The organism is Pseudomonas sp., from assembly GCF_017744435.1.
Classification (GTDB): domain Bacteria; phylum Pseudomonadota; class Gammaproteobacteria; order Pseudomonadales; family Pseudomonadaceae; genus Aquipseudomonas.
On record NZ_JAGIBG010000006.1, the window covers coordinates 57,672 to 115,342 of the forward strand.

The following is a 57,671-nucleotide window of genomic DNA, read 5'->3' on the forward strand; positions in this document are numbered from 1 at the left end:
AACCTCGGTGCGCCGGCCACGGTGGTGGATGCCGTCAACGACGTCGACAGCAGTCACATCACCCTGGCCAACCGGGTCGACAGCAGCAGCGCCACCCTGGGCTCGCTGACCCTGCCGCTGATTGGCTCGCGCTCGGCCACCTACACCACCACGGTGGCCACCGACACCACGGCCAACCTGCAGGTGGTGGTCAACTCCGCCAACCTGCTGAGCCTGCTCAACGGCACCACCATCCAGCTACTCAAGCTCAACACCAGCACCGGCCAGTACGTGGTGGTGCAGACGGTTGCGGGCAGCTCACTGGTCAGCCTGCTCGGTGGCGGCTCCGGCTACACCTTCCAGAACCAGGGCGCGGGTACCTACCACATCGTGGTCACCGCTGGCGGCATCGGCCTGGCCAGTTCGATCACCACCAGCCTCAACACCACCACTACGCACCTCACCGAGTACGTGGTCAGCAGCGCCACGGTGGCCAGCGGCAACCTGATCACCGACCCGGCCGGTACCGACAACCTGGGTTCGGCACTGACCGTGCTGAGCGTGCTGACGGCCGCCGGCACCTACACCATCCCCGGCCACAACGGGGTCAGCGTTGCCGGCACCTATGGCACGCTGCTAGTGCATGCGGACGGCAGCTACACCTACACCCTCAACAGCGGCCTGACCTCGGCGGTGATCGGCCAGCACGACACCTTCACCTATGAGCTGACCCACCCTAACGGCACCACCGACACTGCCACGCTGACCGTCAACCTGGACAACGCTGCCGGCCTCACCACCTTCTCCGCGCTGGTGGCCGACACCAGCGACGACAGCGTGACGCTGGCCAGTGTCGCAGCCACCGCCTCCAGCGAAGTACTCGCCGGCACCGACGGCAACGACCACCTGGTCGGCAGCCAGGGCGGGCACATCACCCTGGAAGGCGGCGCTGGCAACGACATCCTCGAGGTGGTCGACCAGCACTTCGCCAGCGTCGATGGCGGCACCGGTACCGACACCCTGCTGTGGGGCGGCGGCGATGCCAGCATCGACCTGGGCACCCTGGCCGACCGTATCCACAACATCGAAGTGATCGACCTCAACGACACCAGCGCGGTGACACTGACCCTCAACCTGGCGGACGTGGTGGCAATCACCGAAACCGGCAACAACACGCTGATCATCAAGGGGGATGACAAAGACTCGGTGCACATGACGGACAACTGGACCCTGGTGGGGAACCAGACCGTCGACGGCATCGACTATAACCAGTACACGGCCCAGGAAGATCCGAGCCACCACCTCTGGGTGCAGAACAGCATCCATGTCGTCTGAGGCCACGGCAATCCGCCGGGCACTTCGCCCGGCGGCAAGGACGAACAGCAGTAAGGGAATTTCGTGAAGCGAAGCAGTCCGCTGTCACCGCTGTGGCTGGGAGCCTTCGGGCTCCTGGTGTCGAACCTGAACCCGGTTGCCCAGGCAGCCGATGACATAGACCCCAGACTGCGCACCATCGGGCCGTCATTGATGCGCGACGCGCCCGATGCCATCCCCGCCCGCCCGCCCTCCGGCCAGGCCGCCAGCAAGGGTGACCGCCTGGGGCTGGCCGAGGCAGTACTGACCGCCGCGCAGTGGCACCCGAGCATCGCCGAAGCCGTCGGTAACCTCTACAAGCAGGGCGAAGGCATCAACGTCGCCCGTGCCGGTTACTACCCACAGATTTCCGGCGGCATCCGCACTGGCTATGACTCCGGCTATGGCGGCGACCGCAACAGCCAGGCACTGAACCTGTCGTTGAAGCAGATGCTCTACGACTTCGGCAAGGTCGACAATGCCGTCAGTGCCGCCGAGGCCGCCGCTACCCGGGCCCAGGCCAATATCCTGCTGGTGGTCGACGACCTCGCCCGCGACACCGCCTACGCCTGGATCGAAACCCGTCGCTATGAACAGCTGATGGTCATCGCCCGCGACCAGATCCGTGGCGTCGGCGACATCGCTGGCATGGCTCGCCAGCGCAGCGACATGGGCGCCAGCACGCGCTCCGATGTGGTCCAGGCCGAATCGCGGGTGGAAGGCGCACGCGCCACCCTCGAGGAGTACCAGGCGCAGTACGAACGCTGGCGTTCGACCCTGGCCGAACTGCTCGGCCGCGTGGCACCGCCGGCCCTGGCCGAGGAGTCGCCAGCAGAGCTGAACCAGGCCTGCAAACGCGCTTCAGGCGGTAGCGACCGGTTGCCGGCCGTGCTGATGGCCCTGGCCTTGCGCGCCCAGTCCCAGGCCGAACTGGCCCAGGCCAAGGCCGAAGCCTATCCTACGCTGTCGCTGCAACCGCAGGTCAACCACTACCTGGACAACGATTACAACCGCGACAACCGCAGCCTGGACCGCACCCAGGCGGGCATTTACCTGAACGTCGAGGTGCCCATCTACCAGGGTGGCGCCATCAGCGCCCGCAGCCGCGCCGCCGGCCATGCCCTGAGTGCCGCCGATTCCGCCGAAGACGCCGCGCGCCTGCAGGCCCGCCGTGGCCTGGCCGAAGCCATGGCGCAGACGTCCGGGCTGGGCCGGCGCCTGAATTCGCTGGAAGCGCGCCAGGCCAGCATCCAGGAAGCCCGCGAACTGTATGGCAGGCAGTACCTGGACTTGGGCACCCGCCCCTTGCTCGACCTGCTCAACGCCGAGCAGGAGATCTACCAGTCACGCTTCGAACTCGCCGGCACCCGCTCCGACCTGCTGCGCCTGGATGTCGACTGCCTGTACAACTCCGGCGCCCTGCGTACCGCCTTCGGGCTGGAAGGGCGCAACCTGCAAGGGGTGGAAATCGAGCCATGAACGATACCGTCAAGCTGACCCAGGCCGGTCAGGCACAGAACCCGGAGCCAGCTGTGATGCACCGGCCCGATCTGGGCCCTTGGCTGGAAGTGATGCTGCAGGTCGCCCACCACTATCGCCTGGATGTCTCGCCCCAGCGCATCCGCCTGGCGGCGGTCGAAGATGCCCGCCCGCTGGATGAAATCCTCCGGCACATGGCGCGCCAGGCCGGTCTGACCTTGCGCTTCGTGCGCTACGACGCCAAGGCCCTGCGCCAGTGGCGCACGCCGCTGGTGTTGGAGCTGGACGATGGCCAGCTGGCCACGGTCGAGGCGGTGACCGAGGAAAACGAGCTGGCCGTGGTGTTTGCCGGCGATCAGCGGCTGACCTCGCGCCTGCCTCGCGAAGCGCTCGAGGGGCGCATCAATCGCGTGGCCTTGATGCGCCCGGCACGGCCGCTGCGCGATGTGCGCACCGACGACTACACCGCGCCCTACGATCGCCACTGGTTCACCCGCATCGTGCTGCGCGACCTGCGCCCGTACGGCCAGGTGATGGTCGCCTCTTTGGTGGCCAACGTGCTGGCCCTGGCCGGGGTGCTGTTTTCCATGCAGGTGTATGACCGGGTGATCCCTGCCGAGTCCCTGCCGACCCTGTACGTGCTGTTCGGCGGCGTGGTGCTGGCGCTGGTGTTCGACTTCAGCATGCGCCTGCTGCGGCTGAAGGTCACCGACCTGCTGGGCAAGCGTGCCGACCTGCGGGTGTCCGACCTGGTCTACGGCCATGCGCTGCGCCTGCGCAATTCGGCACGGCCGAAATCCACCGGCTCGTTCATCTCGCAGTTGCGCGAGCTGGAGTCGATCCGTGACCTGATCACTTCGAGCACTGCCACGGCCTTGGCCGACCTGCCGTTCTTCCTGCTGTTCCTGCTGGTGTTCTGGTTGATCGGCGGGGTGCTGGTGATCATCCCGCTGGTGGCGCTGCTGGCCATGGTCATCCCGGGCCTGCTGGCACAGCGGCGGCTGGCGGCACTGGCCAATGCCTCGATGCGCGAATCGTCGCTGCGCAACGCCATGCTGGTGGAGAGCATCCAGGGCCTGGACGAGATCAAGGCGCTGCAGGCCGAGGCGCGCTTCGAGCGCCAGTGGAACCAGTACAACGCCGCTTGCGCGCACACCAGCCTGCGCCTGCGCACCCTGACCAACGGCCTGGTGACCTGGACCCAGAACGTGCAGGGCGCGGTATTTGCCGTGGTCATCGTGATCGGTGCGCCGATGGTGATTGCCGGCGACCTCACCACCGGTAGCCTGGTGGCGGCCTCGATGCTGTCGTCACGGATGATGGCACCGCTGGCGCAGCTGACCCACGTACTGACCCGCTGGCAGCAGGCCAAGGTGGCCCTGCAAGGCCTGGACAAACTGATGCAGGCGCCGGTCGACCACCCCGAAGGCGAGGCCCGCGTGCACCTGCCGGCGATCCGTGGTGAATATGCGTTGCGCCAGGCCCACTTCCGCTACAGCCCGGAAGCGCCACCGGTGCTGAGCATCGGCCAGCTCGACATCCAGCCTGGCGAGCGCATCGCCGTGCTCGGGCGCAACGGTGCCGGCAAATCGACCCTGCTGCAGGCACTGGGCGGTGCCATGGACCTGAGCCAGGGCGAAGTCAGCCTCGACGGCATCGCCATGGCCCACCTCGACCCGGCCGACCTGCGCCGTGACGTCGGCCTGCTGGCCCAGTACGCCCGGCTGTTCCACGGCACCCTGCGGGAAAACCTCACCCTCGGCGCCGGCCAGGCCAGCGACCAGGAGCTGGTGGCCGCGCTGGCCGCCACCGGTGCGCTGGAGTTCGTCCGCCACCTGCCCAAGGGCCTTGACCACTTGATTCTCGAAGGCGGCGTGGGCCTGTCCGGTGGACAGCGCCAGGCCCTGGTGCTGGCGCGTTTGCTGGTTCGCCAACCGCAAGTGCTGTTGCTCGATGAGCCCACCGCCTCGCTCGACGACGTCACCGAACGCAAGCTGCTGGATAACCTCGATCGCTTCTGCCAGGGCCGCACCCTGGTGATCGCCACCCACCGCCTCAGCGTGCTGCAGCGCGTGGACCGCATCATCGTGCTGGACGGCGGGCGCATCGCCATCGACGACAAACGCGACGCTGCCCTGGCCAAGCTGCAAGGAGCGCAGGCATGAGCAACCACGAACTCCCCGCGTCCTATCTGGATGGCCAGGACGACCAGGCAGTGCTGCGCGCCGGCCGCATCATCACCATTTGCGCACTCATGCTCGCTGCGTTCCTGGCCTGGGCGGCCTGGTTCGAGGTGACCGAGGTCTCCACCGGCACCGGCAAGGTCATCCCCAGTTCACGCGAGCAGGTGATCCAGTCGTTCGAAGGCGGCATTGTCGCCGAGATGAACGTGGCCGAAGGCGACCTGGTCGAGCGCGGCCAGGTGCTTGCCCAGCTCGACCCGACCAAGACCGCTTCCAGCGTTGGCGAAAGCGAAGCCAAGTACCGTGCGGCCAAGGCCAGCGTGGCGCGCCTGCGTGCCGAGGTTACCGGCAAGCCGCTGAGCTTCCCTGAAAGCCTGCGCGATTCGCCCGACCTGATCGACGCCGAAACCGCGCTTTACGAAACCCGCCGTCGCGGCCTGGAGCAGACCCTGGCCGGCATCGAGGATTCGCTGCGCCTGGTGCGCGCGGAGCTGAAGATCACCGAGAACCTGGCCAAGATGGGCGCCTCCAGCCGGGTCGAAGTGATCCGCCTGAACCGCCAGCGCTCGGAGCTGGAGCTCAAGGCCAACGAAGCCCGATCCGAGTACCTGGTGCGAGCCCGCGAAGAGCTGGCCAAGGCCAGTGCCGAAGCCGACAGCCTGTCGGAAGTGATCCGCGGGCGCAGCGATTCGCTGACCCGCCTGACCCTGCGTTCACCGGTACGCGGCATCGTCAAGGACATCGAGGTCAACACCCTGGGCGGCGTGGTGCAGCCTGGCGGGCAGGTGATGAAGATCGTGCCGATGGACGAACGCCTGCTGATCGAAACCCGCATCGCCCCACGGGACATCGCCTTCATCCACCCCGACCAGGCGGCCAAGGTCAAGATCAGTGCCTATGACTACTCGGTGTATGGCGGGCTGGATGGCAAGGTGGTGGGGATTTCGCCGGACACCCTGCAGGACGAGGTGAAACCGGAGATCTACTACTACCGGGTGTTCATCCGCACCGAGCAGGACAGCCTGACCAACAAGGCTGGCAAGCATTTCGCGATCGTGCCGGGGATGATTGCCACGGTGGATATCCGTACGGGCGAGAAGACCATCCTCGATTACCTGATCAAACCGCTGAACCGCGCCCGCGAGGCCCTGCGCGAACGCTGATCTCATGAGCGACACAGACGCTGTGGGAGCCGCGCTTGCCGGCGATGGGCCGCGAAGCGGCCCCGGCAATCTGTGCAATAACCTTGAAACCTTGGGGCCGCTTCGCGGCCCATCGCCGGCAAGCACGGCTCCCACAAGGATCGCGTCCTACTTTGCAATCTGTAGCGGGACGCTAAAGCGCCACGAAATCAGGCCGATAACCCGGTACCCCCTGTCTCCCACGAAGGTCACCATGGCCACGCAAAATGCCCGCGCGGATTCGCTGTCGCTGCTGCTGTTCACCCTGCGCAGCGGCAAGCTGATGGCAATCAACCTGCTCAAGGTCAGCGAGATCATCCCCTGCCCGCCACTGACCAAGCTGCCCGAGTCGCACCCGCACGTGAAAGGCGTGGCGACCCTGCGCGGCAACTCGCTGTCGGTGATCGACCTGTCCCGGGCCATTGGCGAACGCCCGCTGGCCGACCCGGACGGCGGCTGCCTGATCGTCACCGAGATCAGCCGTTCGCGCCAAGGCTTGCATGTGCAGGCCGTGAGCCGCATCGTCCATTGCCTGAGCACCGACATCAAGCCGCCACCGTTCGGCTCGGGCAACCGTTCGTTCATCACCGGCGTGACCCGGGTCGACAACACGCTCGTTCAGGTGCTGGACATCGAAAAGGTCATCCACGGCATCGCCCCGCCCGAACCGGAGCCACTACCAGGTGAACTGAGCGAGGAAGACGCCAGCCTGCTGGCCGCCGCCAACATCCTGGTGGTCGACGACAGCCAGGTGGCGCTGCAGCAGTCGATGCACACCCTGCGCAACCTCGGCATCGACTGCCACACCGCACGCAGCGCCAAGGATGCGATGAACGTGCTGCTGGAGCTGCAAGGCACCGCCCAGGAGATCAACATCATCGTTTCGGACATCGAAATGTCCGAGATGGACGGCTATGCGTTTACCCGCACCCTGCGCGAGACGCCAGACTTCCAGCACCTCTATGTGCTGCTGCACACCTCGCTGGACAGCGCCATGAGCAGCGAGAAAGCCAGGCTGGCCGGGGCCAATGCCATCCTCACCAAGTTCTCTTCGCCCGACCTGACCGACTGCCTGGTGACAGCGGCCCGGACCGTGGTGTTTGCCGAGCGCTGAAGCACGTGTTGTCATATTCGGCGACAAACTCCCTGGCTTGCCGCCAGGGATGACTCGGGCATAATTCGCGCCCCTCGGATCAATTGCCGGAACCTCGTATGAAGTTTTTCAGCTCTCTCCTGATCGCCTGCGCCCTGTTCAGCGGTGTTGCCCAGGCCTCCAGCAGCCAGGCCTGGAACGAGCAGCGCCAGCAGATGCTCAAGGCCTGCCTTAAAGCCAGCCAGTTCAAGGATGCCCACGCCCGCGGCAAGCCGGCGGAGTTCGATGACCAGGTCGGTTTCAGCGCCCTGCTGATCGAAGGGGTTTATCCACAGAAGCACATGCAGCAACAGACGGGCACCGAGCTGTGCCTGTACGACCGCAAGCAGCAGCAGGCCTTTGTCAGCGAATGGAACCCGGACGCCAAGTGAACGACAGCCTGCGGTTTGCCTGTACCGGTTGTGGCAAGTGCTGCACCGGCCACCATGTGCCATTGACCCTGGACGAGGCGCGCCAGTGGGCGGCAGCGGGTGGCCAGGTGATCGTCCTGATCGAGGGCTTCGTCACCGATGGGCCGGGCATGCCGGCGGACCAGCGCGAGCATGTGCTGCGTCGCTCGTATCCAGTGCCTTGCGGCGGCAGCGAAGTGCGCGTTGCGGTGACCTTTGCCGCGTTCAACCCGGGGCGCTGTCGCAACCTCGACGACAATGACCTGTGCACCATCTATGAAAGCCGACCGCTGGTCTGCCGCATCTACCCGGTGGAGATCAATCCGCATATTCCACTGCGGCCGGAGAACAAGGACTGCCCACCCGAGGCTTGGGAGCAAGGGCCCGAGCTGATCCACGGCACACTGCCGGTGGACCCGGCGCTGCTGGCGCTGGTGCAGGCTTCGCGGCAGGCGGATCGCGACGATATCGCGGCCAAGGTGGCTATCTGCGAGGCACTGGGGATGACCACCAGCGCGCTCAAAGGCAATGGGTTTACCGCTTATCTGCCGGACATGACGGCCTTTGCCGCGTCTCTAGCGCAGGCGTCATCATGGGCCGGGGCTGAGTGGATCCTGCATGTGGAGCAGCCTGAACTGGTGAATGATTTGCAGGCTCGGGGATTGCGGACCACTGCCCAAGCGCCAGTCTACTATGCCTTCATCGGGTTTTAGGTAAGCAGGTCCGGCCTCTTCGCGGGCACGCCCGCTCCCACAGGGTCACCACAAACTCACGGCCTTGCGCGATACCTGTGGGAGCGGGCGTGCCCGCGAAGGGCCGCAAAGCGGCCCCAATAACTGTCAGGCGCTGCGGTTCAAGCCCATTTCCATATCATTGATCAGTGCCTTGGCCATGGCACTGAGAATCCTTGCGGCACTGCCTGCGATCAGGTTGCCCTCCATCTCCGCCTCTTCGCTCAAATGGCGGATACAACCAAGCAAGACCGACAACTCATCGAAGGCATGATCGAGGGGGATGCCCGGCTGGATGGCGTACAGGTCGAGGAAGGTTTCTTTGCCGGCTGTGCTGCGTGACTTCAGCTCATTGCTCATGTGCCATCTCCCGCGTTGCCATGTGGGAGAACAGGGTACGGAGCAGCTCGGTGAGGATATTCATGTTTTCCAGCAGGACCTGGCGGTGCTCTTGGGATTCGGTTTCGAGCAAGACCTGAATGGTGCTGGAGAGGCTGTCCATGAGAGCGGCAGCGTGGGGTTTGGCGTCTTCGACGGTTAGGTCGGCGATTATTGTGAGGTAAGGGAGTGGGAACGAGGGTGGTGGATCTGGAACTATTTTTTTCATGAGGATTACCGGATGGAAATATCGAGAAGCAACCACCTTGCTCTTTCTCACGGATTGGGTGGCAGCCGTACGCGAGGTGAGAAAACCGCGTCCACCCACCGCGGCCCAGACCGAAGTCTGCACGCGCACGGCTGCCATAACTCATGGGCATTCGGGGGGACAACCGCAGCTTTCTCACGGCCGCTCGCCGTTTTTGGCGAACCGTGAAGTTATCGCTGAAGCAGTTCCCCGCCTATCAGACGCCATCCGACAGAGCGCGTAGGATAATTCGTCCCCCCTGCGCTCTTGAAGCATTTGGTTTCAGATTCAGACTCTTCCTACAGCTGATAGCCTTTTGCTTTCTATTCAGCTCGAACCTGTCACCGCTGTCAGCCAGCTGTCACGCTGCCGACCCGGTCACAGCGCTATAAACTCCAATACACACCTCCGTTCCCCACCCCTTGGCCAAGGTGCCCGCGCCGATGCGACGTCCTTCCCGTTCTGTACTTCTCGCCGCGTTGGCGCTGCTCGTTCTGGTGGCCCTGGGCGTCTGGTATGGCCAGCGCCAGGAAGCCTCCACGCCCCGCGCGCAAGCGGCGATCCCGGTGCGCGTGGTCAGCGTCGCCCAGCAGGACGTGCCGCGCTACGCCAGTGCCATCGGCTCGGTGCTGTCGCTGCACAGCGTTGAAGTGCGGCCACAGGTCGAAGGCGTGCTGACCCAGGTGCTGGTCAAGGAAGGCCAGTGGGTGAAGGAAGGCGACCTGCTCGCCACCCTGGATGACCGCGCAATCCGCGCCACGCTCGACCAGGCCCGCGCCCAGCTCGGCCAGAGCCAGGCACAGATCCAGGTGGCCGGTGTCGACCTCAAGCGCTACCGCCTGCTCAGCACCGACGATGGCGTGTCCAAACAAACCCTTGATCAACAGCAGGCGCTGGTCAACCAGCTGCAGGCCACGGTCAAGGGCAACCAGGCGGCCATCGCCAATGCCGAGGTGCAGCTGTCGTACACGCAGATCCGCTCGCCGGTGACCGGGCGTGTCGGCATCCGCAATGTCGACCCCGGCAACCTGGTGCGCACCACGGATACCCAAGGACTGTTCAGCGTCACCCAGATCGACCCGATCGCCGTCGAGTTCGCCCTGCCGCAACAGATGCTGCCGACCTTGCAAGCCTTGCTCAAGGCGCCAACCCCGGCGCTGGTCGAGGCCTACATGGACGCCGACGGCGAACGCAATCTGCTCGGCGAAGGCCACCTGGCGCTGATCGACAACCAGATTTCGGCCAACACCGGCACGGTGCGGGTCAAGGCCGAATTCGACAACAAGGACGGCCACCTGTGGCCGGGGCAACTGGTCACCATCCGCCTGCGCACGGCGGTCGAGGAAAACGCCCTGGTGGTGCCGCCGCCAGTGGTGCAGCGGGGCGTCGACGGGCACTTCGTCTACCGCCTGGACGGTGACAAGGTCACCAGCGTGCCGGTCAAGGTGCTGTACCAGGACAGCGGCCTGAACATCATCGCCGGGGTCAAGCCGGGCGAACGCCTGGTGCTCGACGGCCAGTCACGGCTCAAGCCCGGCTCGCGGGTCGAGGTCACCCCGGACGCTCCGCCGCCGGCGGAAATGGCTGACCGCAGGAGCCAGCCATGAATACCCGCAACGGTGTCTCGGCCTGGTGCATCGACCACCCGATCGCCACCTTGCTGCTGACCTTCGCCCTGGTGCTGCTCGGCGCCATCGCCTTCCCGCGGCTGCCGGTGGCACCGCTGCCCGAAGCGGACTTCCCGACCATCCAGGTCACCACCCAGCTGCCCGGTGCCAGCCCGGAAACCATGGCGTCTTCTGTGGCCACGCCGCTGGAGGTGCAGTTCAGTGCCATCCCCGGCATGACCCAAATGACCAGCAGCAGTGCGCTGGGCTCGACCACGCTGATCCTGCAATTCACCCTCGACAAGAACATCGACACCGCCGCCCAGGAAGTCCAGGCGGCGATCAACACCGCCACCGCCCGCCTGCCCCAGGACCTGCCCAACCCACCGACCTGGCGCAAGGTCAACCCGGCCGACAGCCCGGTGCTGGTGCTCACCGTCAGCTCCGCGCAGATGCCTGGCAATGACCTCAGCGACTACGCCGAGACCTTGCTGGCGCGCCAGCTCAGCCAGATCGAAGGGGTCGGCCTGATCAACATCACCGGCCAGCTGCGCCCGGCCATCCGCGTGCAGGCCCAACCGGAAAAACTCGCCGCCATCGGCCTGACACTGGCCGATGTGCGCCAAGCCATCCAGCAGACCAGCCTGAACCTGGCCAAGGGCGCGCTGTACGGCGAACACAGCGTCTCGACCATCGCCGCCAACGACCAGCTGTTCCACCCTGAGGACTACGCCCAGCTGATCGTCTCGTACCGCAACGGCGCGCCGGTGCACCTCAAGGACGTGGCCAAGGTCATCAACGGTGCCGAGAATGCCTACGTCAAAGCCTGGTCCGGCGACCAACCGGGGCTCAACCTGGTGGTGTTCCGCCAGCCCGGGGCGAATATCGTCGACACCGTCGACCGGGTGCTGGCCGCCCTGCCCAAGTTGCAGGAAATGCTCCCGGCGTCGATCGAAGTGTCAGTGCTGCAGGACCGCACCCAGACCATCCGCGCCTCCTTGCACGAGGTGGAACTGACCCTGATGATCGCCGTGGCCCTGGTGATCGGGGTGATGGCGCTGTTCCTGCGCCAATGGTCGGCAACCATGGTGGTGTCCAGCGTGCTCGGCGTGTCGCTGATCGCCAGTTGCGCACTGATGTATGTGCTGGGCTTCAGCCTCAACAACCTCACGCTGGTGGCCATCGTCATCTCGGTGGGCTTCGTGGTGGACGACGCCATCGTCGTGGTGGAGAACATCCACCGCCACCTGGAGGCCGGCGACGACAGCCGCACGGCGGCGCTCAAGGGCGCGGGCGAGATCGGCTTCACCGTGGTGTCGATCAGCTTCTCGCTGATCGCCGCGTTCATCCCGCTGCTGTTCATGGGCGGTGTGGTCGGCCGGCTGTTCAAGGAGTTCGCCCTGACCGCCACTTCGACCATCCTGATTTCGGTGATGGTGTCGCTGACCCTGGCACCCACCTTGTGCGCATTGTTCATGCGTCGCCCGCCCGGCGAGCAGCACGGTGGCTTCGGCGAGCGCCTGGTGAAGTGGTACGAAAAAGGCCTGAACCGTGCCCTCGCCCACCAGCGCCTGACCCTGGGCGTGTTCGGCGTGACCCTGGCCCTGGCCGTGGTCGGGTATGTCGGCATCCCCAAGGGTTTCTTCCCGCTGCAAGACACCGGTTTCATCCTCGGCACCACCGAGGCGGCGGCAGACGTGTCGTACCCGTCGATGGTCGAAAAGCACCTGGCGCTGGCGAAGATCATCGGTGAAGACCCGGCGGTGCAGGCCTACTCCCATTCTGTGGGGGTCACCGGCAGCAACCAGACCATCGCCAACGGCCGCTTCTGGATCGCCCTCAAGCCGCGAGGTGAGCGCGACGTGTCGGCCAGCGAGCTGATCGACCGACTGCGGCCGAAGCTGGCCCAAGTGCCGGGTATCGTCCTGTACATGCGTGCCGGCCAGGACATCAACCTCAGCTCCGGCCCGTCGCGCACCCAGTACCAGTACGTGCTCAAGAGCAACGACGGCGTGGCGCTGAACCTGTGGACCCAGCGCCTGACCGACCGTCTGCGGGAAAACCCGGTGTTCCGCGACCTGTCCAACGACTTGCAGCTGGGCGCCAGCGTCACCCGCATCGACATCGACCGCCAGGCCGCGGCGCGCTTCGGCCTGACCACCACCGACGTCGACCAGGCGCTGTACGATGCCTTCGGCCAGCGGCAGATCAGCGAGTTCCAGACCGAGACCAACCAGTACAAGGTGATCCTCGAACTGGACGCGAAGCAGCGCGGCAAAGCCGAGAGCCTGAACTTCTTCTACCTGCGCTCGCCGCTGACCAACGAGATGGTGCCGCTGTCGGCCCTGGCGCATGTCGCTCCGCCGAGCACCGGCCCGCTGTCGATCAGCCACGACGGCCTGTTCCCGGCGGCCAACCTGTCGTTCAACCTGGCCCCCGGCGTGGCCCTGGGCGATGCGGTGAAGATCCTTGAGCGTACCCAGCGCGAACTGGGCATGCCCGACTCGATCAGCGGCAACTTCCAGGGCGCGGCCCAGGCCTTCCAGAGTTCGCTGTCGAGCCAGCCGTGGCTGATCCTCGCCGCACTGGTGGCGGTGTACATCATCCTCGGCGTGCTCTACGAGAGCTTCGTCCACCCACTGACCATCATTTCCACCCTGCCCTCGGCCGGCCTGGGCGCGTTGATCTTGCTCTGGGCCATGGGCCAGGACTTCAGCATCATGGGCCTGATCGGCGTGGTGCTGCTGATCGGCATCGTCAAGAAGAACGGCATCCTGCTCATCGACTTCGCCCTGGAGGCCCAGCGCCACCACGGCATGACGCCCGAGCAGGCGATTCACCAGGCGTGCCTGACGCGCTTTCGGCCAATCATCATGACCACCCTCGCCGCCCTGCTTGGCGCGGTGCCGCTGATGTTCGGCTTTGGTGCCGGCGCCGAGCTGCGCCAGCCGCTGGGCATTGCGGTGGTCGGCGGGTTGCTGGTGAGCCAGGCGCTGACGCTGTTCACCACCCCGGTCATATACTTGGCCCTGGAGCGCCTGTTCCACCGCCGCCAGGCCGCCCGTGCGGCGGCGCCAAGTGCCAGCTAGGACAAGACCATGCGTGTGCTGATCATCGAAGACGAAGAAAAAACTGCCGACTACCTGCATCGCGGCCTGACCGAGCAGGGCTTCACCGTCGACCTTGCACGGGACGGCATCGATGGCCTGCACCTGGCCCTGGAGGCCGACTACGCGGTGATCGTGCTCGATGTGATGCTGCCGGGCCTGGACGGCTACGGCGTGCTGCGCGCACTGCGCGCGCGCAAGCAGACGCCGGTGATCATGCTCACCGCCCGCGAGCGCGTCGAAGACCGCATCCATGGCCTGCGCGAAGGCGCCGACGATTACCTGGGCAAGCCGTTCTCGTTCCTTGAACTGGTCGCCCGGCTGCAGGCCCTGACCCGCCGCAGCAGCACCCACGAGCCGTTGCAGATCCAGGTCGGCGACCTGTGGATCGACCTGATGGCGCGCAAGGCCAGCCGCGCCGGCCAGCGCCTGGAGCTGACCGCCAAGGAATTCTCGCTGCTCAGCGTGCTGGCCCGGCGCCAGGGCGAAATCCTCTCCAAGACCGCCATCGCCGAGCTGGTCTGGGACATCAACTTCGACAGCGACGCCAATGTCGTCGAAGTGGCCATCAAGCGCCTGCGTGCCAAGCTCGACGGGCCGTTCGACAACAAGCTGCTGCACACCATCCGAGGCATGGGCTATGTCCTGGAAAACCGCGCCGCTTAACTCCATCGCCCTGCGCCTGTCGGCACTGTTCATCCTGGTGGCGCTGGGGGTGTTCGTGCTGATCGGTTCGGCGCTGTACCGCCAGGTCGACCGCAGCCTCGACCTGCTGCCGGCGGCCGAGCTGGATGCGCGTTTCAGCGTGCTGGAGTCCACCCTCAACCGCTTCGGCACGCCCGAGCACTGGGCCAAGATCAACAACAAGCTCAACCTGCTCAGCGAAGAAGACAAGCGCATCCGCTTCTGGGTGGTCAGCAGCAACCCGGCCTACGAGTATGGCCAGCCCAGCGAGCTGGTCCGCGCCTTCGCCGAGGGCCCGCAGGGCATGCGCGACCTGCGCCTGCCCGACCGGACGTACCCTTACAAGGTACTGGTCAGCGAAATGCCCGCCTTGGGCGAACGCCCGCCGCTGCGTTTTCTGATCGGCATCGACACGGAAACCTTCTGGCAAGCCCAGCACAGCCTGCTGGTAGCCATTGTCGGCCTGGCCGTGCTCGGCGTGCTGCTGGCTTCGGTGCTGGGTTACTGGGTGGCACGCATCGGCCTGCGGCCGCTGCTGGCACTGTCCGTCGAGGCCCAAGCCCTGGCACCGCCGCGCCTGGATGGCCGCTTGCAGACGCAGAACCTGGCACCCGAACTGGCGCAGTTCGCCGGTGCCTTCAATGCCGCGCTGGACCGGGTCAGCCAGGCCTATTCGCGGCTCGAAGCCTTCAACGCCGATGTCGCCCACGAACTGCGCTCGCCGCTGACCAACCTGATCGGCCAGACCCAGGTCGCCCTCACCCGCGGGCGCAGCGCCGAGCATTACTTCGAGGTGCTGCAATCGAACCTGGAAGAGCTGGAGCGCCTGCGCAGCATCATCAACGACATGCTGTTCCTCGCCAGCGCCGACCAGGGCAGCAAGGCCACCGCCCTGACCCAGGCGTCGCTGGCCGAGGAAGTGGCCACCACCCTCGATTACCTCGACTACATCCTCGAAGACGCCCAGGTCAGTGTCAGCGTCAGCGGCGACGCCCAGGCGCCCATCGAAAAGGCCCAGCTGCGCCGGGCGTTGATCAACCTGCTGAACAACGCCGTGCAGCATACGGCGCCGCACCAGGTGATTCGCGTGCATATCGAGGCAGGGCCGGAACAGGTCTGCATCGCCGTGAGCAACCCGGGGCCGGCCATCGACGATGCGCACCTGCCCTTGCTGTTCGAGCGGTTTTACCGGGTGGATGCGGCGCGCAGCAACAGTGGCGGTGGCAACCATGGGCTGGGCCTGGCGATCGTCAAGGCGATCGCGTTGATGCATGGCGGGGAGGTTTTTGTGCGCAGCGCGGCCGGCGCCAACACTTTTGGCATTCGTTTACCTATCTAGAAGCCAGTCTAGGACCCTGTGGGAGCGGGCGTGCCCGCGAAGCAGGCGACACGGTGTATGGCACCGGCTTCGCCGGTGTTCGCGGGCACGCCCGCTCCCACAGGAAATTGCACAAGCCCGCAATACACGAGCAAGCCCTCTAGCCTGCTGGTTTGCGGCCAAGGTCCAATTGCCTTTCCAGCGATCATTACTTTTTGCGCAACAGTGCTTATCGCCAATGACGCTGTTTCCGCAGCACTTTAAGGACTAACTTTACCCCCGTCCTCATAGCACTTGCCCCGCAAGAAGGTAGTTTTAAACATGTCCAACAGTATGGGTATTGCCAGCGTTTTCGTTCTGTCGTCCCTGTTGTTGTCGCCCCTGGCCATGGCCGAAGAATCCCCGGCTTTCGTTGCTCGCACTGCAGAACTTGCCGCGGTTCACCAAGACTCCCGCGAAGCCCTTGCACACAAGGCCGACGCCGGCAAAGACGCAGAACAGACAGCTTCCAAAGTTTCCAGCGACGCCAATGCCGATAGCTGATCGCGCGTTGCACCCGCTCTCGTTTTCCCTTGGCTACGCAATGGGCACCGTTGGTGCCGATATGTTAGCCTTTTAAAGCCGCTGCCGATCAGCGGCTTTTTTTATGTGCTCTAACTTTCAGCCCCGCTGTAACGTACCCCCTATAAAAAGACGCACATTCAAAAAACAAAAACTGCCTCACCGCCAGACCAAAGGAGCTTGTACCGGTGCCTTCCGCGTTTCGTTTTACCCCGCTGTTCATTGCGTTGACTGCAACGATCCCTTTCGCCGCCCAGGCAGATGAAGACAAGGCTGATGGATTCATCGAAGGTTCGTCCTTCAACCTGCATTTCCGTAATGCCTACTTCAACCGCGACAACCACAACGCCGGCGTGCGCGACACCCGCGAGTGGGGCCAGGGCGCGGTCGCACGATTCGAATCAGGCTACACCCCGGGCATGGTCGGCTTTGGCCTCGATGCCCATGCCATGCTGGGCCTGAAGCTCGACGGCGGTGGCGGCCATGCTGGCACCAGCATCCTGCCCGAGCACATCAAGGACAACGGTGAACTGGGCGCAGCCCCGCACTCGTTCTCCACGGCCGGTGCAGCGGTCAAGCTCAAGGCCTTCGACACCGAGTTGAAAGCCGGTGACCTGTTCATCACCAACCCGGTGATCGCTGGCGGTGAAACCCGCATGCTGCCGCAGACCTTCCGCGGTGTGAGCCTGACCAACCACAGCGTCGACGGCCTGCTGCTCGAAGGCGGCCAGGTCAGCTTCACCCACCCGTACAACCAGAGCGGCCACCGTCGTATCGACACCTACTACGGCACCCTGGACGAACACGACAAGAGCAAGCACCTGAACTGGGCGGGCGCGTCTTGGAGCGGCACCGAGAACATCACCACCAACCTGTACGCGGCCGAGCTGAAGGACATCTGGAACCAGTACTACGCTGACTTCGACTACACCTACGTGGTCAACGACCTGGTCAGCCTCAACCCGGGCGTGCACTTCTATCACACCCAGGACACCGGCCAGGCGCTGCTGGGCAAGATCGACAACAACACCTACAGCCTGCACTTCACGGTCAATGCCGGCTACCACAGCGTCACCGCCGCCTACCAGCGGGTCAACGGCAACACGCCGTTCGACTACATCAACCTGGGCGACAGCGTGTACCTGGACAACTCGCGCATGTACTCGGACTTCAACGCCCCGAACGAGCGTTCGTGGAAGCTGCAGTACGACTACAACTTCGCCGGTATCGGCATCCCCGGCCTGAGCACGTCGCTGTCGTACTCGCGCGGTGAGGCGGACCTGACCAAGGCCACCCAGGACACCAGCCACTACGACTACTACCGCGCCGATGGCAAGAACGCCATGCACTGGGAGCGGGACCTGGACGTGAAGTATGTGTTCCAGGAGGGTGACCTGAAGGATCTGGCGGTGCAGCTGCGCTATGCCACCCACCGTGGCAGCCAGGGTTATGCCTCGATCGACAGCAACAGCGACAACGATGAAGTGCGGGTGATCGTCGATTACCCACTGAACATCTTCTGATCCCTGTGGGAGCGGGCATGCCCGCTCCCACAGTAAAACTCACTGCAACACGATTCCGTCGGACAAATGTTGTCCGACAATCCGCACTTCCCTAGAATGTCGCCCGCCGCAAATGGCCCTGCCTCAGCAGTAGCGCGCATGCCCACTCGATCACCGCGTTTCGCACTCTACAGGTCGCACCCCGAGCTGATCCTCAACCTGGGCAGTTGCCTTGCCGTGCTCGCCATCGTGGCCATCGTCGGCTACTTGCTGGCTCGCGAGCGCGATAACGTCGAGCAATCGGCCATGCGTTCCTCCAGCAACATCGTGCAGTTGATCGAAAGCGACATCCTGCGCAACGTCGAACTCTACGATCAGTCCCTGCGCGGCCTGATCTGGGCCGTGCGCCACCCGGAGCTACTGAAGGTTGCTCCCGAATTGCGCCAGCAGATCCTGTTCAATCAGACCTTCGCCGCCCCAGTGCGAGGTGACATCCTCTGGCTGAATGCCAAGGGCGATGTGGTAGGTGACTCGATCAGCATCGAACCACGCCAGGCCAACTTCGCCGACACACCGGCCTTCCTGGCTCATCGCGACCACCCGGACCTTGGCTTGTTCATCAGCCCACCCTTCAAGGCAAGGCTGGGCGACCTCGACTGGTGCATCAGTTTCAGCCGGCGCATCTCTGCAGCTGACGGCTCCTTTGCGGGGCTGGCCGCAGGCGCGTTGCGCCTGTCCTACTTCAATCAGCTGTTCCAACGCCTGGACATCGGTGACGAGAGCAGCATCAACCTGCTCAATACCGACGGCCAGTTGCTCGCCCGCCAGCCAACCCGGGACAAGGATCCGCTGATCGGCACCAACTTCGGCGACCGGCCCAACTTCAAGCGAATTCTGAGCGAACGCAGCGGCAGCTTCACCGCCAGGTCCAGCGTGAACGGCACCCAGCGCATCTATACCTTTGCCCGGGTGGCCGACCTTCCCTTGATCGTGCTGGTGGTGCATTCGGCCGAGGAAGTCTTCCAGTCGTGGCGACGTACCGCCATTGTCGTCAGCGTCGCAACGGGCGTGCTGTGTATCGGCATTCTCTGGCTGACGTTGCTGCTGGGCCGCGAACTGCGCCGCCGCCACGAAGCCGAACGAGGCCTGGCAACACTCGCCGCCACCGACAGCCTGACCGGCTTGGCCAACCGCCGCCGGCTGGACCAGGTACTACGCCAGGAATGGTCGCGCGCGCAGCGCAACCGCAAGCCGTTGGCGGTACTGATGGTGGATGTGGATCATTTCCGGGCATTCAACCAGCGCCATGGCCATGCAGGGGGTGACCATGCATTGCGTGAGGTCGCCAGCACACTGCAGCTGTGTATCCGTCGCCCGGCAGACCTGGCCGCGCGCTACGGTGGCGAAGAATTTCAGGTGATCTTGCCGGAGACCGAACTGGCCGGCGCGCTGCTGCTGGCCGAGCGCGTTCGCGCCCAGGTCGAGGCGCTGGCACCGTTTGCCGATGATGCGCACTCGGTGACAGTGAGCATCGGCGTCGGGGTCTATATCCCCGGCACCCAGCAAGATCTCACACAAGTGCTGGGTGCCGCGGACGAAGCGCTCTACCGGGCCAAGGCCAATGGCCGCAACCGGGTCGAGGGGCCGCTGGACTAGGAACGGGCGCGGGCGGCGTTGCGCAGCGCTTTCACCTGGTCGTGGTTACGCTGCACGCCCTGCAGTTGTTTCTCTACCAGCGCATAGCTTTGATCACTGGCCATGCGGCCCAGCTTGACCAGTTTCTCACGTGCTTCCTTGTAGGCCTTGAGGGCATGGTCTTCGCCGCGCTCCACTTCATTGAGCACCGCTTCCTCATCCTTTCCGGTGACCATCGACTTCAGGTTGACCCAGCCACGGTGCAGGTCGCCGCTGATGCTGGTGGAGGTTTCCGGGTCGCCACCCAGGCGACGCACTTCACTTTGCAGCTCGGCTGCCGCATTGGCGCATTCACCGGCGCGCTGGACGAAGAAGGCCTTCAATTCGGGGTTCTTCACATCATCGGCCGAAGCCTTGAAGCCTTTTTCGCCATCCTTGCTGTATTCGACCAGGTCGTTAAGCACATCGATCACGTCTTTGTTGGGGTTGCTCATGGCACGAACTCCTTGGCAGGTGGTAGTCACCTGTACCGGAGCAGCCTTCATGCCAAGCCGCGGACTTAAAATAAATCCTTTTGAATCATGTAGTTAGAATATTCATCGAACAGCATGAAAACGGCGTTATGCATGATTGCCGCTTGGGTGCTCGTGCAGATTGCAGTATGGTCGGCGCTCATTCACTGCCAGGCTTCGTCGATGAAACCGGAAATGCTCGAACTGCTGGTTACCCGCACCATGCCCTTTGGCAAGTACCAGGGGCGGATCATTGCCGACCTGCCGGGGGATTACCTGGCCTGGTTTGCGCGCAAGGGGTTTCCGGCGGGGGAACTGGGTGGGTTGCTGGCCTTGATGCACGAGGTCGACCATAACGGCCTGGGCGATCTGCTGGTGCCGTTGCGGCAGGAGCATCGGCGTTGACCTGTACCGGCCTCTTCGCGGCTAAAGCCGCTCCCACAGGTACATCGCTATTCCTGTGGGAGCGGCTTTAGCCGCGAAAGGGCCGGCAATGCCAACAGAAGGCTTCAACCTTTCACAGGCGCAACGGCCAACTCCACCCGCTCGCTCTTCTTGATCACTGCATACACCAGTGCCGTCACCAGGCTCCCCGCCACAATCGCCAGCAGATACAACAGCGCATGGTTGATCGCATTGGGGATCAGCAACACGAACAGCCCGCCATGGGGCGCCATCAGCTTGCAGCCGAAGTACATCGACAGCGCACCGGTCAAGGCGCCACCGGCGATGCTCGCCGGGATCACCCGCAGTGGGTCCTTGGCCGCGAACGGGATCGCCCCTTCGGAGATGAAGCACAGCCCCAGCGCCAACGCCGCCTTGCCCGCCTCGCGCTCGCTCTGGGCGAACTTGCGCCGGGCGAGGAAGGTGGCGATGCCCAGGCCGATCGGCGGCACCATGCCGGCGGCCATGGTCGCCGCCATCGGCGCATAGCTGGAGGACGCCAGCAGCCCCACCGAGAAGGCATAGGCGGCCTTGTTGATCGGCCCGCCGAGGTCGACGCACATCATCCCGCCCAGCAGCAGCCCGAGCAGGATGGCGTTGGTGGTGCCCATGCTGTCGAGGAAGTGCGTCAGCCCTTCGAGCATGGCCGCCACCGGCTGGCCGACCACGTAGATCATCACCAGGCCGGTGAACAGGCTGGCCAGCAACGGGATGATCAGGATCGGCTTGAGCGCATCCAGGCTGCTCGGCAGGCGCGCCCAGCGGGCGATGGCCTTGGCGCTGTAGCCGGCGAGAAAGCCGGCGACGATGCCACCGATGAAGCCGGCACCCAAGGTGCTGGCCAGCAGGCCGCCGATCATCCCCGGCGCCAGGCCCGGGCGGTCGGCGATGGACCAGGCGATGTAACCGGCGAGCAGCGGCACCATCAGCTTGAACGCCGCCTCGCCGCCGATCTGCATCAGCGCGGCGGGCAAGGTGCCCGGCTCCTTGTAGGCTTCGATGCCGAAGACAAACGACAGGGCAATCAGCAAACCGCCGGCCACCACCATCGGCAGCATGAATGAAACACCGGTCAGCAAGTGCTTGTAGACACCGGTTTTCTCAGCCTTGGCCGGTGCCGCTGATGCAGCATCCGCAACACTTTCGACCTTGGCCTCGACCAAGGCTTTTTCCAGGGTCGCACGCGCCTGCTTGAGGGCGATACCGGTGCCGCAACGGTAGATACGCTTGCCGGCAAAGCGCGCCGTCGGCACCTCGATGTCAGCGGCCAGCAGCACCACATCGGCATCGGCAATGGCCTGGGCCGACAGCGGGTTGCGCGCGCCGACCGAGCCCTGGGTCTCGACGGTGAGCTGGTAATCCAGCTGTTGTGCCGCCTGTTGCAAGGCTTCGGCAGCCATGAAGGTATGTGCCACGCCCGTCGGGCAGGCGGTGACCGCAACAATCCGTACCGCCGCTGCAAGCACCTCGCTGGGAGCCTGGGCGGCCAGCACTTCGGCCTTGCCCGCCGCCTCGTCAAGGAAGCCTTCACGGTCGGCCAGGGCTTGCGCCGGGGTGCTCTGGTACAGGCGCTTGCCGTCGAAGCGCGCCAGGTCCACCGGGCCGGTGCTGACTACCAGCACCCAATCGGCCTCGGCGATCTGCGCAGGCGTCAGCTGGCGTTCGGGATGCTCGGCATCCTGCACTTCGACACTGGTGCTCCAGCCGCGGCGCTGGGCCGCAGCCGCCAGCAGGCGGGCGCTGAGCACGCTGGACACCTGCCCGTTGGGGCAGGCGGTGACTATGGCGATGTTCATCGGCAACCCTCTTGTTGTTCTGTCAGTTGCACGGCGGCTTCAAGGCGCACCAGCTGCTCACGGTCGCAGATGCCGAAGCCGACCTGGGTCACGGCTTGCGCGGCGATGGCCGTGGCGCGGCGCAATGTCTGCTGCGGGCATTCCGCTGCCAGCAGGCCGTGGACCATACCGGCGACCAGCGAATCACCCGCGCCCACGGTACTGGCTACCCGCACCTGGGGCGGGCGCGCCTGCAGCGCCAGGCCCGCGGCGAACCAGCTGACGCCCTGCTCGCCCGCCGACACCACCACGTGCTCGACCCCACTGGCCAGCAGTTGCTCGGCAGCAGCGCGCTGCTCGGCGCTGGTCTGCACGGCCAGGCCCAGCACTTCGCCCAGCTCTTCGGTATTGGGTTTGACCAGCCAAGGGGCACTCTGCAGACCGGCACGCAACGCCTCGCCGCTGCTGTCGAGGGCCACTTTGAGCCCTTGCACCTGCAACTGCTCGAGCAGCTGGCGGAACCACTCCGGGCTTATGCCACGCGGCAGGCTGCCCGCGACCACCACCGCGTCGTGCCCCGGCGCCACTTGCTGCAGGCGGTGCAGCAGCTCGGCGCGGGCGGCTTCGTCGACCTCCGGCCCCTGGCCGTTGATGTCGGTGACCCGACCATCGGCCTCGACCAGCTTGAGGTTGCTGCGGGTTTCACCGGCCACCCGCACGAAGCAGTCGGCAAACCCGCGCCGGGCGATCAACGCCTCGAACGGTTGCGGGTTGTCGCGGCCCAGGAAGCCCCCGACAGTAACGCTGTGGCCCAGATCGGCCAGCACCTGGGCCACGTTCAGGCCTTTGCCCGCAGCGTGACTTTGCTGAGCCTGGGCGCGGTTGACATGCCCGGGGCGCAAAGTGTCGAGGCTGACGGTGATGTCCAGCGCCGGGTTCAGGGTCAGGGTGAGGATCTTGGCCATTCAGTAACGCTCCACCAGCGCGCGAACCGCCGCGGCGCTGTCCTGTTGCAAGGCCTCGCGCGCCAGGGCGCGGGCCGTTTGGTGATCAGCCTGGCGCACCAGGGCTTTGACTTCGGCAATGCTGCGGGCGGCCACGCTCAGTTCGTCCACATCCAGCCCCAGCAGCACGGCCACCGCCTGCGGGTCGGCGGCCAGTTCGCCGCACACGCCTACCCACTTGCCCTCAGCGTGAGCCGCGCGCACGGTCATGTCGATCAGGCTCAGCACCGCCGGGTGCAGGCCATCGGCCTGGGCAGACAGGCTCGGGTGGCCACGGTCGATGGCCAGGGTGTACTGGGTCAGGTCGTTGGTACCGATGCTGAAGAAGTCCACTTCACGGGCCAGCTGCGGCGCCAGCAAGGCGGCGGACGGCACCTCGACCATGATCCCGACCTGCAGGTCAGCGACCGGGGTTTCCAGGCGCAGGCGCTCGACCATGGCCCGCGCCTCACGCCATTCGTGAATTTGCCCGACCATGGGGAACATGATGCGCAGGGGCCGCTGATCGGCGGCACGCAGCAGGGCGCGCAACTGGTCTTCCATGATCTGCGGGCGTTGCAGGGTCAGGCGCACGCCGCGCACGCCGAGAAACGGGTTTTCTTCGGCGTCTATCGGCCAGTACGGCAACGGTTTGTCGCCCCCCACATCGAGGGTACGCACCACCAGTGGCCGGCCGCCGAGGCCGTCGAGTACGCGGCGGTACTCCGCTTCCTGGGTAGCGACATCGGGTGCCTGGGAGTGGGCCATGAAGATCAGTTCGGTGCGCAGCAGGCCAACGCCTTCGGCGCCCTGCTCCACCACCTTGTCGATGCCGCTGCTTTCGCCGATGTTGGCGAACACTTCGATGGCATGGCCATCGCGGGTCACTGCCGGTTCATGGCGCTGGGCCCAGGCGGCTTGCAGGCGTTGTTCGCGCCGGTCGCGTTCGGCCAGGGCGCGTTGCAGCTCGTCGGCGGGCGGTGCGACGCTGACCACGCCGCGCTGGCCGTCGAGCAGCAGCGGTGTGCCGGAAGCGAGCAGCAGGATCGCCGGGCCCGCACCGACCACCGCCGGGATGCCCAGGGCACGGGCGACGATCGCGCTGTGCGCGGTGGCACCGCCGTGAGCCGTGACGATGCCGGCGACACGGGCCGGGTCCAGGCGGGCGACATCGGAAGGGCCGACTTCGCCCATGACCAGCACATAGGGTTGTTCCGGCTCGGCCTGGGCCTGCACGCCGCACAGCTGGGCCAGCACCCGGCGACCAATGTCGCGCAGGTCGGCAGCGCGCTCGGCCAGCAGGGCATCGTGCAGCGCTTCCTGCTGGCGCGCTGCGGCTTCGATCACCGCCATCCAGGCCGCCGCCGCGCTTTCGCCCTGAGCCAGGCGAGCGTCGACATCGTCGCTCAGGGCCGGGTCGGCGAGCATTTCCTGGTGGGTGACGAAAATCTCGCCAATCGACTTGTCGCTGCGCTGCACCAGCGCCTGCAATTCGCCATTCACGGCATTCAGCGCGTCGCGCAGCTTCAGGCGCTCCTGGGCGGGCGACTCGCCGCGCAGCGGATAATCGATATCGCGCTCGACGCAGACATGCGCCGGCCCACTGGCGATCCCCGGCGATGCACTGACGCCCTGGATGTGGCTGCCCGCAGCAGGCGCCTGGACTGCCACGGCGGTGCCGGCAACGTCCGCTGTGGTGGTCTGCACCAGCGGCTCGACCTCTTCGCCCAGGCCTTGCTCGATGGCGGCCAGCAGCACGGGCAAGGCATCGCCGGCAATCGATGGTTCAGCGCTCAGCTCAAGTTCCTGGCCACGGCGAGCACCGAGGCTGAGCAGCTTGCTCAGGCTCTTGATCGAAACCGCCGGCTGCGCACTGTCGAGCACCCGCACGCGAATTTCGCCCTCGAAGCCCTTGGCCAGTTGCGCCAGCACCTTCGCCGGGCGGGCATGCAGCCCATGCGGGTTGGCCAGCACGATACGCGCAGTGGGCCAGTCAACCGGTGCCTCACCGCCCAGCACTTCGAGTACCGCGCGGCTGCTGGTGGCCTGGTAGAGCGTTTGCCCACGGCCTTCGATCAGCACTTCGCACAGGCGTTCGAGCAGCGCCTGGTGGGCCGCGCCGAGGCTCGCCAGGCAGAACAGGCCATTGAGCGGCTGGTCGCGATAGCGCAGGGGCTGCTGCGGGGTGATGAAGGCGAGGCCGGGTTGGCGCACCTGGCGCTCGCTGTGCAGCCACCACAGGCCCTCGCCCAGTGGCAAGGGGTCGGCCTGTTGCAGCACGGCCGCGAAGCCGCTGTCGACGCAACCGGCGCGCTGCAGCAGTCGCGCACCGCGCCAGGCCAGCTCATCGAAATCTTCAGCCGGCAGGTTCAGGCCGACCAGTTGCGCGTCCAGCGCCAGTTCCTGCGGCGCACCTTGCAGCAGCTTGAGCAATGCCTCGGCAGAGCCGGCCCGGCGCAATGCCTCGGCCAGGTCGGTTTCGCCGAGGGCGCGGGTCAGCAGTTGCAGCAGGCGCAGGTGTTCGTCGGAACGGGCGGCGATGCCGATGGCCAGGTAGACGATCTGGCCATCTCCCCAATCCACGCCTTCGGGGAACTGCAGCAAGCGCACGCCGGTGGCGAATACCAGTTCGCGGGTCTGCGGGGTGCCGTGAGGGATGGCGATGCCCTGGCCAAGGAACGTCGAGCCTTGCGCTTCACGCGCCTGCAGGCCTTCGAGATAACCTTCGGCAACCAGGCCGTCGGCTACCAGCTGATCCGCCAGCAGGCGCAACGCCTCGGCCTTGTCGACGGCCTTCTGGCCCATGGCTATCTGCTCTTTGGCGAGCTCGAGCATGACCTTCTCCTTTTGCAGCCCCGGCTTGGTTTTGATGCCGGGTACTGAGGTATTGTTGTGATATTCACAGAATCAGCCAGTTCGACAGCCTTGCACGCACGGCAGTCGAGGCAGAAAAATTTAATAGCTGAAACGTTTAATCTGACCAAGCGGCCACGTTACTCGATAATCTTCCGAGGAAAAAGCCCCATCCTGTCGGACAATTGCGACAATGGTCGCCTGCGCGTGGCGGCCAACACGGGTCAAACTACCCGGTCCTGGTTCCGTAGCCAGTCCCGGTAATAACAAGGAAAATTCGGTGAAACTCAGCGATATCGCCCGTCTGGCCGGTGTGTCAGTGACCACTGCCAGTTATGTCATCAATGGCAAGGCCGAACAGCAGCGCATCAGCAACAGCACTGTCGAGCGGGTGCGCGCGGTGGTCGAGGCCCATGGCTTCACCCCCAACCCGCAAGCAGCCGGCCTGCGCAGCCGACACACCCGCACCTTGGGCTTCATTCTCCCGGATCTGGAGAACCCCAGCTATGCCCGCATCGCCAAACAGCTCGAGCAAGGCGCCCGCGCCCGTGGCTACCAGCTGCTGATTGCCAGCAGCGACGACCAGCCCGACAGTGAGCGCCAGTTGCAGCAGCTGTTCCGCGCCCGCCGTTGTGATGCCCTGTTCGTCGCCAGCTGCCTGCCACCGGAGGACGACAGCTACCGTGAGCTGCAGGACAAGGGCCTGCCGGTGATCGCCATCGACCGGCGCCTGGACCCGGCACACTTCTGCTCGGTGATCAGCGACGACCGCGATGCCAGCCGCCAGCTGGCCGATAGCCTGCTGGCCACCGCGCCGAAAAGCATCGCGCTGATCGGTGCCCGCCCGGAGCTGTCGGTCAGCCAGGCCCGCGCCGGTGGTTTCGACGAAGCCATGCAAGGTTTCGGCGGCGTGGTCCGCCGCTATCAGGGCGAGGGCTTCAGCCGTGAATGCGGCCAACGCCTGATGCAGCAGCTGATCGACGAACAAGGCGGCTTGCCGGATGCCCTGGTGACCACCTCCTACGTGCTGCTGCAGGGGGTATTCGATACCTTGCAGGCGCGCCCGGCCGATTCGCGCCAGCTGCACCTGGGCACCTTCGGTGACAACCAGTTGCTCGACTTCCTGCCACTGCCGGTCAACGCCATGGCCCAGCAGCACGGCCTGATCGCCGCCACCGCGCTGGAGCTGGCCCTGGCCGCCATCGAAGAAAAGCGCTACGAGCCCGGCGTGCACGCCATTGGCCGGACCTTCAAGCAACGCATCAGCGCGGCCTGACCATGCGCCTGATCGACACCCACACCCACCTGGACTTCCCCGACTTCGACGCCGACCGCCCGCGCCTGCTGGCCAACGCGGCGGCGCGTGGGGTGGAGCGCTTGGTGGTTCTGGGGGTGTACCAGGCGAATTTCCAGCGGGTGTGGGACCTGGCCTGCGCGGAAGGCAACGTGCATGCGGCGCTGGGGCTGCACCCGATCTACCTGGAGCAGCACCGGCCGGAGCATCTGACGCAACTGCGCGACTGGCTGGAGCGCCTGCAAGGTGATCCACGGCTGTGCGCAGTCGGCGAGTTCGGCCTGGACTACTACCTCGAAACGCTGGACAAGGAACGCCAGCAGGCACTGTTTGAAGCGCAGCTGCAGATGGCCTGCGACTTCGCGCTGCCAGCCCTGTTGCATGTGCGTCGCAGCCATGCCCAGGTGATTGCCACGCTCAAGCGCTACAAGCCGGTACGGGCGGGGGTGATCCATGCCTTTGCCGGCAGTTACGAAGAGGCGCGCGAGTACATCAAGCTGGGCTTCCGACTTGGCCTGGGCGGTGCAGCGACCTGGCCGCAGGCGTTGCGCCTGCGCAAGACTCTGCCGCGCCTGCCGCTGGAAAGCATCGTGCTGGAGACCGATTCGCCAGACATGGCCCCGGCGATGTTTGCCGGCCAGCGCAACAGCCCGGAGCATCTGCCGGAGATTGCCGAAGCGCTGGCCGAGCTGATGGGCATCGAGGCTGAGGAACTGGCTGAGGCCAGCAGCCGTAATGCCTGTGAGCTTTTTGGCTGGTAGTACTGGCCCATTCGCGGGTAAACCCGCTTCCACATGATCATCACAGGGTCTGAAACCTGCATTTAACCTGTAGGAACGGGTTTACCCGCGAAGAGGCCGGCACAGGCTACACAAGGCCGGCATTAGACCCTGAACGCCCCGATCAGACGCTTCAACTCCACCACCTGCGTCGACAACGCCCGGCTGGCATCTTCGGTCTGGCAAGCGCCTTGGGTCGTATCCTGCGCCGCCCGGTTGATCGCCACGATGTTGCGGTCGATGTCATGGGCCACCGCCGTCTGCTGCTCGACCGCTGCGGCGATCTGCTGGTTCTGCTCGACGATGCCCCCTACCGCCCCAAGGATATTACCCAGCGCCTGTTGCACCTGGCGCGCTTCATCAACCGTACCTGCGGCCATCTGATGGCTGCTGCCCATTGCCCGTACCGCCTGCTCCACGCCGTCGCGCAGGCGCTGGATCATCTGCGCAATCTGCGCGGTGGAGTCCTGGGTACGCCGGGCCAGGGTACGCACTTCATCGGCCACCACGGCAAACCCTCGTCCCTGCTCACCGGCCCGCGCCGCTTCGATGGCCGCATTCAACGCCAGCAGATTGGTCTGCTCGGCAATGCTGCGAATCACCTCCAGCACCTGGCCAATGGCCTGGCTGTCATCGGCCAGCCGATTGATCGCCAGCACGGTCTGGTCGATTTCCTCGGCGAGGCGACCGATGCTCTGTTGTTGGCTGGCCACCAGGGTACGGCCGTTGGCGCTTTCCAGGTTGACCTGCTGCGCGCCATTGGCCGCCAGCGCGGCACTGCGCGCCACCTCCTGCGCGGTGGCGCTCATCTGGTTCATTGCCGTGGCCACCTGCTCGATCTGTTCACGCTGGCCACTGACCGCCTGATTGCTCCGCGCCGACACCGCCAGCACCTGCCCGGCCTGCTCCTCGACGGCTACTACGGTGCGCCCGACCTGGTCGATCAGGCTGCGGATACGCCGTACGGTTTCACTGAAGCCCTGGCCCAACTCACCCAACTCATCACGGCTATGCGCCTGGAAGCTGACCGTCATGTCGCCCGCGGCCACTTTGTCCATGGCACCGCCCAGCCGGCGCAAGGTGGCCCGGGTCGAGACATAGAAGCCGCCATACAAGTACAGGATCAGCACGAAAACACCGGCCAGCAGCGTGCCCAGGGCAAGCATGCGCAGGCGCTGCTCGGCCAGACGCTCCTGCAACTGCCCCTGCAGGTGCGCGAGCACCGCGTCGTTGAGGCGATAGGTCTGCGCCATCAGTTCGCTGACCTGCTGATAGAACGCCGGCCAAGGGGCATCGAGCGATTCCGCCACCACCACCTGCTCCTCGAACAACGACGCAGCCTGCTTGACCGTCGCCTGGCTCGTAGCCGCCGAGCCCGCCAGACGGGTCTTGGCGGCCCGGTCCGCGGCCAGGGCTTCATCCAAGCGCAAGGCATAGTCGGCGCCCAGGCGATCGAGGCGCTGCAGCAGGTCTTCGAAACGTGCACTGCCAGCAGAGTCGATGAACCCCCGGCCCAGTGCAACGGCGCCCATGGCCCGGCCCTCACCCAGGGCCTGGGTGACCTGCGCCGTGGCGCCCCCCAGCAGTTCGCTCAACTGGCGCACTGACGCCTGGCTGTCCTGGCCCAGGCCGGACTGGCTGACCACCTGCTTGCCCAGTATCTGGGCCTGGGCCAGCAGTTTGTCGAACAGTGCAACCTTGTTCTGCAGCGACGACTCTGCCCGGGCACTGGTAAATGCGCTGGCCAACTCTTCGAGTTTGCCTTGTGGTACCGCCTCATCCCCTTGCAACGTGTGCAACTGTGCCTGGACCTTGTCCTGCAAGGCAGCGACACGCGCCTCCAGGTCCCCGGCCTGGCCCGACTGGCCGAGCACGGCATCGATCTGCAACAAGTTGCCAAGCGCCTCCAGGTCAGCGCGCAGGGTCAGGCTGTCCGCCAGCGGGGCAATGCCCTGCAACTCGGCGCGGGTGGCATGGAACTGCTGGTAGGCATCGCGCACCAGATAAAAGCTGGTGGCCAGCATGGGCAGGAAGAACAGGACGCTGATGAGGCTGAACTTCTGGCCGAAGCTCAGCCGATTCATCAAAGCGATGGCCGGGTAGAGCAGACGCTTCACGGGGCACCTCCATGGATTCTTGTTGTTCTGCAGAGATAGCACTAGGCCACTTGTATAACGCAGATCGAATCGGAGGTTTGTAACTTAAGGTTAACCAACAGCTAGCAGCGCCCTCATTGTAGGAGCGGCCTTGTGTCGCAAAAGGGCCGCAACGCGGCCCCTGCAATTTGTGCGTTGCCCCTGAAAACCTGGGGCTGCTTTGCAGCCCTTTCGCGACACAAGGCCGCTCCTACACCAGGACTGTCCACAGGGCAAACCCTGCATACCACAACACGGCACAGCGCAGCAGCAGCTCCCACAGGCTGTCCAGCCGCCCCAGCCCGCGCTGGGGGTCTTCTTCCTCGGGGATATCATCGGCAATGCGCCCGACCCTGGCCACCAGGTGCCCGGCGCTGATGTGCCAGTTGAGCAGCTCGTGCAGCATCACCCGCATTACCGCGACGAAGTTGCCAACCAGCGCAAAGCTGAGGGCAAGCATCCGCACTGGCAGCCAGTCCATGATATGCCGCAGCTGTTCGGCACGGGCCTTGAGCGCAGGCTGGCGGCTATGCTCGCAGGTCAGCGCCAACAGGCGGTAGGCCAGCGCCGCGCCTGGGCCGAGCACGAAGTACCAGAAGATCACCGCGAAGAAGCTCTGGTAGGCCTGCCACAACAGGTAACCCTGCACACGCACCAGCAGGCTGTGGGGCTCGTCGGCCGCCAGGCCCAGGTCGCGTTCGGCCACATGCAGCGCGGCCTGGTCGTCGCCACGCCGCCAGGCATCGCGGAATGGCCCGAGGGAAGCCTTGGCATCGCCGCGCCCCAGGCTGTAGATCAGCACCAGCAAGTGCACCGGCAAGGCCAGCAAACCGTAGGCCACCGGGTCCAGCACGTGCAGCAACAACACCAGTACCGCCACTGGCGCCAGCACCAGGATCGCCAGTGTCCACCAGGGATGGACCTTGCCGCTGCGCTCCAGGCGCACCAGCTCGCCCAGGAAGAAACCGTCCCGTTGTACCTGATGGCGCAGCGCAGAAAACTTCTCTACCCACAGCGCCAGTAACAGCACCATAAAACTCATGCGTTGTCCTCGTTGTCCCTTACGGCCTTGCGGTAACGCGCCCAGTCGAAGGCCGGACCGGGGTCGGTCTTGCGCACCGGGGCAATGTCGCTATGGCCCTGGATACGGTCAAGGTCGATCACCGGCCAGGCGGCCTGGATTTGCCGGGTCAGTTGCTCCAGCACGGCGTACTGGTCATCGGTATAGGGCAGATCATCGGTGCCTTCCAGCTCGATACCGATGGAAAAGTCGTTGCAGCCCTCACGCCCGTCGAAACACGACACACCGGCATGCCAGGCACGGTCGAGCAACGACACGAACTGGGTCACCGCCCCGTCACGCTCGACGAACAGGTGCGCCGAGACGGTCAGGTGGCTGATGCTGGCAAAGTAAGGGTGTTCGTTGGGGTCCAGGCGGTTCTGGAAGAACTGCTGGACCTTGCCGCTGCCGAAGCAGGCCGGTGGCAGGCTGATGTTGTGGATCACCAGCAGGGAAATCGCTTCACCGTCCGGGCGGGCGTTGAAGTTCGGCGAGGGGCAGTGGGTGATTCCGTTTCCGTGGAACCAGCCAGTGGCACGGTCCAATTGCATGGGGCAGATCCTGAAAAACACCGGTACAGCGCTGCAGTATGCCTTGCACGCGGGCCGCAGTGCATGTGAATGATTGTAATGCCGTCGATTCAATGTACCTGTTGCTGACGCAGGCCTTCGAGCACGGTTTCCAGTGCCCGCTCGAACAACAGGCCATCATCCAGCAACCGCGCCTCGCCCCGGCGCAGGGCCTGCGCCAGGCCAGCCGAGTTCCATTCGCGCACCTTCATCCCGGTACGGTTGGCAAAGACCAGCCGGTCGCTACTGTCGATGCGCGCGACCAGCTTGCAGCGCAACGGCTCGTCGTCATCAAGTATTTCTACCCAGGTACCGATCCGCAAGCGCTGCACCTGGCGCAGCTCCGCCGTGTGCTCATCGCGTTGACGCAGTGGCGTGCAGGCGGACTCTTCGGCGATGGCCAGCACGATATCCTCGGCCACCAGAACCTCAGCCAGCTCACCGCTGCCAACTGGCTGTTCGGCCCCCGCACACGCACGCAAGTGCAGTTGCTCCAGTTGCAGGAAGAATTCGCGGGTGGCCGCCGAGTCCAGCGCCACGCTGGCCAGGCCTTCACGCAGGGCCTTGAGCAAGCCTGGCACCTGTTGCAGCAACACCTGCGGCTGCTGATGCGGGGCAATGCTGGCGAGCAAGCTATCCATGGTCGCCAGCGCTTGCTGCCAGGCCTGGGACGCCTCGCCCTGCTTGAGCCAGGCCAACAGCAACACCTGGCTCCAGGCCTGGACCAGCATGTGCACCACCACCTGCGGCAGCGTGCGCCCGCGCAGGCGCTGGTTGAGCGCCTGCTGCACCTGCTGGCGGGCCTGCAAGGCACGGGCGCGCCCCTCTTCGGCATCGCGCGTGCGCTGCTCCAGCAGTTCGTTGCGCCGGCGCTCGTCCTGGCTGAAGGCGAGGAAGTCCTCCAGCAGCTCGGTGAACAGCGTGGCATCTTCAGTGAAATCGTTGAGCAGGCGCTGGACGATGCGCTCGACCCGCAAGTGCAGGCTGTCACGCAGGCCTTCGCTGCCAGACTCCCAGCCAATCGCGGCAGCAGCGATCTCGTTGAGCAGGCGCCGCGCCGGATGGCTGGCACGGCTGAACAGGCCTTTGTCCAGCAGCGCCACCTTGAGCAGCGGAATATGCAGGCGAACGATCAGGGCGCGCAGGCTCTGCGGCAGGTTGTCGTCGGCTCCGATACAGGCGAACAGCAGGCCGACCAGGTTGATCATGTCCTCGTCGGCGCAGGCGATGCACCGGCGCGTACCACTGCGCACGCTGACCCGCAGCAGCAGCTGTTCCAGCTGCTGCCCCAGGTCGAAGTCGTCATCGTCGACCGTGGCCGGCACATAATGCTGCAGGTGTGAAAGCAGGCGCAGCAAGTCGGCGCTGCTGATCGGCTGGGCGGCGGCAGCGGCTTGCAGGCGTGGGGCGATGCGACCTCGGCACGGCGCCAGCAGGCCTTCCAGCGAACGCATGAAAGCCTGCCCGGCACTGTCTGCCCCTATGGCATCAGGCTCACGGTTGGCCGGCACGCGCCGCGCATTCAGGCGGCGGTCCTCGGCGCGCCGACGCGGTGCTGGCTGCAGTTCCGGCATCACGCCCGCAGCGGCCAGCAGCTGGTTGGCTTCAGCATAAAGCACGTCGATGTCACGCAGCACATAGCGCTCGAACAGCTTGAGCAGGATCAGCTTGACCCGCAGGCCCACGCCCAGGTTGCGCCCGGCATCGAGGAAATAGCCACACAGCGCAGCAGGCCCGAACGGGTTCTGCTGTTCGTCGAAGCTGCGCGCGAGCAGGCACTGCAAGCGCATGCCCAGTTGCTCGAGGGCGAGGCCATCACGCGACAGCACCCGGGCGACCATGCCGTCGACGGCGACGGCACGCTCCCTGTACGCCTGGTTTTTCGGCGTCTGCTGGCCCAGCGGGTCGAACTGGCCGATCCGCGCGAAGGTGTCGTAGAAGATGTCGAGAAAGCCGCGTTCGATGTGCTTGCGCTTCAGGCGCAGGTCACGCATGGCTTCGAAGTACAGGTTCTGGTCGAAGCGGTCGGCTGCCCGATCGGCCATTTCGAAAAGCGTGTCGTCGGCATTGTCGAACAGCGCCTGCAGGCCCTGACGCAGTTGCAGCGCAGCCTTGTCACGAACCTGCAGGAGCAACACCGGAAGGCAAGGCAAGGGCGTGCGTGCGCCTCGATCGATGGCCGCCGCCAGGGGCACCACCTTGCCTTCTTTATGCATCCCGGACTCCTTGCTGGGTAACGTATTCGACAGGGCGAAAAATCGTCAAAGCTATGACGCCAAATGTTGGGCGCCATTATCGGTAAAAAAGCCGACAGCTGCCAGCACTCTTCACTGGCGGGCAAGTGACTCTGCTTTCGGGCAAATGCTCATTTGACCTGACCAATGGTCACCTGCAAGGCAAGCTGTACACGGCGTAGTCCCCCTGCCCTATAATCGCCGGCATCTAGCTTGTGGAGCCGACCATGCCGAACCTACGCCTTGCCGACCTGACCGCCGAGATCGAAGCCAATGTGCGCCGTGCACTGCTGGAGGACATCGGCAGCGGCGACATCACCGCGCAGCTGATCCCGGCCGAGCGCCTGGCCAAGGCCACCATCATCACCCGCGAAGACTGCGTGATTGCCGGCACCGCCTGGGTCGATGCCGTGTTCCGTCAGCTCGACCCGCGCGTGGCCGTGCACTGGCAGGTGGCCGATGGCGAGCGCGCCACCGCCAATCAGCCGCTGTTCCACCTCGAAGGCCCGGCGCGTTCGCTGCTCAGCGGTGAGCGCAGCGCACTGAACTTCCTGCAGATGCTGTCGGGTGTGGCCACCCGTGCGCGCTTCCTGGCCGACCTGGTCGAAGGCACCCAGGTGCAGCTGCTCGACACCCGCAAGACCCTGCCTGGCCTGCGCCTGGCGCAGAAGTACGCGGTCACCTGCGGCGGTTGCCACAACCACCGCATCGGCCTGTATGACGCCTTCCTGATCAAGGAAAACCACATCGCCGCCAGCGGTGGCGTGGCTGAGGCCGTGGCGGCGGCGCACCGCATCGCCCCGGGCAAGCCAGTGGAAATCGAAGTGGAAAGCCTGGATGAGCTGCGCCAGGCGCTGAATGCTGGCGCCGACATCATCATGCTCGACGAGCTGACGCAGGATGAAATGCGCGAAGCGGTGCGTATCAACGCTGGCAAGGCCAAGCTGGAAGCCAGTGGCGGGATCAACGAAACCACCCTGCGGGTGATTGCCGAGACCGGCGTCGACTACATCTCGATTGGCGCCATGACCAAGGATGTGAAGGCCGTGGACCTGTCGATGCGACTGAGCCTGTGAGCGAATCGCAGGCATGAAAAAACCGGCCAGATGGCCGGTTTTTTATTTCCTGAATCAGAACGAGGCGTTGGCCAGGCCGTCCAGGTAACGCTCGACGTCCAGTGCTGCCATGCAGCCGGCGCCGGCCGAGGTGATGGCCTGACGGTAAACGTGGTCAGCCACGTCGCCGGCAGCGAACACACCTTCGACGTTGGTGGCGGTGGCGTTGCCTTCACGGCCGCCGGCAACTACCAGGTAGCCGTCCTTGAGGGTCAGCTGGCCTTCGAACAGCGAGGTGTTCGGGGTGTGGCCGATGGCGATGAACACGCCGTCGACCTTGATTTCGTCGCTGCTGCCGTCGTTGTTCTTCAGGCGTGCACCGGTCACGCCCATGGTGTCACCCAGCACTTCGTCCAGGTTGGCGTTGAGCTTGAGCTCGATCTTGCCTTCGGCGACACGGGCGTTGAGCTTGTCGACCAGGATCTTCTCGGCGCGGAAGGTTTCACGGCGGTGCACCAGGGTCACCTTGCTGGCGATGTTGGCCAGGTACAGCGCCTCTTCCACGGCAGTGTTGCCGCCGCCGACCACGGCGACCGGCTTGTTGCGGTAGAAGAAGCCGTCGCAGGTGGCGCAGGCCGAGACGCCCTTGCCCATGAACGCTTCTTCCGACGGCAGGCCCAGGTAACGGGCGCTGGCGCCGGTGGCGATGATCAGCGCGTCGCAGGTGTACTTGCCGCTGTCACCCTGCAGGGTGAACGGCTTGTTGGCCAGGTCGACGGCATTGATGTGGTCGAAGACGATCTCAGTCTCGAAACGCTCGGCGTGCTCCTGCATGCGCTGCATCAGGGCCGGGCCGGTCAGGCCGTGGGGATCGCCCGGCCAGTTGTCGACTTCGGTGGTGGTGGTCAGCTGGCCACCCGCCTGCATGCCGGTGATCAGCAGTGGCTTGAGGTTGGCGCGGGCGGCGTAGACCGCGGCGCTGTAACCGGCAGGGCCGGAACCGAGGATGATGACGCGCGAATGACGTACTTCAGACATGTCGAACTCCTGTCGAGCGGGCCACAGGGGCCGCCAGCTGGAAATTAAAAAGGACCCACGCAGCACTTGGGGAAGGCTACAACGCGCAGGTCCAGAAAGCGGAAAGTTGAGCGCACTGTAGCGAGGTGGCAGAGATTAAGGAAATATCCTTCGACAATCCACCTCATAGGCATCCTCTATCTGCGAATTTCACCTGGGCCAACGGCCCTGGCGCATTTGTTACAGCCGGTTTCTTCATGTCCGCCTGCCTTTCGTCGGCGCGGCAAACTCGGTAAGGTCAGCGCGTTTTCCCTTCTCTGCGGAGTGTCCCGATGCAAGCCCCTGTCCTCTCCGGCCCCCAGTACCTGCGCGAAGGCCTGAAACTGGTGCTGAGCCCCAACCTGCGGATGTTCGTGCTGTTGCCGCTGGCAATCAACCTGCTGCTGTTCGGCGGCCTGATCTACTTCGCCGGCCACGAGTTCAGCCTGTGGCTCGACGCCCTGATGCCGACCCTGCCCAGCTGGCTGAGCTTCCTTTCATACATTCTCTGGCCACTGTTCGTCGCCTTGCTGGTCCTCATGGTGTTCTTCACCTTCACCCTGGTGGCCAACGTCATCGCTGCGCCGTTCAATGGCTTTCTCGCGGAAAAGGTCGAGGTGGTGGTGCGTGGCAAAGACCCGTTCCCGGCGTTCAGCTGGGGCGAACTGGTGGCCATGGTGCCGCGCACCTTCGGCCGCGAGATGCGCAAGCTCGGTTACTTCCTGCCGCGGGCCATCGGCCTGTTCATCCTGTCGCTGATCCCGGTGGTCAACGTGATCGCTGCACCGCTGTGGCTGGTGTTCGGCGTGTGGATGATGGCCATCCAGTACATCGACTACCCGGCGGACAACAACAAGATGAGCTGGCAGGACATGCTGGCCTGGCTGCGGCAGAAGCGCTGGCAGTCGATGGGGTTTGGCGGGATTACCTACCTGGCCTTGCTCATTCCGGGCGTGAACGTGCTGATGATGCCGGCGGCGGTGGCGGGCGCCACACTGTTCTGGGTGCGTGAGCGCACGTAGTAGATAATTGGCGCCTGCCTCCGCGCTGTTCGATCTTCAATGCGCTCAAGGCCGCATCATCGCGGCCTTCAAGCCACGGGAGATCAAAGATGGAATTCACAGACGTCAAATCGAAAGACTTCATTGAACTTGCGGGAATCCCAGAACATCTTCAAGGCAAGGTCATCGCCGAGCAGCGAGTAAAGTGGCGGCTGCACGAGGCTCTGGAAGCCAATGACATCCATGAGCCAATCGAGCGCTTGCACTACACCACCTGGGACTCCAACAGCGGCGCGGTCAACTACAGCCAACCCCTGGTGGAGTTGCTGGTCGATGCAGTGCTGCAAAGTGAAGCCCCCACTATCGGGCCAGCCGGAGGCATCTTCGCCGCTCGTGGTGTGAATGGGGAGGAGTTTCATGTAGACGTCGATCTGGCGGCTGTTCACGACGCCGTCGCGACCGTCTACCGGCACATCAAGCAAACCGAACAGGCCGATTGACCTACACCCTGAGCAAAGGGCCAGCCTGAGCCCTTTGCCCTCTTGAGCCGTTATCAGTGGCTCAACTGGCTGGAAAACTGCCCCACCGCATCCACCACCTTCTTCGCCCCTTCCTGGATCTCGACAATCACCCCACCGGTATCCGCAGCCAGCGCCAGCCCCTGTTCAGCCTGGCGCTTGCTGGTGTCGATGATGTCCACCGCCGCCTGGGCCAGCTGCTCGTTCTGCTGCACCACCTTGGCAATCTCCTCGGTGGCGCTGCTGGTACGCGAGGCCAGCTGCCGCACTTCGTCGGCGACCACGGCGAAGCCGCGGCCCTGCTCGCCGGCGCGGGCGGCTTCGATGGCGGCGTTGAGCGCCAGCAGGTTGGTCTGCCCGGCGATGTCGCTGATGGTCTTGATGATTGCGCCAATCACCTTGGACTGCCTGTCCAGCGCCTGGATACCCTCGGCAGCCTCCTGCATGGAGCCTTCCAGCCCACGCATCACGTCCACGGTCTGGGTCACCACATCGGTGGCCTTGCGGGCACTGGTGTCGGTCTCCAGGGAGGTGTTGTAGGCAATGTCGGCAGCCTGCGCCACCGCCTGCTCCTGATTGACCTGATCGGTGATCACGGTGGCGAACTTGACCACCTTGTACAGCACGTCATGGGAATCGAAGATCGGGTTGTAGGAAGCCTCCAGCCAGATCGTGCGGCCATGGGCGTCGATTCGCTTGAAACGGTCGGCCACGTACTCGCCACGGCGCAGGTTGTCCCAGAATGCCTGGTAACCCGCCGAGTTGGCTTCCTCCGGTTCGCAGAACATGCGGTGATGCTTGCCACGCACCTGTTCCAGGCTGTAGCCCACCGACTGCAGGAAGCGGTCGTTGGCCGTCAGCACCTCGCCGTTGAGGTTGAATTCGATCACGGCGGTGGAGCGCATCAGTGCCTTGATCAGGCTCTCGTGCTCACGCGAGGCTTCGATGGTGCGGGTCAGGTCGCTGGAGTGCATGGAGAAATGCCTGATCCGCCCGTCAACAGTCTTCACCGGCTGCAGGATCGAGCGCAGCCAGGCTTCTTCGCCGTTGCCGCGCAGCAGGCGGAACGCGCCGTTGAGGTGCTCGCCACGGGTGATGGCGTTTTTCATGCGCTGGTAGAAGTCGAGCTTCTTCACGTGCGCCGGCACGATTTCCTCGATGTTACGGCCAATCAACTGCTCGGCACGGTAGAGCATCTCGTTTTCGAAGTTACCGTTGACCTGCTCGATGCGCCCCTGGGGGTCGAGCTGCAGCACCAGCATCTCGCTGTCGAGGCTGCTCTTGACCTGCTCGACGGCCATCAGCTCTTCGCGCAGTTGCTGGATTTCTTTCTTGAGCTTGCTGTTGAACATCACCGCACTCCCGGAGCGCATCAGACCGATTCGGATGCATCTTCATCGGCTGCGCCGCGTGCTGCTTGAGCGCCCTGCAAAGAAATATTCACACAGGCGATACCGCCGGAAATCAGGCGTCACCTGCGCGTCACAAGGCTGTCATGTGAGCGCAACGCGGCAGGTGGACACTTTTTGTCATGAATACACCTGCCCTACGCATCTGCCTTGTCAGCGAAACCTTCCCACCCGAAATAAACGGTGTGGCCAATACCCTCGGCCGCCTCAGCGAAGGTTTGCGACTGCGTGGCCACCAGGTGGAAATCGTTCGCCCACGGCAAGCCAATGAGGCACCGGCGGACGATGACCAGGGCCTGTTGCTCTGCCGTGGCTGGGCATTGCCCGGCTACCCCGGCCTGCAGTGGGGCGAGGTGTCGATGCACAAGCTGTTGCGCCGCTGGCGCCGGCAACGCCCGGACGTGCTGTACATCGCCACCGAAGGGCCATTGGGCCTGAGTGCCCTGCGCGCCGCGCGGCGCCTGGGGGTTGCCGTGGTCAGCGGCTTTCACACCAATTTCCCGCAATACTCCGGCCAATACGGCCTCGGCCTGCTGGCGCGCCTGCTCACCCATTACCTGCGCTGGTTCCATCGGCGCACCGCCGCCACCCTGGTACCCAGCGTCAGCCAGCGCCTGGAGCTGGAACGCCGTGGGTTCGAGCGCCTGGCCTTGATGGCTCGGGGCGTCGACGCCAGCCTGTTCAACCCGGCCCGGCGCAGCCAGGCGTTACGCGAACGCTGGGGGCTCGGCGCGGAAGACATCGCCGTGCTGCACGTCGGGCGCCTGGCTGCGGAAAAGAACCTGACGCTGTTGCAGCCCTGCCTGCACGCCTTGCAGAAAACGTATCCACAACGGCGCCTACGCCTGGTGGTGGTGGGTGATGGCCCACAACGGGCCGCCCTCGAACAGCAGATGCCGGATGCAGTGTTCTGCGGCGCCCAGCGCGGCGAAGCGCTGGCCGAACACTACGCCAGCGGCGACCTGTTCCTGTTTCCGAGCCTGACCGAAACCTTCGGCAACGTGGTGCTCGAAGCCATGGCCTCGGGGCTGGCCGTGGTCGCCTACGACGAAGCCGCCGCGGCCCAGCACATCCGCCATGGCCACAGTGGCGCGCTGGCCATGCCTGGCGACCAGTGCGCATTCATCGATGCCGCCTGCTGGCTGCTGGAAGAAAGCGAAACCCTGCGCCGGGTCCGCCTGAACGCCCGCCAGCACGCCAGCCGCCAAGGCTGGCCGGCGATCGTCGAGCAATTCGAAACGCACTTGTTCAATGCCTGCCACACAGTACCTGCCGGCAGCCAACCGACAGGCTCCGCGCTGGCGATCAAGCCAGAGTCGTCAACGCCTCGCGGCTGAACGGCAGCACATCAGCTTCACGCCCTTCGCGCACCTTCTGCGCCCATTCGGCATCCACCAGCAGGGCACGGCCAACCGCCACCAGGTCGAACTCTTCGTCGCCCAGACGGCGCAGCAAGCCTTCCAGGCTGGCCGGCTTGGCCACCTTGTCGGTGGCGACCATGAATTGCAGGAACTCGCCATCGAGCCCCACGCTGCCGACGGTGATGGTCGGCTTGCCGGTGAGCGTGCGGGTCCAGCCGGCCAGGTTCAGCTCGGAACCTTCGAACTCGGGCTCCCAGAAGCGCCGGGTCGAGCAGTGGAAGATATCCACACCCGCCGCCGATAGCGGTTCGAGGAATGCGGCCAGTGCTTCCGGGGTTTCCACCAGACGTGCGCTGTAGTCCTGCTGTTTCCACTGCGAGAAGCGGAAGATGATCGGGAAGTCCGGCCCCACGGCAGCGCGCACGGCCTGGATCAGCTCGATGGCGAAGCGCGAACGGCCGGCCAGGTCGCCGCCATATTCGTCGCTGCGGCGGTTGCTGGCCTCCCAGAAGAACTGGTCGATCAGGTAGCCGTGGGCGCCATGGATCTCCACGCCGTCCATGCCGATGGACTTGGCATCGCGGGCCGCCTGGGCAAAGGCGGCGATCACGTCGCGGATGTCGTCATGGGTCATGCCATGCACCAGCACCTGGCCATCCTTGACCTTCTCGCTCGGCCCGTAACCCGGCACGCTGGCGTCCGGCTCGGTGCCCAGGCGGCGCACCGTGCCGACGTGCCACAGCTGCGGCACGATACGGCCGCCTTCGGCATGCACCGCGTCGACCACCTGCTTCCAGCCAGCCAAGGCATCTTCACCATGGAAGCGCGGCACATTGGGGTAGCCGTTGGCTGCCTTGTGCCCGACCGTGGTGCCTTCGGTGATGATCAGCCCCACACCTGCCGCCGCACGCCGGCGGTAGTACTCGACCACGCCAGCGTGCGGCACGCCACCGGGGCAGAAGGTACGGGTCATGGGCGCCATGACGACACGGGTCGGCAGCTCGAGCGCGCCGAGGGTGAAAGGCTGGAACAGGGGGTTGCTGGACATGGGGCGCTTCCGTCTGGGCTAGGAAATGCGCCTGAGGTTAGGGGGTGCGAGGAGCTGGGCCCAGCATTATTGATTTGAGTGATTCTGTTGTATCGCCGGGGCCGCTTCGCGCCCCGGCAAAAGATCAGTTCAGGGCTTTCTCGATGGCCTGCACCACCGCTGGATCGTCCGGTGCGGTACGCGGGGCGAAGCGCGCCAGCACCCGGCCGTCCTTGCCCACCAGGAACTTCTCGAAGTTCCAGGTGATGTCGCCAGGGAATTCCGCCCCCTCGCCCGCCAGCAGACGGTACAGCTGGTGACGCTCATGGCCATTGACCTCCAGCTTGGCCCCCAGCGGGAAGCTGACGCCATAGTTGAGGCGGCAGAACTCCTGGATTTCCTTCTCGCTGCCAGGCTCCTGGCCGGCAAACTGATTGCAGGGCAGGCCCAGCACATTGAAGCCCTTGCCCTTGAATTGCTGATGGAGCTTTTCCAGCGAAGCGTATTGCGGCGTCAGGCCACACTTGGAGGCGACATTGACCACCAGCACCACCTGGCCCTTGAACGGTGCCAGGGGCAGGTCCTCGCCGTTCAGCGCCTTCAACGTCAGGTCGTGAAATGCACTCATGATGAATCCCCTCTCAGGTTCCCGGTTGCCGCAGGGGGCAAATTGCGCCCACTAAAAAGGCGCTCTTCCAAGCCGCGCACCTCCCGCTGGGGAGGCATGCCGGCTTGTCCGAGCGCCTGGCGACTTTCTGAGCTTAGCGCAGAAAATCAGTGGTGATGGCCACCTTCACCGTGGATGTGACGGTGAGCGATTTCTTCTTCGCTGGCGTCACGCACGTCGATAACCTTGACCTTGAAGTTCAGGCGCTGGCCAGCCAGTGGGTGGTTGCCGTCGACGGTGATGTCGTCGCCGTCGATGTCGCGGATGGTGACGATCTGCATCTGGCCGTCCGGCGCCGAAGCGTGGAACTGCATGCCGACTTCCAGTTGGTCGACGCCTTCGAACAGGCTGCGGTTCAGGGTGCTGACCAGCTCGGCCAGGTATTCGCCGTAGGCGTCTTCCGGCTCGATGGCAACTTCCAGCTCGTCACCGGCTTGCTTGCCTTCCAGGGCTTTTTCCAGGCCCGGGATGATGTTGGCGGCACCGTGCAGGTAAACCAGCGGCGCACCGCCGGCGGAGCTGTCGATGGTCTCCCCGGCGTCGTTGGTCAGGGTATAGTCGATGGAGACAGCCTTGTTGGCGGCGATCAGCATGGGGCAAGACCTTTTGCAAAAGTATGTAGAACTGACAAGTGTAACCAAGGCATCGCCTGAATGCGACCGCAGCGCGGACGAGGGGCGACCCATCAGTCGGATCACCGGCTTCCACCAGGACGAAGAAGGCCACTGGGTGGTCGAGCTGTCCTGCGGCCACACCCAGCACCTGCGCCATCAGCCGCCATGGCAGGCACGCCCGTGGGTGCTCGACGCCGACCAGCGCGCCGAGCGCATCGGCCAGCCATTCGCTTGCGGCTGGTGCGCACAAGGGGCCGATAGCGCTACCCTTGGCCGTTGATTCCTTGCACCGCTTATTTCGAGAAGCACGCATGCAGACATTTTTCATTGCGCCGACCGACTTTGGTGTCGGCCTGACCTCCATCAGCCTGGGCCTGGTCCGCACCCTGGAACGCGCCGGGCTCAAGGTCGGTTTCTTCAAGCCGATCGCCCAGCCTCACCCCGGCGACACCGGCCCGGAGCGCTCCACCGAACTGGTCGCCCGCACCCACGGCATCAAGCCACCGGTGCCACTGAGCCTGGCCCATGTCGAGCGCATGCTTGGCGATGGCCAGCTGGACGAGTTGCTCGAAGAAATCATCCGCCTGTACCAGCAAGCCTGCGTCGGTAATGACGTGGTGGTGGTCGAGGGCATGGTGCCGACCCGCCACGCCAGCTACGCCGCACGGGTCAACCTGCACCTGGCCAAGAGCCTGGATGCCGAAGTGATCCTGGTCTCCGCCCCGGAAAACGAAGTGCTCAGCGAGCTGTCCGGCCGGGTCGAACTGCAGGCTCAACTGTTCGGCGGGCCACGCGACCCGAAAGTGCTGGGGGTGATCCTCAACAAGGTGCGCACCGACGAGAGCATGGCCGACTTCGCCACCCGCCTGCGCGAACACTCGCCACTGCTACGCGGCAACGACTTCCGCCTGCTCGGCTGCATTCCCTACCAGCCCGAGCTGAACGCCCCACGCACCCGCGACGTGGCCGAGCTGCTCGGTGCCCAGGTGCTCAACGCCGGCGACTACGAGCAGCGGCGGATGAACAAGATCATCATCTGTGCCCGCACCGTGGCCAATACCGTACCGCTGCTGACGCCGGGGACCCTGGTGGTGACCCCGGGCGATCGCGACGACATCATCCTGGCCGTGAGCCTGGCCGCGATCAACGGCGTACCCCTGGCCGGCCTGCTGCTGACCAGCGACAGCAAACCTGATGCACGCATTCTCGGCCTGTGCCGTGGCGCCCTACAGGCCGGCCTGCCGATTCTGTCGGTCAGCACCGGCTCCTACGACACCGCCAACCTGCTCAACTCGCTGAACCGCGAAATCCCGGTGGATGACCGTGACCGGGCCGAATTCATCACCGACTTCGTTGCCAGCCACCTGGACGCCGCCTGGCTGCACCAGCGCTGCGGCACGCCACGGGAAATGCGCCTGTCGCCAGCGGTGTTCCGTTACCAGCTGATCCAGCGGGCGCAACAGGCGAACAAGCGCATCGTCCTGCCCGAAGGCGCCGAGCCGCTGCTGGTGCAGGCCGCAGCGATCTGCCAGGCGCGCGGCATCGCCCGTTGCGTGCTGCTGGCCAAGCCCGAAGCAGTCGAAGCCGTGGCCCGTGCACAGGGCATCACCCTGCCATCGGACCTGGAGATTCTAGACCCCGAACTGATTCGCGGGCGCTATGTCGAGCCAATGGTCAACCTGCGCAAGAGCAAGAACCTCAACGCGCCAATGGCCGAGCAACAGCTGGAAGACCCGGTGGTGATCGGCACCATGATGCTGGCCTTGGACGAGGTCGATGGCCTGGTTTCGGGCCTGGTGCATTCCACCGCCAACACCATCCGCCCGGCGCTGCAACTGATCAAGACCGCGCCCGGCGCCAGCCTGGTGTCGTCGGTGTTCTTCATGCTGTTCCCCGAGCAGGTGCTGGTGTACGGCGACTGCGTGATGAACCCGCACCCGAGCGCCAGCGAACTGGCCGAAATCGCCCGGCAGAGCGCAGAGTCGGCGCAGGCCTTCGGTATCGCGCCACGGGTGGCGATGATCAGCTACTCGAGCGATTCGGCCAGTGATGAGGAAGTCGAGAAAGTGCGCGAAGCCACGCGCCTGGCACAGGCGGCGGAGCAAGGGTTGCTGATCGACGGGCCGCTGCAGTACGACGCCGCTGCCAATCCGCAAGTCGCTCGCCAGCTGGCCCCTGAGAGCCAGGTCGCCGGGCGGGCGACGGTGTTCGTATTCCCCGACCTGAACACCGGCAACACCACCCACAAGGCGGTGCAGCGCAGCGCTGACGGAGTCAGCCTGGGGCCGATGCTGCAGGGGTTGCGCAAGCCGGTGAACGACTTGCCACGCGGGGCGCAGGTGGACGATATCGTCCATACCATCGCCCTGACGGCGATTCAGGCCAGCAGCATCCGCTGAAATGAAAAAGGGCAGACCGTCACCGGCCTGCCCTTTTTCATTGCGCCGTGCTGAACGGCTTACGGGTACTGCTGAACCTGGCCTTGCTGCTGGTCATACTGCTGACCCGGAATAGGCTTCAGGTTGACTTCTACACGGCGGTTCTGTGCGCGGCCATTGGCGTCGGCGTTGCTGGCGATCGGCTGGTCCGGGCCCATGCCACGTACCGTTACACGCGAAGCATCCACGCCCTGGGAGGTCAGGTAGGTGCTGACTGCCTGAGCGCGGCGCTGCGACAGGTCCATGTTGTGCTGGCGGCTGCCGGTGCTGTCGGTGAAGCCCACCACTTCGATGGTGTTCTGGTTGAACGACTTGAACGAGTTGGCCAGGTTGTTCAGCGGGTTGTAGAAGCTCGGCGAAATGTTGGCCGAGTCGGTGGCGAAGGTAATGTTGCCCGGCATGATCAGCTTGATCTGGTCGCCCTGGCGCTGAACTTCGACGCCCGTGTTGGCCATTTTCGCGCGCAGTTCGGCTTCCTGCTTGTCGGCGTAGTAGCCGTAACCAGCAGCGGCGGCACCGACGGCGGCGGCGCCGATCAGTGCGCCCTTGCCACGGTTGTTGTGGTTGATGGCGGCACCGGCGACAGCACCGGCCAGCGCGCCCAGGCCGCCGTACTTGGCAGTCTTGCTCATACCCGAGGACTCGCCCTGAGCCTGGCCTTGGCTGTCATAAGGATTCTGCCCGGCGCAGCCAGTCATCAGGGCTGCAACGGTTGCGACGATAATCAGACGACGCATGGTGAACATGGACAAGCTCCTACAAAAATTCGTGTGTTCGGCAGATCACAAAGGGATCTATGCCAGGCATAGATCCCTAGGATACGGAAAAATTCCATGAAAGGCTTTTCATCCAGGCTCAAGCCCGTACGAAGGGGTTCTCGCGCATCTCGTCGCCGAGGCGCGTATCCGGCCCGTGACCAGTGACCACGATAGCGTCTTCGTCCAGGCGATACAGCCGCTCCTTGATCGAGCGAACGATGGCGCGCTGGTCACCGCCCCACAGGTCGGTACGGCCGATGCCGCGACGGAACAGGGTGTCGCCGGCGATCAGCAGCTTGGCATCGGCGAACCAGAAACTCATCGAGCCTGGGGTGTGCCCGGGCGTGTGCAGGGCCACGCCACAACCGCAGGCGAGTTCCTCGTCATCGCCCAGCCAACGGTCTGGCGACGGCACCGGGGTATAGGGCACGCCGAACATCTGGCATTGCATTTCCAGGTTGTCCCACAGCGGCTGATCCTGCTTGTGCAGGTGCAAGGTAGCGCCGGTGAGCTCCTTGAGCTTGCCCGAAGCGAGGAAATGGTCGAAGTGCGCGTGGGTGTGGATGATGCTCACCAGCGTCAGGCCATGTGCCTGCAGGCGGGCGAGGATCTTGTCCGGATCACCGCCTGGGTCGACGACGATGGCCTTCTTGCTGACCGGGTCGCCGATCAGTGTGCAGTTGCACTGCAGGGGGCCTACGGGGAAGGTTTCGCGGATCAGCGCTATTGAATTTTCCATGAGTAAATTCAGCAATCGGTTATTCGAACAGGGTTTGAATGCGTGCCAAAGCATCGAGAATTACAACTTCAGGAGCTGACTCGACACGCTTGGCACCTCTGGCGTCCAGGTCCACCGTGCGTATCTGGTTGCAGAGCAACACACCTTGCGTCAACGTGCCTGCCCCACTGAGGGTAACCGCAAAGCCCGCATGCCTGGCGAAGTCACCACCTTGAGAGATTGGCACGATGGCCGCCAAACCGGACGCGTTGAAAGCCGCAGGGGTGAGCACAAGTGCTGGGCGCCCGATACCTTGCTGTTCTCGTCCAACGGTAGGGTCCAGATTGACCCGAACAATATCGCCCCTGGCGAACTTGACCCGCTTCACACCTCACGCCCCACTGCGCGCATTGCGTTCCACTCAGCCATATCCTCAGGTTCCGGCGCGTTCAGATCACATTGCGCCATCAATTCTTCAAGGGTGTACTTCGGCCTAGGCCTGATGGGCTTGAGGACCAGAGTCTCTCCTGCCGCATCCAGGCTCAATGTCGAGCCAACGCCAAGGCGCATCTGCTTGAGCACAGCGGCCGGCAAGCGGATAGCCGCACTGTTGCCCCATTGCTGAATCTTGATTTGCATGAGTATCTCCCAAGGTAGATACATAGTAGAAACCCTCTTGATGATTGCAAGTGAAATGTAGAAACCTCGTATCTACACTGCCACTCAGTAGCCATCGAAAACAGAGCCGATAATACGACTAGGATTTTTCTTACTAGACCTTGGGAAACAGCCCTCAAAGCTGAACAGCACTTAACATTCGAAGCAAACTACTCATGGTAAGTACAACCTGAACAATCCACCCCCAAGCGCCCCCCCATTGGCAATCTCGATTCGCCCGCGCACGCCGTTTCGCTCATGCAATGCCGCAATCCGCGCCGCGAAATACAGCCCGAGCCCGGTGCTGCCGCTCTGCGAGTCGATACCCTGCACGTAATCCTGCTGGCGCTCGAGCATCCGCGCCGGGTAACCCGGGCCGTCGTCGTTGACGCTGATGACCAGGTGCTCGTGTTCCTCGCCGATGCTGATCAGCAGCGCATGGCCGGCATAGCGGGTGGCGTTGGTGACCACGTTGGCGATCACCGAGGCCACCAGTTCGCGGTCGAAAAAGCCCAGCGGATTGTCGGTATCGACACGCCAGGTCGCGAGGATTTCGTTGTGCTGCAGCACTTCCTGATGGGCCGCCAGCTGCGCCTCGATGAAGTCGTCCAGCTCGTGGTAGTCCGGGCATACCGGCAGCTGGTTCACCCCCAGTTTGTACAGCCCCAGCAACTGCACCAGCATGCCGTTGAGGTGACGAAACTCATGCTCGATCACGCCCTGCTCAGTACCGCTGCGCCATTCTTCAGGCAGCCGTGCCATCCACTGGTCATGTGACTGGATCAGCGCTGACAGCGAGTTCTTCAGGTCATGCACGGTGGAGGCGATCACCGTGGAAAAATCCAGCCCCTGATTATCCTGGCTCATGCGCCGAAGACCTTGATGTGCAATTTGCGGTAGCGGTCGTAGCGGCTGTCGCTGGCCGGGATGCCGGCCACGCGGGTCAGGCAATCGCGGCATTCCTGCTGGATCGCTGGCGGTGTCACTTCGCCGCCGATGCGCAGCAGCGCCTGCGCCGTGTTGAGCGCGATACTGATGTTCTTCGGCTGCAGTGACAGGGCCTTGCGGAACATCTGCAAGGCTTCGTTGAGTTGCCCGGCCTGGTAGCTGCGCACGCCCTGGCGGTTGAGGTCGACCGCTTCGGTGACTGCGCCCAGTACGGTCGGGTCGTCAGTCAATTTGGCCACGCTCTGCATGACCTTGGCGTCGTCGCCATAGGTTTCCACGCACCCCTTGAGGATGCTGCCGCTGGCAGCTTCCTGGCCGAGTGCCTGCAGTTGCCTGGCCACGGTCAAGGCCGCCTCGACCGAGAAGAACTGGTCCATCTTCTCCAGCCGCTGCATGGCCTGCTCGGTGAGCTTGGCGGCGGTCTCGGGGTCGCCCGCTTGCTGCAAGCTGGCGGCCTTCATCAGGCGGGCACGCACTTGCAGGCCCTGGTCTTCGAGATTGTCCTTGGCCACTTCGCTGAGCACGGTGTTGATCTCGACCCGGGCGCGGGCATCCAGGCCGAAGCCGGCGTTCTTGCTCATCAGCGCCTGGACCAGCCCAAGGTTGCTTTCGGCATCCTTGTAGCGCGAACTCTGGCCCTGGTTCACCGCATGACGGAAGGCCTTGGAGGCGCTTTCGAAGTCTTCGTTATCCAATGCCAACTTGCCCAGGGCGGCCTGTCGGCGCACTGCCAGGGGCGACAAGCGTACGGCTTCTTCGAGCATGCCTTGGGCACGCCTGGTTTCGCCCTGAGCGACCAGCACTTCGGCCATGCCATCGTACAGCCCGGGCATGATCGGGAATGCCTTGAGCGCCTGCTCGTAGACACCCTGGGCCTGGGCGTTCTGCCCGCGCTTGTGCATCAGGCTGCCGAGTGCCGCATACACCCAGGGTTGCGGGCGGCTGGCGAGGATGCTCTTGAGAAACTTCTCCAGCTCATCGAAACGGTTGAGGTCACGCAGCGCGTCGGCGCGATAGCGCAGGCACAACGGCGCAAAACGCGGGTCTTTCTTGCACAGCTCGGCACACGCCGCCAGTACTTCGGCCGGGCGACCACGGTCGAGTGCCTGCAGAATCGGCTTGAGCAGAGTCTTGCGCTGGGTCAGCTTGTCCAGGCGCTGGGCCAGGCCCACGCGGTTGAACGGCTTGGTCAGGTAGGCATCCGGCTCGTGCTCCAGGGCACTGAGAACGATCGCCTGGCTGCTCTCGGCCGTGACCATGATGAAGACACATTCATGGCTGATCAGCTTGTCGAGGATCAGGTCCTCAAGGACCTGCTGGCCGTTCTTCTTGCCGTCACCGAGGTGGAAGTCCTGGAGGATATAGTCGTAGCGCTTCTGCCCGCACATGCGCAGGGCCTGCTCACCGCTGTCTGCGGTGTCCACATCGCGCACGCCCAGTTCGCGCAGCATGGAACGGGTCGACGTGCGAAAGTCTGTGAAGTCGTCGACGATCAGAAAGCTCTTTTGCCCGTACTGCAGCATCAACACGACCTGTATTGGGAAGATGGGTGGATGGCGCGAGGCGATGCATACCGCCGAAACCTGTATCGGCAGCCGCTCGGGAAAGATGAGGGTGGAGAATGCAGCGCGCTCACGACATCAAGAGATAATGGCCTTGCGCCATCATTTTACCGTGACATGCCCCTTGCGGCCAGCTTCAGGCCAGCAAGCCCAACGACTTGGCCCGGGCCACTGCCTGGGTGCGACGCTCTACCCCCAGCTTGCTGTTGATATGGCTGGCATGGGTCTTGACGGTATGCAGGGAGATGAACAGCCGCTCGCTGATCTGCTGGTTGGAACAGCCTTGGGCGATCAACTCGAGCACCGCCAGCTCGCGACCACTCAATGCTTCAGTGGCACTGCCTGTGGGTACCGCAGGCTCTGGCAGACGCGCCAGCAGTTCGGCCTGGGCCTGGCAGGCTGGCTGCGCCAGTAATTGCTCGCGCAGCCATGAAGGGTGCAATTCGATCAGTCGCTGGAAGGGCTGCACCACCCCGCCCCGGGCTGCGCTCAACGCCATGGGTAACAGCTGCGCTGCCTGAGCTTCACGCCCCTCGCCCAACAACAGGTCGACCCACTGCGACAGTGCGTGCAGGGTGAGCATCATGCCGCCACTGGCCTGCCCGCGTTCGGCCAGGGCGCACAGGCGCGCCACGGCGTCTTCACAGCGCTGCTGCACACGCTCGAGCAGGGCCTGCTGCAGTTCGATATGCAATGGTAGCAAAGGGTGGAACTCTGGCGCCGCCGCAGGGTGCTCGCCGCCGTAGGTCTGCCCCAGGCGCAGCAACCAGGACTCGGCCAGGTCGATACGCCCCTGCGCGAGCCACAGCTCGCACTTCACCAGGGTGATCATTGCCAGGTAGAAGATCGGTGGCACATCCCAGATGTGCATCAGCCGCTCCGCCTCTGCCAGTTCGGCGAACGCCTCGGCATACTGGCCCTCACGGCCATCGAGCGACGCAATCACGCAATGGCCGATCAGCACGCTGATGTCGCGGCAGGCGCGCGCCTCGCCCAGCCCTGCACGCAAACGCGCGCGCCCTTGCGCGGGTTGCAGGCGCGCCACCAGCAGGTAGCCCTCGTACAGGGTCAGCCGCGCCCGCACCGCGTACAGCCGCTGTGCCGACAGCCCCTGCAGGCGCTGCAAACCCTGGCGCACTTCATCCAGCGCCCGCAACACCTCGCCGCGGGCATGCAGCACCCGCGCACGATCGTAATGCGCCAGCGCCTCGAACAATGGGTTGCCGACACGCTGCGCCAGCTCCAGCGCTTCGCGGTTCCAGCCGCGCGCACGCCAGAAGTCACCATCGGCAATGGCCAGGTTGGACAGCGTCGACAGGCACACCAGGCGTTGCCCATAGCGCTTGCACGGCAGGCTCTGCAGCGCCTCGCCGCAATAGGCCAAGGTCCGTTCGCGGTCACCCCGGCCACGGGCGATGACCCCACTCAGGGCCAGCCATTGCGCCAGCATCGACTTCTGAGCAGTGGCTGAAGGCGCAGGCAGGAAGCGACAGAGGTAACCGGCCAGCTCTTCCGCGGCATCCAGCTGGCAGGCCAGGCCCAGCGCCCAGCTGTACAGCACGATCAACCGCGGTGTGCTGATCAGCAGGCTGTCGGGCAGGTCCATCTTCCAGCGCAACAGCATGCCGACGTTCTGCTCAGCCAGCAGTTGTTCTTCGGACAGGCTTTGCACCAGGTCGGCTGCAACATCGAGGTGGCCGGCGCGCAACGCCTGTTCCACCGCCTCGTCGAGCAAACCCTGGGCCTGGAACCAGCGGCAGGCACGCAGTTGCAGGCGCGCCAGCGGTTCGCTGGACTGGCGGCTGCGCAGCAAGTCGGAGAACAGGTGATGGTAGCGATACCAGTGGCCATGCTCGTCCAGCGGCACCAGAAACACCTGATGCGCCTGCAGATAACGCAGGATCGCGTCACTGTCGTTACGTTCACGCAGCGCATCGCACAGCGCCGCGCAGAAGCGCTCCTGGCAGGCCGTGTCGAACAGAAACGCCTGCACGTCCGCCGGCAACATCACGATGACTTCTTCCAGCAGGTAATCACGGATCAGCCCTTCACCACCGTGCAGGGCCTGGGGCAAGGCATGCTCGTCACCGGACTCGCTGGCGGCCAACTGCCAGAAACGCAGCCCGGCCACCCAGCCATCGCTGCGTTGAATCAGGTTGTCCAGCGCCTGACCGCGCAGCCCCGTGGGCTGGCGGCCAATCACCGCCAGTGATTCGTCCGCTGTCAGGCGCAGATCCTGCTCGCCAAGCTCGACCAGCTGTCGCGACAGGCGCAGCCGCGCCAGGTGCCAGTCTGGGCGCTGGCGACTGGTCACCAGCAGTACCAGGCCCGCAGGCAAGTGATTGAGGAAGAACTGCAGGCAGCGATCGAGTACCGCCCCCTGGGCCAGGTGGTAGTCGTCCAGCACCAGCAGCAGAGGCGTATCGGCCTGGAGGTAGAGCGCCAGCTCGTCGAGCAAGCTGTCGATCCATTCTTCGAACGCAAAGGGTTGATGGCGCTGGCGCATCTTCAACAGGCCCATGGCCTGCCCCCCCAATGCCGGGCAGTACTGCTGCAGCCCTTCGAGCAGGCGTTCGAGGAAACGACCAGGATCAGCGTCCCGTTGGCTCAGGCCGAGCCAGAGACTGCGCCAATGGCTGGGCAGCGACTCGCAGAATTCTATGGCCAGGGAGCTCTTGCCAAAGCCGGCAGGGGCGTTGACCAGCAGCAGGCGACCGCCAAGACCACTCTGCAGTCGCTGACACAGACGGGCACGCGGCACGTGGCCGTCCGGCTGTGGCGGCCGGAAGAAGCGCCCGTCCAGCAGGCCCAGGGCCTGGCTGGCGAATCCATGCGTACGGGACAGATCTGTCATGGCCGGCTCGTTCTGTTGGGAAGACTACGGCGGTACGGATGCTTGCGAGACTAGCGGGTAACGCAACGCATTTGAAGACGATGGGAGCCATTGCCCCGGAAAAGACTGCGACAAAAAGCAACATGGCTGATGGACAGTGGCTGGCGCGGGGCTTTGGCGAGGTATTCATCGGCCTTATCGACCGAGCAAACAGAAACGCCCCGGCAAGCCGGGGCGTTCTGGGAGGGTCACACGGAGTTGCAGGTTTTCAGCTTAGCGGATACCCGACTGGCGCAGGGCGGCTGGCTGGAAATCGGCCTTGCTGGCACTGAAGCCGAAGTCGTAGGCACGCTTCTCTTCGTTCTTCATGCCCAGGGCCAGGTAGCGACCCGACTGCAGATCGTAGATGGCTTCAAGGGTGTACCACGGCACCTGCACGTTGTAGTACGGCTGGGCATGGGCCTCGGACACGCGCCACAGCTGGCCGCGGCCGTCATACTGGTCGATTACCGCCGCTTGCCAGGTGTCCTCGTCGATGTAGAAGTCACGCTTGGCGTAGATGTGCCGCTGGCCAGGCTTGAGCGTCGCGACCACATGCCAGACCCGGCGCAGCTCATAGCGGGTCAGGTCCTGGTTGATGTGCCCGGCCTTGAGGATGTCGGCGTACTTGAGCTTGGGGTCATCCAGCTTGAAGGCGTTGGAGGCGATGTACATCTCCTTCTTGCCTTCGAGCTTCCAGTCGTAGCGGTCCGGCGCGCCGTTGTACATGTCCAGGTTGTCCGAGGTGCGCAGGCCATCGGCCGCGGTACCCGGGCCGTCGTACGACACCTGCGGGGCCTGGCGCACACGGCGCTGGCCGGCGTTGTAGATCCATGCCTTGCGCGGCTCCTTGACCTGGTCGAGGGTCTCGTGCACCAGCAGCACGGTACCGGCCAGGCGTGCCGGAGCGGTCACCTCCTGCTTGAAGTAGAACAGGATGTTGCCCGGGTTGTTCGGGTCGTAGTCCTTCATCCGGTCGCGGAACACGAACTGGTCCTGGAAGTACACCAGGCTGTACGACCCGTTCTGCTGCGGCGTGGCCTGGGTTACCAGACGGGTGACGCTGCCGCCACGGTAGCGGGTGATGTGGTTCCAGATCACTTCCAGGCCGCTTTTCGGGATCGGGAAAGGCACGGCAGTCTGGAAGTTGTTCAGGCCGTTGCCGCCTTCGACCAGGGTGGTCGCGGTGGCGTTCTTCTTGATCGCGGCGAACACATCGTCAGGCACCGTGGAGCCACGGTGGGTCTTGTAAACCGGGATCTTGAAGGTGTCCGGGTAGCGCTTGAGCATCGCCAGCTGGCCCGGCGAGAGTTTGTCCTTGTACTGATCGGCGTTCTGCGCAGTGATGGTCAACAGCGGCTTGTCACTGCCATAGGGGTCGGCAAGGAAGCCCTTGGCATCGACGCTGCCAGCGGTCTTCGCCAGCGGCTCCCAGGGGCCGATCGAACCATCGGCGTTGCCGGCCTTTTCCGCGCCCATCGGAGTCAGGGTGCTGCCCAGTTTTGCCGCTTCATCGGCGGATACCGCAGCCATGACACTGGTCGCCAGCAGGGACAGGCCCAGTACACCGGCTTGCAGCAGACTTCTGGTCTTGTTCATCTCGTGTCGTCCTGGATCAGTGTTCTTAGAAGTTCACGCCGAAGCTGAGGGCGACGAAGTCGCGATCATCCACGGTGCTGTACTTGCCGTCGAAGAAGTTGGTGTACGACAGGCTGGCGGTATAGGTGTTCTGGTACTCGGCATCCAGGCCCAGGCTGACGGCCTTGCGCCCTTCCTCGAAGTTGCCGCCTGGGCCCGGCGAGTAACCGGAGACGTCATGCGACCAGGCCACGTTGGGCTTGAGGTTGACCCCGGCGAACACGTCGTTGTAGTCCCAGATGACCCGGGCGCGGTAACCCCAGGAGGTGCTGGTGGTGTAGCCGTCGTTCTCGCACTTGCGGTTGAGGTTGGCGGTCGAAGCACCGGGGCCAGCGCCAGCGATGGTGCTGGCGTTGAGCGCCTGGCAGGTGTCGGCGCCGCCGGTTGCTGGCAGCGGGCCAGGGCCGAATACCGGGTCACGGCCGTAACGGGTATCGTGCGCGTTCTCCAGGCCACCCACATGGGTGACGCCGAGTTCACCGACCACGGTCATGCGGCTGGCGCCCATCACCTGGTCGAAGAAGTGCGTCAGGGTAGTCTGGAACTGGGTGATTTCCTTGCGGCGATAGCCGTGCAGGTCTTCGCCTGGCGTACCGGTGAGCAAGGAGGCATTGCTCAGCGCGCCACCAATCGGGCGTACACCGGAGAACAGAATGTCGGTGGTGTTCAGCTGTACCGGTGCGTTCGGCCGGTAGCTGACCTCACCGCTCCAGGCGGTACCCGTGGGCAGTGTGGTGGAGAAGCTCAAGCCGTACAGGCGAATGTCCTCGGGGTACTCGACGAAGTACTTCGAATTGCCTGCCACGATCAGCGGCGCCAGCGAACGCAGTTGCGGCGGCAACCGGCTGAGGTTGGCGAATACCGACGGCGAAGCGCCGGTGGCGCTGAAGATCGGCGCGCGGCTGTGGTAGTTCATGAAGTAGGCGCCGAACTCGGTGTCGAGCGGCTCGAACATGTAGCGCATGGCGACGCCAAACTGGCCACTGTCACGCGCATCGCGGTCGGCACCGCGAGCTACCAGTACACCTTCCTGGTTGATGTTCACACCTTGAGTGGCCAGGAATTGCTGGGCAGCTGCCGGCACCGTGCGGCTGCTGTTGAGCACGCGCAGGTTGTCGGTACAGCCGTCGGCAATGATATCGGGCTGGGAGAAGAAGGTGCCGCAGTTGTCGACGACAGTCTGGTCCCACTCGATCTGGTAGAAGGCCTCAGCCGACAGGTTGTCGGTCAGGCTCTGCGAGATGTAGAACATGTTGACCGGAATCAGGCCTTCCTTGATCTCGGCACCCGGACGACGGAACGCGGACACATCGATCGGGTTGATCGAGTTGATGCCGCCACCGATGAAGGTGCTCTCACCCCAGCTCACCACTTGCTTGCCCAGACGTACCGATCCGGGTTGATCGCCGATCGAGTAGTTGTGGTAGACGAAGGCGTCGAGCAGTTGCGAGCCCGCCGACTTGGCGCCTTCCTTGCGGCCCGAGTCGCTGATGTCCTTGAATTCGCGGCTTTCGTCCTTCAGCTCGAAGTCGTACCAGTACTTGCCACGCAGGAACACGCCGGTGTCGCCGTACTTCAGCTCAAGGTCGTGGATACCCTTGAAGATCTTCGAGAAGGTTTCACCCTTCTTGAAGTTCAGGTGGCCGTCGTCGGAGGTCTGCGACAGGCCCTTGCCGCCGTTGTTGACCCCGATCAGGTTCTGGTTGGGGTTGGCGGTGGACCAGCTGGCGCCGACGGAGAGCGACGAGTCGAACTGGCCTTCGATTTCACCAATGTTGAAACTGACAGCGAAAGCAGGACTTGCGAGCGTGGAAGCAAGGCTGACGGCCAAGGGCAGCTTGGCCCGGCGCCAGAACGGATTTGCAGATTTCATCGACGCTACTCCATGTACTTTATTGTTATGGCAGTGAGTCCTTTCAGAAACGGCCCGAGCGACCGGTGTGCAGGTTTGCCCTGCAGCGGCACGTCTTGCGCGTACCGCTCTCCCCCATTCCTGAAGATCCCCTGGCCCCGACTATAGCCAGCAGGCTCAGGTGCTTGATCCCTCTAAAGTGTGATTTGCGCACCCGCTGCCAAATCGCCCCGGTGTTTCCCGGGTAGCGCATCGGCCGTGCTGAAGCATGGCCGATTTTTTTCGTTTGGCAAGGCCTCGAGGTGTCTAGCACGCGGGTCGCACACCGTCGTGCGCGACCCGAGGCGGGCTTACAAGGTGGACAGGAAGGCGCTGTTACTGGCTTGCCACTGGACGATGTCCTGGCGGATCCGTTTCTTGTCGATCTTGCCGACACTGGTCTTGGGAATTTCAGTAACAACGGCGATCTGGCTCGGAATGGCCCACTTGTTGATGTGCCCTTCCTCGACAAAAGGCTTGAGATGCTCCTTGAGCGCCTTGGCGTCGATCGACTTGTCGTCACGCACCACCAGCAAGGCGAACGGACGCTCGCCCCATTGCGGGTCGGCCACACCGACCACCGCCACTTCGCGCACGGCAGGATGACGGCTGATCAGGTCCTCGAGGTCGAGCGAGGAGATCCACTCGCCGCCGGTCTTGATCACGTCCTTGATGCGGTCGCGGATATCGATGTAACCCATGCCGTCGAGGGTGGCGACGTCACCGGTGTGCAGCCAGCCGCCGTGCCACAGCTCCTCGCTCTTTTCCGGCTCCTTGAAGTAACCCATGGTCAGCCACGGCGCACGCAGCACCAGTTCGCCCTGGGTCTCGCCATCGGCCGGCAGGAAGTTGCCATCGCCATCGATGATCGCCGCTTCGACCAACGGCACCGGCACACCGGCCTTGATGCGGTAGGTGACGCGCTCATCCTCGCTGCCGGCCTGCAGTTCGTCATTCAGGTGCGCGGCAGAAATCAACGGGCAGGTCTCGGACATGCCGTAGGCGGCGGTCAGCTGGATGCCGCGTGCCAGCGCGGCCTTGTACAGCGAGCTGTTCAGGGCGCTGCCGCCAATGATGATCTTCCAGCCACCGAAGTCCTGGCCCTGGGCATTCGGGCAGTTGAGCAGCATCTGCAAGATGGTCGGCACACAGTGCGAGAAGGTGACCTTCTCTTCGCGCCACAGCTTGACCAGCATGTCCGGCTCGTAGCGGCCCGGGTAGACCTGCTTCATGCCGAGCATGGTGGCCGCGTAGGGGATACCCCAGGCATGCACATGGAACATCGGCGTGATGGGCATGTACACGTCGTTGCTGCCGAGCAGGCGCACGCTGTCGATGCTACCGGTCACCGCAGCT

Annotated in this window: 47 protein-coding genes and 1 pseudogene (2 of these 48 cut by a window edge); 23 read left to right on the top strand and 25 right to left on the bottom strand. The window is 64.5% G+C overall.

What is annotated here, in order from left to right; genetic code table 11:
- The 7 genes and pseudogenes from J7573_RS06375 to J7573_RS06405 all read left to right on the top strand — a co-directional run.
- Window positions 1-1,314, top strand: a pseudogene (locus J7573_RS06375) (BapA/Bap/LapF family large adhesin); its annotated part reaches 10,191 nt to the left of the window's first position; the annotation flags it as partial.
- A gap of 63 nt (window positions 1,315-1,377) precedes the next feature.
- Window positions 1,378-2,811 (top strand): TolC family outer membrane protein, encoded by a 1,434-nt coding sequence (locus tag J7573_RS06380; RefSeq protein WP_294330875.1) that lies wholly within the window; start codon window positions 1,378-1,380, stop codon window positions 2,809-2,811.
- Window positions 2,808-4,976 (top strand): type I secretion system permease/ATPase, encoded by a 2,169-nt coding sequence (locus tag J7573_RS06385; protein WP_294330879.1) that lies wholly within the window; start codon window positions 2,808-2,810, stop codon window positions 4,974-4,976. Before J7573_RS06380 ends, J7573_RS06385 begins: the two co-directional genes overlap by 4 nt.
- Complete coding sequence (locus J7573_RS06390; RefSeq protein WP_294330883.1) at window positions 4,973-6,157, top strand: HlyD family type I secretion periplasmic adaptor subunit; 1,185 nt, start codon at window positions 4,973-4,975, stop codon at window positions 6,155-6,157. Before J7573_RS06385 ends, J7573_RS06390 begins: the two co-directional genes overlap by 4 nt.
- Window positions 6,158-6,389: 232 nt before the next feature.
- Window positions 6,390-7,289 carry a chemotaxis protein gene (locus J7573_RS06395; protein ID WP_294330886.1) on the top strand — a complete coding sequence of 300 codons (900 nt, stop codon included), beginning with the start codon at window positions 6,390-6,392 and terminating at the stop codon, window positions 7,287-7,289.
- Between the two features lie 98 nt (window positions 7,290-7,387).
- Window positions 7,388-7,699, top strand: a complete 312-nt coding sequence (locus J7573_RS06400) for a hypothetical protein (RefSeq protein WP_294330888.1) — start codon at window positions 7,388-7,390, stop codon at window positions 7,697-7,699.
- Window positions 7,696-8,430 (top strand): YkgJ family cysteine cluster protein, encoded by a 735-nt coding sequence (locus J7573_RS06405; RefSeq protein ID WP_294330891.1) that lies wholly within the window; start codon window positions 7,696-7,698, stop codon window positions 8,428-8,430. The genes J7573_RS06400 and J7573_RS06405 overlap by 4 nt, the downstream gene beginning before the upstream one ends.
- A 126-nt stretch (window positions 8,431-8,556) precedes the next feature.
- Here the strand turns inward: J7573_RS06405 and J7573_RS06410 are convergent, their stop codons facing one another.
- Both J7573_RS06410 and J7573_RS06415 read right to left on the bottom strand, forming a co-directional pair.
- Window positions 8,557-8,808 (bottom strand): DUF3077 domain-containing protein, encoded by a 252-nt coding sequence (locus J7573_RS06410; protein WP_152956600.1) that lies wholly within the window; start codon window positions 8,806-8,808, stop codon window positions 8,557-8,559.
- Complete coding sequence (locus J7573_RS06415) at window positions 8,798-9,184, bottom strand: hypothetical protein (RefSeq protein ID WP_294330899.1); 387 nt, start codon at window positions 9,182-9,184, stop codon at window positions 8,798-8,800. The genes J7573_RS06410 and J7573_RS06415 overlap by 11 nt, the downstream gene beginning before the upstream one ends.
- A gap of 332 nt (window positions 9,185-9,516) precedes the next feature.
- On the opposite strand from J7573_RS06415, the gene J7573_RS06420 reads away from it, so the two are divergent.
- From J7573_RS06420 to J7573_RS06450, 7 genes are all read left to right on the top strand, one after another.
- Window positions 9,517-10,680, top strand: coding sequence for an efflux RND transporter periplasmic adaptor subunit (locus J7573_RS06420; RefSeq protein WP_294330901.1), 1,164 nt, complete (start codon window positions 9,517-9,519; stop codon window positions 10,678-10,680).
- Window positions 10,677-13,769: a multidrug efflux RND transporter permease subunit gene (locus J7573_RS06425; protein WP_294330903.1), complete on the top strand. Its 3,093-nt coding sequence runs from the start codon at window positions 10,677-10,679 to the stop codon at window positions 13,767-13,769. Before J7573_RS06420 ends, J7573_RS06425 begins: the two co-directional genes overlap by 4 nt.
- 9 nt (window positions 13,770-13,778) lie before the next feature.
- Window positions 13,779-14,453, top strand: coding sequence for a heavy metal response regulator transcription factor (locus J7573_RS06430; RefSeq protein WP_294330905.1), 675 nt, complete (start codon window positions 13,779-13,781; stop codon window positions 14,451-14,453).
- Window positions 14,428-15,810, top strand: a complete 1,383-nt coding sequence (locus J7573_RS06435) for a heavy metal sensor histidine kinase (RefSeq protein ID WP_294330907.1) — start codon at window positions 14,428-14,430, stop codon at window positions 15,808-15,810. Before J7573_RS06430 ends, J7573_RS06435 begins: the two co-directional genes overlap by 26 nt.
- 300 nt (window positions 15,811-16,110) lie before the next feature.
- Window positions 16,111-16,332 (top strand): hypothetical protein, encoded by a 222-nt coding sequence (locus tag J7573_RS06440; protein WP_060512429.1) that lies wholly within the window; start codon window positions 16,111-16,113, stop codon window positions 16,330-16,332.
- Between the two features lie 206 nt (window positions 16,333-16,538).
- Complete coding sequence (locus tag J7573_RS06445; RefSeq protein ID WP_294330915.1) at window positions 16,539-17,873, top strand: OprD family porin; 1,335 nt, start codon at window positions 16,539-16,541, stop codon at window positions 17,871-17,873.
- Window positions 17,874-18,011: 138 nt separating this feature from the next.
- Window positions 18,012-19,508: a sensor domain-containing diguanylate cyclase gene (locus J7573_RS06450; RefSeq protein WP_294330918.1), complete on the top strand. Its 1,497-nt coding sequence runs from the start codon at window positions 18,012-18,014 to the stop codon at window positions 19,506-19,508.
- Here J7573_RS06450 and J7573_RS06455 read toward each other — a convergent pair.
- Window positions 19,505-19,981: a PA2169 family four-helix-bundle protein gene (locus J7573_RS06455; protein WP_294330920.1), complete on the bottom strand. Its 477-nt coding sequence runs from the start codon at window positions 19,979-19,981 to the stop codon at window positions 19,505-19,507. The two genes, J7573_RS06450 and J7573_RS06455, sit on opposite strands and share 4 nt — an antisense overlap.
- 201 nt (window positions 19,982-20,182) lie before the next feature.
- On the opposite strand from J7573_RS06455, the gene J7573_RS06460 reads away from it, so the two are divergent.
- Window positions 20,183-20,404, top strand: coding sequence for a DUF3820 family protein (locus J7573_RS06460; RefSeq protein WP_294331289.1), 222 nt, complete (start codon window positions 20,183-20,185; stop codon window positions 20,402-20,404).
- Between the two features lie 104 nt (window positions 20,405-20,508).
- Here the strand turns inward: J7573_RS06460 and J7573_RS06465 are convergent, their stop codons facing one another.
- Genes J7573_RS06465 through ptsP form a run of 3 tightly spaced genes read right to left on the bottom strand, consistent with a single transcriptional unit; the run spans window position 20,509 to window position 26,036 of the window.
- The gene (locus J7573_RS06465; RefSeq protein ID WP_294330922.1) at window positions 20,509-22,239 is read right to left on the bottom strand and encodes a PTS fructose-like transporter subunit IIB; all 1,731 of its coding nucleotides are present in this window, start codon (window positions 22,237-22,239) and stop codon (window positions 20,509-20,511) included.
- A complete protein-coding gene (pfkB, locus tag J7573_RS06470; RefSeq protein ID WP_294330923.1) occupies window positions 22,236-23,183 on the bottom strand; it encodes a 1-phosphofructokinase in 948 nt (315 codons plus the stop codon). Before pfkB ends, J7573_RS06465 begins: the two co-directional genes overlap by 4 nt.
- Entirely contained in the window at window positions 23,184-26,036 is a 2,853-nt protein-coding gene (ptsP, locus tag J7573_RS06475) for a phosphoenolpyruvate--protein phosphotransferase (protein WP_294330924.1), read from the bottom strand.
- Window positions 26,037-26,334: 298 nt separating this feature from the next.
- Here ptsP and cra point away from each other — a divergent pair, with 298 nt between their 5' ends.
- Both cra and J7573_RS06485 read left to right on the top strand, forming a co-directional pair.
- Window positions 26,335-27,330, top strand: a complete 996-nt coding sequence (cra, locus tag J7573_RS06480) for a catabolite repressor/activator (protein ID WP_294330926.1) — start codon at window positions 26,335-26,337, stop codon at window positions 27,328-27,330.
- 2 nt (window positions 27,331-27,332) lie between these two features.
- A complete protein-coding gene (locus J7573_RS06485) occupies window positions 27,333-28,109 on the top strand; it encodes a TatD family hydrolase (protein ID WP_294330928.1) in 777 nt (258 codons plus the stop codon).
- Between the two features lie 122 nt (window positions 28,110-28,231).
- On the opposite strand, the gene J7573_RS06490 is transcribed toward J7573_RS06485, so the two are convergent.
- The 4 genes from J7573_RS06490 to J7573_RS06505 form a co-directional block, all read right to left on the bottom strand.
- A complete protein-coding gene (locus J7573_RS06490; protein WP_294330930.1) occupies window positions 28,232-30,244 on the bottom strand; it encodes a methyl-accepting chemotaxis protein in 2,013 nt (670 codons plus the stop codon).
- Between the two features lie 229 nt (window positions 30,245-30,473).
- Window positions 30,474-31,304 (bottom strand): regulatory signaling modulator protein AmpE, encoded by an 831-nt coding sequence (gene ampE / locus J7573_RS06495; RefSeq protein WP_294330932.1) that lies wholly within the window; start codon window positions 31,302-31,304, stop codon window positions 30,474-30,476.
- Window positions 31,301-31,873, bottom strand: a complete 573-nt coding sequence (ampD, locus tag J7573_RS06500; RefSeq protein WP_294330933.1) for a 1,6-anhydro-N-acetylmuramyl-L-alanine amidase AmpD — start codon at window positions 31,871-31,873, stop codon at window positions 31,301-31,303. The genes ampE and ampD overlap by 4 nt, the downstream gene beginning before the upstream one ends.
- A gap of 89 nt (window positions 31,874-31,962) precedes the next feature.
- Window positions 31,963-34,107, bottom strand: coding sequence for a DUF1631 domain-containing protein (locus J7573_RS06505; RefSeq protein WP_294330935.1), 2,145 nt, complete (start codon window positions 34,105-34,107; stop codon window positions 31,963-31,965).
- 245 nt (window positions 34,108-34,352) lie between these two features.
- On the opposite strand from J7573_RS06505, the gene nadC reads away from it, so the two are divergent.
- A complete protein-coding gene (nadC, locus tag J7573_RS06510; protein WP_294330936.1) occupies window positions 34,353-35,201 on the top strand; it encodes a carboxylating nicotinate-nucleotide diphosphorylase in 849 nt (282 codons plus the stop codon).
- Window positions 35,202-35,255: 54 nt separating this feature from the next.
- Here nadC and trxB read toward each other — a convergent pair whose 3' ends face one another.
- A complete protein-coding gene (gene trxB, locus J7573_RS06515; protein WP_294330937.1) occupies window positions 35,256-36,218 on the bottom strand; it encodes a thioredoxin-disulfide reductase in 963 nt (320 codons plus the stop codon).
- Window positions 36,219-36,529: 311 nt separating this feature from the next.
- On the opposite strand from trxB, the gene cysZ reads away from it, so the two are divergent.
- Window positions 36,530-37,258: a sulfate transporter CysZ gene (gene cysZ / locus J7573_RS06520; RefSeq protein WP_294330939.1), complete on the top strand. Its 729-nt coding sequence runs from the start codon at window positions 36,530-36,532 to the stop codon at window positions 37,256-37,258.
- Between the two features lie 89 nt (window positions 37,259-37,347).
- Window positions 37,348-37,737, top strand: coding sequence for a hypothetical protein (locus J7573_RS06525; protein ID WP_294330940.1), 390 nt, complete (start codon window positions 37,348-37,350; stop codon window positions 37,735-37,737).
- 53 nt (window positions 37,738-37,790) lie between these two features.
- Here the strand turns inward: J7573_RS06525 and J7573_RS06530 are convergent, their stop codons facing one another.
- A complete protein-coding gene (locus J7573_RS06530) occupies window positions 37,791-39,107 on the bottom strand; it encodes a PAS domain-containing methyl-accepting chemotaxis protein (RefSeq protein WP_294330941.1) in 1,317 nt (438 codons plus the stop codon).
- A 179-nt stretch (window positions 39,108-39,286) separates the two neighbouring features.
- Between J7573_RS06530 and J7573_RS06535 the strand changes: the two genes are divergently transcribed.
- Window positions 39,287-40,501 (top strand): glycosyltransferase family 1 protein, encoded by a 1,215-nt coding sequence (locus tag J7573_RS06535; RefSeq protein ID WP_294330943.1) that lies wholly within the window; start codon window positions 39,287-39,289, stop codon window positions 40,499-40,501.
- On the opposite strand, the gene J7573_RS06540 is transcribed toward J7573_RS06535, so the two are convergent.
- From J7573_RS06540 to J7573_RS06550, 3 genes are all read right to left on the bottom strand, one after another.
- A complete protein-coding gene (locus J7573_RS06540) occupies window positions 40,470-41,573 on the bottom strand; it encodes an NADH:flavin oxidoreductase (protein WP_294330945.1) in 1,104 nt (367 codons plus the stop codon). The two genes, J7573_RS06535 and J7573_RS06540, sit on opposite strands and share 32 nt — an antisense overlap.
- 124 nt (window positions 41,574-41,697) lie before the next feature.
- Window positions 41,698-42,180, bottom strand: coding sequence for a glutathione peroxidase (locus tag J7573_RS06545; protein ID WP_110638447.1), 483 nt, complete (start codon window positions 42,178-42,180; stop codon window positions 41,698-41,700).
- A gap of 146 nt (window positions 42,181-42,326) precedes the next feature.
- Window positions 42,327-42,812 carry a peptidylprolyl isomerase gene (locus J7573_RS06550; protein ID WP_294330948.1) on the bottom strand — a complete coding sequence of 162 codons (486 nt, stop codon included), beginning with the start codon at window positions 42,810-42,812 and terminating at the stop codon, window positions 42,327-42,329.
- On the opposite strand from J7573_RS06550, the gene J7573_RS06555 reads away from it, so the two are divergent.
- Entirely contained in the window at window positions 42,811-43,113 is a 303-nt protein-coding gene (locus J7573_RS06555; RefSeq protein WP_294330950.1) for a DUF3565 domain-containing protein, read from the top strand. The genes J7573_RS06550 and J7573_RS06555 overlap by 2 nt on opposite strands.
- Before the next feature lie 31 nt (window positions 43,114-43,144).
- Window positions 43,145-45,232: a phosphate acetyltransferase gene (pta, locus tag J7573_RS06560; protein WP_294330952.1), complete on the top strand. Its 2,088-nt coding sequence runs from the start codon at window positions 43,145-43,147 to the stop codon at window positions 45,230-45,232.
- Between the two features lie 59 nt (window positions 45,233-45,291).
- Here the strand turns inward: pta and J7573_RS06565 are convergent, their stop codons facing one another.
- The 10 genes from J7573_RS06565 to J7573_RS06610 form a co-directional block, all read right to left on the bottom strand.
- Window positions 45,292-46,017: an OmpA family protein gene (locus J7573_RS06565; RefSeq protein ID WP_294330954.1), complete on the bottom strand. Its 726-nt coding sequence runs from the start codon at window positions 46,015-46,017 to the stop codon at window positions 45,292-45,294.
- 109 nt (window positions 46,018-46,126) lie between these two features.
- Window positions 46,127-46,768: an MBL fold metallo-hydrolase gene (locus tag J7573_RS06570; protein ID WP_294330956.1), complete on the bottom strand. Its 642-nt coding sequence runs from the start codon at window positions 46,766-46,768 to the stop codon at window positions 46,127-46,129.
- 19 nt (window positions 46,769-46,787) lie between these two features.
- Window positions 46,788-47,135, bottom strand: coding sequence for a type II toxin-antitoxin system ChpB family toxin (locus J7573_RS06575; protein WP_294330958.1), 348 nt, complete (start codon window positions 47,133-47,135; stop codon window positions 46,788-46,790).
- Entirely contained in the window at window positions 47,132-47,386 is a 255-nt protein-coding gene (locus tag J7573_RS06580; RefSeq protein ID WP_363263294.1) for an AbrB/MazE/SpoVT family DNA-binding domain-containing protein, read from the bottom strand. Before J7573_RS06580 ends, J7573_RS06575 begins: the two co-directional genes overlap by 4 nt.
- A 192-nt stretch (window positions 47,387-47,578) precedes the next feature.
- Complete coding sequence (locus J7573_RS06585; protein WP_294330963.1) at window positions 47,579-48,271, bottom strand: HAMP domain-containing sensor histidine kinase; 693 nt, start codon at window positions 48,269-48,271, stop codon at window positions 47,579-47,581.
- Window positions 48,268-49,875 (bottom strand): tetratricopeptide repeat-containing response regulator, encoded by a 1,608-nt coding sequence (locus J7573_RS06590; RefSeq protein WP_294330965.1) that lies wholly within the window; start codon window positions 49,873-49,875, stop codon window positions 48,268-48,270. Before J7573_RS06590 ends, J7573_RS06585 begins: the two co-directional genes overlap by 4 nt.
- A gap of 175 nt (window positions 49,876-50,050) precedes the next feature.
- On the bottom strand, window positions 50,051-52,768 hold the full coding sequence (locus J7573_RS06595) for a LuxR C-terminal-related transcriptional regulator (RefSeq protein ID WP_294330966.1): 2,718 nt from the start codon (window positions 52,766-52,768) through the stop codon (window positions 50,051-50,053).
- Between the two features lie 252 nt (window positions 52,769-53,020).
- Window positions 53,021-54,385 carry a DUF1329 domain-containing protein gene (locus J7573_RS06600; protein ID WP_294330970.1) on the bottom strand — a complete coding sequence of 455 codons (1,365 nt, stop codon included), beginning with the start codon at window positions 54,383-54,385 and terminating at the stop codon, window positions 53,021-53,023.
- 25 nt (window positions 54,386-54,410) lie between these two features.
- Window positions 54,411-56,297 carry a DUF1302 domain-containing protein gene (locus tag J7573_RS06605; RefSeq protein ID WP_294330972.1) on the bottom strand — a complete coding sequence of 629 codons (1,887 nt, stop codon included), beginning with the start codon at window positions 56,295-56,297 and terminating at the stop codon, window positions 54,411-54,413.
- A 329-nt stretch (window positions 56,298-56,626) separates the two neighbouring features.
- Window positions 56,627-57,671 carry the 3' portion of a fatty acid--CoA ligase gene (locus tag J7573_RS06610; protein ID WP_294330976.1) on the bottom strand. The gene runs 638 nt beyond the window's last position, so 1,045 of the gene's 1,683 nt are visible here — the last part of the coding sequence; its start codon lies beyond the right edge, outside the window; it ends in the stop codon at window positions 56,627-56,629.

Bases quoted from the DNA above. Each gene is read 5' to 3' on its own strand.
- J7573_RS06385 (WP_294330879.1), top strand. From the start codon at position 2,808: ATGAACGATACCGTCAAGCTGACCCAGGCCGGTCAGGCACAGAACCCG.
- J7573_RS06390 (WP_294330883.1), top strand. From the start codon at position 4,973: ATGAGCAACCACGAACTCCCCGCGTCCTATCTGGATGGCCAGGACGAC.
- J7573_RS06395 (WP_294330886.1), top strand. From the start codon at position 6,390: ATGGCCACGCAAAATGCCCGCGCGGATTCGCTGTCGCTGCTGCTGTTC.
- J7573_RS06400 (WP_294330888.1), top strand. From the start codon at position 7,388: ATGAAGTTTTTCAGCTCTCTCCTGATCGCCTGCGCCCTGTTCAGCGGT.
- J7573_RS06410 (WP_152956600.1), bottom strand. From the start codon at position 8,808: ATGAGCAATGAGCTGAAGTCACGCAGCACAGCCGGCAAAGAAACCTTC.
- J7573_RS06420 (WP_294330901.1), top strand. From the start codon at position 9,517: ATGCGACGTCCTTCCCGTTCTGTACTTCTCGCCGCGTTGGCGCTGCTC.
- J7573_RS06425 (WP_294330903.1), top strand. From the start codon at position 10,677: ATGAATACCCGCAACGGTGTCTCGGCCTGGTGCATCGACCACCCGATC.
- J7573_RS06430 (WP_294330905.1), top strand. From the start codon at position 13,779: ATGCGTGTGCTGATCATCGAAGACGAAGAAAAAACTGCCGACTACCTG.
- J7573_RS06435 (WP_294330907.1), top strand. From the start codon at position 14,428: ATGTCCTGGAAAACCGCGCCGCTTAACTCCATCGCCCTGCGCCTGTCG.
- J7573_RS06440 (WP_060512429.1), top strand. From the start codon at position 16,111: ATGTCCAACAGTATGGGTATTGCCAGCGTTTTCGTTCTGTCGTCCCTG.
- J7573_RS06450 (WP_294330918.1), top strand. From the start codon at position 18,012: ATGCCCACTCGATCACCGCGTTTCGCACTCTACAGGTCGCACCCCGAG.
- J7573_RS06455 (WP_294330920.1), bottom strand. From the start codon at position 19,981: ATGAGCAACCCCAACAAAGACGTGATCGATGTGCTTAACGACCTGGTC.
- J7573_RS06460 (WP_294331289.1), top strand. From the start codon at position 20,183: ATGAAACCGGAAATGCTCGAACTGCTGGTTACCCGCACCATGCCCTTT.
- J7573_RS06465 (WP_294330922.1), bottom strand. From the start codon at position 22,239: ATGAACATCGCCATAGTCACCGCCTGCCCCAACGGGCAGGTGTCCAGC.
- pfkB (WP_294330923.1), bottom strand. From the start codon at position 23,183: ATGGCCAAGATCCTCACCCTGACCCTGAACCCGGCGCTGGACATCACC.
- ptsP (WP_294330924.1), bottom strand. From the start codon at position 26,036: ATGCTCGAGCTCGCCAAAGAGCAGATAGCCATGGGCCAGAAGGCCGTC.
- J7573_RS06485 (WP_294330928.1), top strand. From the start codon at position 27,333: ATGCGCCTGATCGACACCCACACCCACCTGGACTTCCCCGACTTCGAC.
- ampE (WP_294330932.1), bottom strand. From the start codon at position 31,304: ATGAGTTTTATGGTGCTGTTACTGGCGCTGTGGGTAGAGAAGTTTTCT.
- ampD (WP_294330933.1), bottom strand. From the start codon at position 31,873: ATGCAATTGGACCGTGCCACTGGCTGGTTCCACGGAAACGGAATCACC.
- J7573_RS06505 (WP_294330935.1), bottom strand. From the start codon at position 34,107: ATGCATAAAGAAGGCAAGGTGGTGCCCCTGGCGGCGGCCATCGATCGA.
- nadC (WP_294330936.1), top strand. From the start codon at position 34,353: ATGCCGAACCTACGCCTTGCCGACCTGACCGCCGAGATCGAAGCCAAT.
- trxB (WP_294330937.1), bottom strand. From the start codon at position 36,218: ATGTCTGAAGTACGTCATTCGCGCGTCATCATCCTCGGTTCCGGCCCT.
- cysZ (WP_294330939.1), top strand. From the start codon at position 36,530: ATGCAAGCCCCTGTCCTCTCCGGCCCCCAGTACCTGCGCGAAGGCCTG.
- J7573_RS06525 (WP_294330940.1), top strand. From the start codon at position 37,348: ATGGAATTCACAGACGTCAAATCGAAAGACTTCATTGAACTTGCGGGA.
- J7573_RS06530 (WP_294330941.1), bottom strand. From the start codon at position 39,107: ATGTTCAACAGCAAGCTCAAGAAAGAAATCCAGCAACTGCGCGAAGAG.
- J7573_RS06535 (WP_294330943.1), top strand. From the start codon at position 39,287: ATGAATACACCTGCCCTACGCATCTGCCTTGTCAGCGAAACCTTCCCA.
- J7573_RS06540 (WP_294330945.1), bottom strand. From the start codon at position 41,573: ATGTCCAGCAACCCCCTGTTCCAGCCTTTCACCCTCGGCGCGCTCGAG.
- J7573_RS06545 (WP_110638447.1), bottom strand. From the start codon at position 42,180: ATGAGTGCATTTCACGACCTGACGTTGAAGGCGCTGAACGGCGAGGAC.
- J7573_RS06555 (WP_294330950.1), top strand. From the start codon at position 42,811: ATGGGGCAAGACCTTTTGCAAAAGTATGTAGAACTGACAAGTGTAACC.
- J7573_RS06550 (WP_294330948.1), bottom strand. From the start codon at position 42,812: ATGCTGATCGCCGCCAACAAGGCTGTCTCCATCGACTATACCCTGACC.
- pta (WP_294330952.1), top strand. From the start codon at position 43,145: ATGCAGACATTTTTCATTGCGCCGACCGACTTTGGTGTCGGCCTGACC.
- J7573_RS06565 (WP_294330954.1), bottom strand. From the start codon at position 46,017: ATGTTCACCATGCGTCGTCTGATTATCGTCGCAACCGTTGCAGCCCTG.
- J7573_RS06570 (WP_294330956.1), bottom strand. From the start codon at position 46,768: ATGGAAAATTCAATAGCGCTGATCCGCGAAACCTTCCCCGTAGGCCCC.
- J7573_RS06580 (WP_363263294.1), bottom strand. From the start codon at position 47,386: ATGCAAATCAAGATTCAGCAATGGGGCAACAGTGCGGCTATCCGCTTG.
- J7573_RS06585 (WP_294330963.1), bottom strand. From the start codon at position 48,271: ATGAGCCAGGATAATCAGGGGCTGGATTTTTCCACGGTGATCGCCTCC.
- J7573_RS06590 (WP_294330965.1), bottom strand. From the start codon at position 49,875: ATGCTGCAGTACGGGCAAAAGAGCTTTCTGATCGTCGACGACTTCACA.
- J7573_RS06595 (WP_294330966.1), bottom strand. From the start codon at position 52,768: ATGACAGATCTGTCCCGTACGCATGGATTCGCCAGCCAGGCCCTGGGC.
- J7573_RS06600 (WP_294330970.1), bottom strand. From the start codon at position 54,385: ATGAACAAGACCAGAAGTCTGCTGCAAGCCGGTGTACTGGGCCTGTCC.
- J7573_RS06605 (WP_294330972.1), bottom strand. From the start codon at position 56,297: ATGAAATCTGCAAATCCGTTCTGGCGCCGGGCCAAGCTGCCCTTGGCC.